This window comes from Kribbella italica (assembly GCF_014205135.1).
GTDB classification, from domain to species: Bacteria; Actinomycetota; Actinomycetes; order Propionibacteriales; family Kribbellaceae; genus Kribbella; species Kribbella italica.
The window spans coordinates 6,865,922-6,921,926 of the sequence record NZ_JACHMY010000001.1 but is presented as its reverse complement, the minus strand read 5'-3'; the positions used below and the strand labels follow the sequence as shown (position 1 = coordinate 6,921,926).

Here is a 56,005-nt window from a genome sequence, read left to right as displayed (position 1 = left end):
GTACGGGCGGTCCGTCGTGAAGGCCGCGCGGAGGTCGCGTCAAGAGCGGACCCGCCGGGAAACCGTTAGAATGGTGTGCGAGCTTCGGCTCTGGTGTGCCGGGAAGTCTGGTCGGCGATCTGTCCGACGACCCCGAGCGAAGGGCCTGCCGATGAGCCCCCGACGATCGCTGAACAAGCGCCGCGCCTTCCCCCGCATCCTGGGCAGCGAGCGGGCGTACCTGGCCGACATGCTGCGGGCCGAAACCACCGGCGGCCTGGTGCTGGTGGGCGCGGCGGTGATCGCGCTGATCTGGGCGAACTCGCCCTGGCAGGACGCCTACCACCACCTCCGGGACGCGCAGCTCGGTCCGCTGACCGTCGAGGCGTGGGCCTCGGACGGCGCGCTCACGCTGTTCTTCTACCTGGCCGGCGTCGAGCTGAAGCGGGAGTTCACCGTCGGCACGTTGTCCCGGTTCAGCGAGGGCGTCGTACCGATCGCGGCGGCGCTGGCGGGGATGGTGATGCCCGCGCTGATCTTCGTGACGATCAACCTGACCGTTGCCGACGGCAAGCCTCACGGCTGGGCGGTGCCGACGGCGACGGACATCGCATTCGCGCTCGCCGTCCTGGCGATCGTCGGGTCCTCGCTGCCGAGCGCGTTGCGGGCGTTCCTGCTCACGCTCGCGGTGGTCGACGACTTCGGCGCGATCCTGGTGATCGCCGCGGTCTTCTCGAAGGGACTGCACCTGGTCGCGCTGCTCGTCGCGGTCGCGCTGATCGTCGCCTTCTACGCCCTGCAGAGGTTCCGCGTCCGGAGCCCGCTGCTGTACGTGCCGCTCGTGCTCGCGGCCTGGTGGTTCATGCACGAGTCCGGCATCCACGCCACGATCGCCGGCGTCGCGCTCGGGCTCGCGACGCGGGTGCTGCCGGACGAGGGCGAGAAGGCGTCGCCCGCGGAGCGGGTCGAGCACCGGTTGCGGCCTTGGTCGGCCGGTGTCGCGGTGCCGTTGTTCGCGTTGTTCGCGGCGGGAGTCACGCTGAGCGGTTCGGCGCTGCGCGAGATGCTGACCGACCCGGTCGCGATCGGGGTGGTCGCCGGGCTGCTGGCCGGCAAGACGATCGGCGTCTTCGGCGGCGCGTGGGTGACCACACGCTTCACCCGGGCCGAGCTGAACGCGGACCTGTCCTGGCGCGATGTCGGAGCGGTCTCGGTGCTGGCCGGCATCGGGTTCACGGTCGCGTTGCTGATCGCGCAGCTCGCGTTCGCCGGGGACGTCGCCCAGATCGAGCGCGCGAAGGCGGCCGTCCTGATCGCGTCGCTGCTGGCCGCGCTGATCGCGTCGGTACTGCTGTTCAGGCGCAACCGCGTGTACGCCGACTGACCGACACCGTACGCCGGCCTGGCGGACACCGGCGCGGGCGGACCTGCACCACTCACCAACTCGGCGCGCCGGCAGCCGGTCACGCTCAGCGCCGAAGCGGACCAGGCTGTTTCGGGTGGTTGGTGAGTGCTGCACGTTCACCCGCGGGTCGGTGTCCGGCGATTGGGTACCGGCTGTTCGCCGTACGCGACGGTAGGGTCGGGGTAGGGACGGAAGGAGCGCCATGTCGATGGGGCAAGAGGACGAGCCGACGGTCGGGCAGCTCGTCGCGAACGCCAGCCGGGATCTGTCCAGCCTGGTGCGCAGCGAGATCGAGCTGGGCAAGGCCGAGCTGAAGAAGACCGCGGTGAAGGCCGGGACCGGGGCCGGGCTGTTCGGCGGCGCCGCGTTCCTCGGGCTGCTCGCGATCATCCTGCTGTCCATCGCCGCGGCGTACGGCGTCAGCGCGCTCGGGCTGCACCCGGCGCTGGCGTTCCTGATCGTGGCGGTGGTGTACCTGCTGATCGCCGCCGTCCTCGTGCTGATCGGCAAGAACCAGCTCGGCCAGGCGAAGGGCCCGCAGCGCGCGATCGAGACCTCGAAGGAGTCGGTCGAGGCGCTCAAGGCGGTCGGGAAGGGCGACTGAGTCCCGCCGGAGTCTCCGACCTGCTCGTCGACGGGCCGTGGTCGCACGCCCTGGTCGCGGCCAACGGCGCCCGGTTCCACGTCGCCGAGTGCGGCGCGGCGGACGATCCCCTGGTGCTCTTCCTGCACGGTTTCCCCGAGTTCTGGTGGGCCTGGCGGCATCAGCTGCCGGCCGTCGCCGCGGCCGGGTACCGCGCGGTCGCGATGGACCTGCGCGGGTACGGCGCGAGCGACAAGACGCCGCGCGGGTACGACCCGTTCACGGTGTCGGCCGACGTGTCCGGCGTGATCCGCTCGCTCGGCGCGTCGGAGGCGGTCGTGGTCGGGCACGGCTGGGGTGGGTTCGTCGCGTGGTCGGCCGCCGTACTGGCTTCTCGGCAGGTGCGGGCGGTGGCGGCCGTGTCAGCTCCGCATCCGTTGATGCTGCTGCGGTCGGGGCGGCCGCGGGCGGCGGCTCAGGTCGGGTGGTTCCAGCTGCCGATCCTGCCTGAATGGCGATTGCTGGCGCACGACGGGATCCACATCGAGCAGCTGCTGCGGGCTTGGGCTGCGCCGGGTGGGGACTTCCCCGATGCCGAGGCGTCGCGGCGGTACCGGGCGGCGCTGCAGGTCTGGCCGGCGCCGCACTGTGCGCTGGAGTACCACCGGTGGTTCGTGCGGTCGCGGCTGCGGACCGACGGGCGGCGGTACTCAGCGCGGATGCGCGAGCCGATCGACGTACCGGTGCTGCAGTTGCACGGTGGCCTTGACGGCGCGGTTGCGCCGGCGAGCTGGATCACGCCGCCGGAGTTGATCACGGCGCCGCTGCGGCACGAGGTGCTGACGACGGTCGGGCACTTCCCGCACGAGGAGGCGCCCGACCAGTTCACGGACGTCCTGCTGGATTGGTTGGGGACGGTCTAGGAGATCGCCTCGGGGCCGATCGTTCCGGTGACCTTCCAGTCGCCGGCCTTCTGGTCGAGCCGGAAGGTGAGCCAGCGTCCGGCGAGGCAGCCGCGCCAGATGCCCGCGTCGATCTCCACGTGGCCGGCGCGATCGACGATCTTGCCGACGTTGACGTACGGGCCTCCGGCGTCAGGGGCGCAGGGGTCGGCGAGCACTGGACGCTTGGCGATCCACTCGACCTTCTGCGGGGCGAGGAGGCTCGCGATCCCTGTCTTCTCCAGGTCGGTGAACGGCTTGCCGCGGGCACCGTTCTCGTTCTCCTGCGCGGCGTCGGTGACGTAGTACGCCGGGGCGCCGGGCTCGCGCTCGATGATGCCCTTGAGCGCGGCCGCCCAGATCCGGATGTCCTCGGACAGGACGAGCGCCTGCGCTGTCCCGGGCCTGACGCTCGGCTGGGTCGTCGTGACGGCCGGGGCCGGGAGGGTGGTGGGTTGCGGGAGGTTCTGGCGGACGACGAACGCGCCGCCGAGCACGATCACCACTGCCGCTGCGCCGGCGAGTACCGGAGTGAAGCGGCGGTTTCGGGATCCGCCGCCGGCCGCGTCGCGGCTTCCGGCGGTCGCCGTGGCGCGGTGATCGGTTTTCGGGTCTTTGATTGCTTCAGGCAAGCGATCGACCTGGTTCTCCTTGCTGACAAAGGTTTCCCGTAGCAGGTCGCCGAACTCGTCGTCGGACTTGGTCATCTCGTCGCTCCTAGATCGGCGCGCAGGGCCGCCAGGCCCCGGGCCGCGTTGGACCGCACCGTGCTCGCCGTACAGCCGAGCACGGACGCGATCTCGTCGTCCGGAAGATCCTCGTAGTACCGCAGGACCAGTACGGCGCGTTGCCGGCGCGGCAGCGTCGCGAGCAACCGCCACGCCGCGTCACGCTCGACCTGCCGGCCGCTCAGGTCCTCGGTCGACGGTGTTTCGTCCAGCTTGGCCAGCGGGAGCTCCCGGTTCTTCAACCGGCGCCGCCAGCTGAGGAACTCGTTCACCACCATCGTCCGCAGGTAGGCCTCCGGGTGCTCCAGCCGCCCGATCCGCCTCCACTTGCGATGGGCGCGGGCGAACACGGTCTGCACCAGGTCCTCGGCGGTGTGCACGTTCCCCGCCAGCATCAAGGCGACCCGCAGCAGCCGCCGCTCGCTCGACCGCACCACGTCGTCGAACGCCGAAGCCATCTCGCTGGTCACCGTCACACTCTCCCAACGCCACAGCTCAACGGATCTGCTGCACCGCCGGGAGAAAAAGATCAGGTAGAGGCGGGGCCGGGCACCGCGGCGACGGGGGCGCGGGTGCGGGGGCGGGCGCGGTGGCGCGCGGGGGCGGACGCGGGAGCGCGGGGAGCGGGAGCGCGGGGAGCGCGGCAGGGGGTGCAGCGGCGCGGGCGGGTGCAGTGGCTCGGCGGCGGTGGCGCGGGGCGCGGGAGTGGGTGCAGTGGCGCGGGGCGTGGCTGCTGGGCCACGGCGGCCGGAGGTGGTGGCGGGGAGCTCGGCGGCGGAGCCGCTCGTGGGCGGGGCGACGCCCCCGCCCCCGATCAGGTGCGGGTGGAGACTTCCTTCGTGGCTCGGGTGCCCTGGTCTGCCGCATCGGCGACCTGGGCCGCGGGAGCGCGGGGCGCGGGAGGCGGGTGCAGTGGCGCAGGGGCGGGAGCGGTGGCGCGGGAGCGGCGGCGTAGCTCGGGAGCCGGGGCGGGGGCGTGGCGGCGAGGCCACGGTGGCCGGAGGCGGAGCTGCTCGTGGGCGGGGCGACGCCCCGCCCTCGATCAGGTGCAGGTGCGGGTGGAGACCTCCTTTGTCGCTCGGGTGCCCTGGTCGGCTGCGTCGGCGACCTGGGACGCGGTGAGGACGTAGCCGGTGCGGTTGTCTTCGACGGAGGCGGCGAAGACCACGCCGTACACGGTGCCTCGGGTGGAGATGAGGGGGCCGCCGGAGTTGCCGGGGCGGACCGAGGCCCAGATCGAGAAGGCCTTGCGGGTGACCGTGCGGTCGCCGTAGATGTCGGGGCCGCGGAGGCGTTCCTCGGAGCGGATCCGGGCGGGCTCGGAGTTGAACGGGCCGTTCTCCGGATACCCCAGGACGATGGACGCGGCGTCGGCCTTGCCGCTGTCGTCGAAGACCAGCGGCTGGGCGTTCAGTTTCGGCACGTACAGCACCGCGACGTCGATCTCGGGGTCGAACAGCACCACCCTCGCGTCGTACGAGCGCTTGTCGACCTCGACCTTCGGGTTCTCGACACCCGCGACGACGTGCGCGTTCGTCATCACCCGCTGCGGCGCGTAGACGAACCCGGAGCCCTCGAGACCGCGCGAGCAGTTCGCGACGCCGGTCACCTTCGCGATCCGGCTGTACGCCGCCCGGACCGCCGGCGTCCGCCCGATCCCGCCGTCCGGCGGCTGGGTCTCGCGGATCCGCTCCGGCACGAACGGGTCGAGGAAGCGCGGGAACAGATCGGTGTTCACCACGTCGTTGAACGCCTGCAGCGCCTGGTCGGCGCGGTTCGGCAGCACCTCGTCGACCTTGGCCAGCACCTGCGAACCGCGCACCGCCGACGTCACGTCCGGGATCCGCGCACCGCTCACGGCGACGCCGAGCACCCACGACACGACCAGCACCGACGCCGCGGCCAGCGCGGCACCGCCGAGCGCGTCGACGGCCTTGACGGGTTTCCAGGAGATCTTGTTTCTCAGCCTCGAGCCGAGCAGCGCGCCGACCGTCCGCCCGATCGAGGCCAGCAGGATCACCAGCACCAGCGCCGCGAACGACACCTCGACGCTCGGCGAGAAGTTGTCCAGGATCTTCGGTACGCCGTACACGCCGACGGCCGCGCCGGCCAGCAGGCCGAGCGTCGCGCAGGCGCCGAGGATGAAGCCCTCGACGTACCCGGAGATGGCCACCAGCACGGTGACCGCCACCAGCACCCAATCGAGAATGCTCACTCCACACCCTCCGGACGCCCCAAGTCGTGCTCGATGGCAGTCAGCCGCCGCTCCTCCTGCGACCGCTGCCCCTCACTCCGCCAGGCCGCCTCGACCAGTCGGTCGGGCAACGGTACGACGTGAGCCGGGTCCCAGTCGCGCGCCCAGCCGCCGAGCAGCAGCAATTTGTCGAGCAGCCCGGCGGTGAAGCCCCAGATGAACAGGTCGTCGATCAGGAACGCCGGACCGGTGAAACCGGACGGGTGGACGCAGTTGACCCGGTTCGCCGGGTCGGCGAGCGCGGACAGCGCGACGCGGTGCACCGAGGCGACCTCGGCCGGGTCGACCACGGCGACCGGTGACGGTTCGCGCCACCAGGCGAGGACCGGGGAGACGCCGAAGTTGCTGACCGGGACCCAGAGCGCGGGCCAGACCGCGAACACCTCGACGCCGGTCGGGTCGAGCCCGGTCTCCTCCTCGGCCTCGCGCAACGCCGTACGGATCAGGCCCTCGGTGCCGGTGCCGTCCTCCTCGTCGCTGCGGCCGCCGGGGAAGGCCATCTGGCCGGCGTGCGAGCGCAGCGTCCAGGAGCGTTCGGTGAGCAGTACGTCGGGGCCGTCGGTGTCGTTGCCGTCGGCAAGCAAAATGAGGACGGCGGACTCGCGGACGGCGGGGTCGTCGGGTGGGAGGAAGCGCGAGAGCTCGTTGGGATCAACGGTTTTCGAGGCCGTGAGCAGGTGGTTGAGCCAGGCCGGAAGGTCGGCGTCGAACGTCGTCGCGGTCACAGGTCGACCCCCAGTTTTTCCTTCACCAGTTGGTCGAGCTGCTGCTGGGACTTGAGTACGCCGCGGTGCACGTAGACGACCTTGCCGTCCTGGTCGACGAACGCGGTCAACGGCGGACCACCAACCTTGAGCGGCTGCTGAACGGCCTTCTCGGCGTCGACCAGATGGGGGTAGGTGAGGCCGTTCTCCCCCGCGAACTTCGTCGCCAGCTCGCGCCGGGGATCGGCGTAGTCGATGCCGAGGAGCTTGAGTTTCCCCGCGGACTTCTTCTGCAACTCGGCGAGGTACGGCGCTTCTTCGCGACACGGGCCGCACCACTGGGCCCAGACATTCACCACGAGCGGGCCGCGCAGATCAGCAAGCCGTACGTCGGGGCCGTCCCCGAGACACGGCAAGCTCACATCGGGTAGGCCGTTGGTAACCGGCGGCTTGGAGGGCTCAGCCTCACAGGCCAGTGCTTGCTCAGGAGCCTTGGTGGTCGGCGCGCTGCTGGGCTTCTCGGTGCCGCAGGCGGTGAGAAGGAGAAGCCCGGCGACGCTCAGCGCCGGTACGACACGGCGGAGCCGCGAGGGGCGGGGGCGGGCTCGCATCCCCCACACCCCGGGGGCGAGGCGGCGGAGCCGCGAGCCCGAAATGGTCACGCGGGGACCTTGACCAGCTTGGCGGCCAGCTCGGGGTCCGTGGGGCCGGTGCCGTAGGACGGGCACCACTGGGCGATGGGGCAGGCGCCGCAGGCGGGCTTCTTGGCGTGGCAGCGGCGGCGGCCGTGGAAGATGAGGCGGTGGGACAGCATCGTCCAGTCCTTCTTCGGGAACAGCGCGCCGATCAGGTGCTCGACCTTGACCGGGTCCTCCTCCGTGGTCCAGCCGAAGCGGCGGACCAGGCGGCCGAAGTGGGTGTCGACGGTGATGCCGGGGACGCCGAACGCGTTGCCGAGGACGACGTTCGCGGTCTTGCGGCCGGTGCCGGGGAGCTTGACGAGTTCCTCCAGCTTGCCGGGCACCTCCCCGTCGTACTCGTCGACGAGCGCCTGGCCGAGCTTGAGCACGCTGTTGGTCTTCGCCCGGAAGAACCCGGTCGGCTTGAGGATGGCCTCCATCTCCTCGCGATCGGCCTCGGCGTACGCCTGCGCCGTCGGGTACCGCGAGAAGAGCGTCGGGGTCACCTTGTTCACCGTCACGTCGGTGGTCTGCGCCGACAGGATCGTCGCCACCAGCAGTTCCAGCGGCGTGGTGAAGTCGAGCTCGCAGTGCGCGTCGGGGTAGGTGTCGACGAGCACCTTGTGCATCTTGCGCGCCCGCCGGACCAGCTGCGTCGGCGTCTCGTCGACGTACACCGGAGCCTTCCGCGGCAGCTTCACGGGCGGGTGCAGGACCGGAGCCGGAACCGGGTGCGGGTTGGGGTCCGCGACGCGCTGGGTCATGCAGGCCAGCCTACGTGCGGCACTCCACCCGATATCCGCGGCTCGCTCCCTGGACGCTGCGGCCGGGGGTTCCTCGTCGGGCGACTTCGGGCGCGTCCGGGCGACCGTCGTACCGGCTTCTCGGCGCGTCCTGGGTGACCTACGTGGCGGTTCCGTGACCGGAGGAAGTACGGTTTTGAGGCGGCCGGGTGCTTTCTGCCCGGCGCCGAGGGGGCTCGCAGCCCCTTTCGAAGGTTGCAGTTGAGGTCCGAGGAGGCCCATTCGTGGACGCCGCAGTGCTCCGACAGGCACCGCTGTTCAGTCAGCTCGACGACGAGGCAGCGACCGCGCTCGCCGCGTCGATGACCGAGAACCGGCTGCGTCGCGGCCAGGTGCTGTTCCACGAAGGCGACTCCGGCGACCGGCTGTTCGTCGTGGTCGAGGGCAAGGTGAAGCTCGGCCGGACGTCCGCGGACGGCCGCGAGAACCTGATCGCCGTACTCGGCCCCGGCCAGATGTTCGGCGAGCTGTCGCTGTTCGACCCCGGACCGCGCTCCGCGACCGTCACCGCCGTCACCGACGCGTCGATGATGTCGCTGACCCACGACGAGCTGCTGCGCTGGCTGGCCGGGCGTCCCGAGGTCGCCCGCGGTCTGCTGCTGCAGCTCGCGTCCCGCCTGCGCAAGGTCTCCGACGTCGTCGCCGACCTGGTGTTCTCCGACGTACCGGGTCGCGTCGCCAAGGCCCTGCTCGACCTGGCCAGCCGCTTCGGCCGTACGGCGGACGACGGCGTCCACGTGCACCACGACCTCACCCAGGAGGAGCTCGCCCAACTGGTCGGCGCCTCCCGCGAGACGGTCAACAAGGCCCTCGCCGACTTCGCCTCCCGTGGCTGGGTGCGGCTGGAGCCCCGCTCGGTGGTCCTGCTCGACGTCGAACGCCTTCAGCGCCGGGCTCGCTGACGGTCAGCTGTTCAAGTACTCCAGCTGGGCCCGCACCGACCTCTCGGCTGCGGGCCACAGCTTCTTGTCGACGTCCGCGTAGACGTTCTCGACGACCGCCTCGGGGGTGGTGTGCCCGGCGGCGACGGCGGCGCGGACCTGGTCGAGGCGTTCGCGGCGGTGGTCCAGGTAATAGGTCAAGACGCCGCTCGGGTCGTCGATGACCGGGCCGTGGCCGGGGAGGAGGCGCGCGACGCCCGCCGGGGAGTTGGCGAAGGCGCGGAGGCTTTCGAGGGACTCGAGATAGGGGCCTAGGGCACCGTCCGGGTATGCGACGACCGACGTACCGCGGCCGAGGACGGTGTCGCCGGTGAGCAGCGAGCCGTCCTGCGGGAGCCAGAAGCAGACCGAGTCGAGGGTGTGGCCGGGGGTCGGGAGGACCTCGATGCGCAGGTCGCCGGCGCCGATCACGTCGCCCTCGGCCAGGCCGTGCGCGTGGTCGGTCGGGATCCGGTACGCCGGGTCGACGGCGCGGACCGGGCAGTTCGCCTGGTTCGCGAACCAGGCGGCGCCTTCGGAGTGGTCGAAGTGGTTGTGCGTGAGCAGGACGGTCTCGACCGTCGCGCCCGCGGCCTCGACGGCGTCCAGTACGGCGCGCAGGTGCTCCTCGAGCAGCGGGCCGGGGTCGACGACGACGGCCCGGTCGGAGTCGGGGGCGCGCAGGATCCAGGTGTTGGTGCCGTCGAGCGTCATCGGGCCCGGGTTCGCGGCGAGCACGCGGGCGGCGTACGGGGTGATCTGCTCGGCGGTCATGTGGTCTCCAGATAGGCCTGGTCGTTCTCGATCCGCACGGTCGGTTGCACCGGGGTGATCCGGCGGTCGGTGGCCGAGGCCAGTACGGCGGCGACGTCGGCGTACGGCGTGATGTCGCCGCAGCACAGGTACGTCGGGGGCAGCATCAGCATCTCGCCGGCGTCGACGGCCGCGACGGCGTCGGCCGGGCGCAGCCAGGCGACCTGGTCGGACTCGCTGGTCACGTCTCGGGTGACCTGGCCGGCCGGGAGCGCCGCGACGAAGAAGCGGGTGTCGTAGCGGCGCGGCTCGAACTCGGGGGTGATCCAGTGCGCCCAGGGGGCGAGCAGGTCGGCCCGGAGGACCAGACCGCGCCGGTGCAGGAACTCGGCGAACCCCAGCGAGCGGTCCTCGAGCGCTACCCGGTCGGCCTCCCAGTCGGCACCGGTGGTGTCGCCGACGACGGTCTCGGTCGACGGCCCGGCGAGCAGGACGCCGGACTCCTCGAACGTCTCCCGTACGGCGGCCGCGACGTACGCCGCGGCCGTCTCGGCGGAGCACCCGAGCCGCTCACCGAACCACTCGGGCTTCGGCCCGGACCAGGAGTCGGCGATGCTCGAGTCGGTCGCGTCGACGCGGCCGCCGGGGAAGACGGTCATCCCCGCGGCGAACGCCATCGACTGCTGCCGCCGGAGCAGGTAGACCTCGGGCCCCTTGGAGGTGTCCCGCAGCAAGATGACAGTGGACGCAGGCCGAGGCTCGCTCGGAGTCAGCCCCTCCCGCACGTGGGCGAGAGCCACCTCCGCCATCCGCCCGGACAGGAGTTCAGACCTCAGATCACGCACTACTCGACTCCTCCTGCCGGGCGTACGGCGTACAGGTCAGTTGACCTCGACGATCAGCTCGACCTCGACCGGGGCGTCCAGCGGCAGGACCGGGACGCCGACGGCGCTGCGGGCGTGTTGGCCGGCTTCGGCGAAGACCTGGCCGAACAGCTCCGAGGCGCCGTTGGCGACCTGGGGCTGGCCGGTGAAGTCGGGGGTGGAGGCGATGAACGCCACCGCCTTGACGACGCGCTTCACGTTCGCCAGGTCGCCGATTTCGGCCTTGACGGCGGCCAGGGCGTTCAGGGCGCACTGCTGGGCGCACTCGGCGGCCACCTCGGGGGTGACCTCGCCGCCGACCTTGCCGGTGGCGATCAGGGCGCCCTCGCGCAGCGGCAGCTGACCGGAGGTGTAGACCAGATTGCCGGTCCGGACCGCCGGGACGTACGCGGCGACCGGCTTGGCGACGTCGGGCAGCTTCAGCCCGAGCGCGGCCAGGTTCTCCTCGGGGTGGCTCATGACTGGGTGATCTCCCGCTTGAAGTAGGCGACCAGGTTCTCCGGGTTAAGCCCCGGGACGACCTGGACCAGCTCCCAGCCGTCCTGGCCGAAGTTGTCCAGGATCTCCTTGGTCGAGTGGACCAGCAGCGGCGCGGTGAAGTACTCGAACTTCTTCATGAGGTGGACTCTAACGGGCGCCCCGCGGGCTGTGCTGTGGGCCACGTCCTACGCTGGGGACCATGGCGAGGCTGCATGTGGTGACCGGCAAGGGCGGCACCGGGAAGACGACGGTGGCAGCCGCCATGGCGCTCTCACTGGCCGACGAGGGCAAGCGGGTGCTGCTCGTCGAGGTCGAGGGGCGCCAGGGACTGGCCCAGCTGTTCGACGTACCGCCGTTGCCGTACGTCGAACGCCGGATCGCCGTCGGACCCGCGGGCGGGGAGGTCTACGCGCTCGCCGTGGACGCCGAGGCCGCGCTGCTGGAGTACCTCGACATGTACTACCACCTCGGCCGGGCCGGGAAGGCGCTCGACAAGGTCGGCGCGGTCGACTTCGTCACCACCATCGCGCCCGGGCTGCGTGACGTGCTGCTGACCGGCAAGGTGTACGAGGCGACCCGGCGCAAGGCGCACGGGCGGCTCGCGTACGACGCGGTGGTGCTGGACGCGCCGCCGACGGGGCGGATCGGCCCGTTCCTGAACGTCAACCACGAGGTCGCCGGGCTGGCCAAGATGGGCCCGATCCGCAACCAGGCGGACGCGATCATGGGCATGCTGCGCTCGGACGTGACCCGGATCCACCTGGTCACGCTGCTGGAGGAGATGCCGGTCCAGGAGACCCTGGACGCGGTCGGTCAGCTCGAGGCGCTGGACCTGCGGATCGGCTCGATCGTGGTGAACATGGTCCGGCACAGCCCACTCGACGACGAGACGCTCGCCCTGGCGGTGAAGGAGAAACTGCCCGCCGCCGAGCTGGCCCGCGGCCTGCGGGCGGCCGGGATCTCGGCGAGCAAGCAGATGGTGAGCACGCTGGCGGCCGAGGCGCGTGACCACGCCGTACGGATCGGTCTGGAGCGCGAGAACCGCGACCGCATCGATGCCCTGGGCAAGCAAGTGACCGAGCTCGGGCTGGTCCCGGACGGGATCGACCACGGCGCGTTGTTCGACCTGGCCGAGGAGCTGCGGAAATGACCGCCCTGGATCTGGACGCCCTGATCGACGATCCGAAGACGCGGATCGTCGTCACCTGCGGGGCGGGCGGGGTCGGCAAGACGACGACCGCTGCGGCGCTGGGGCTGCGGGCCGCTGAGCGCGGGCGGAAGGTCGTCGTACTGACGATCGATCCGGCGCGACGGCTCGCGCAGTCGCTGGGGCTGACCGAGCTGGACAACACCCCGCGTGCGGTCAAGGACGTCGACGGCGCGAACGGCGGCAGCCTGGACGCGATGATGCTGGACATGAAGCGCACCTTCGACGAGGTGGTGCTGGCGCACGCGACGCCGGAGAAGGCCGAGCAGATCCTGGCCAACCCGTTCTACGTCGCGCTGTCGTCGTCGTTCGCGGGGACGCAGGAGTACATGGCGATGGAGAAGCTCGGCCAGCTGCACAAGCAGGCCGAGCGGACCGGCGAGTGGGACCTGATCGTGGTCGACACCCCGCCGTCGCGCTCGGCGCTGGACTTCCTGGACGCGCCTGAGCGGCTGGCCTCGCTGCTGGAGGGCCGGTTCCTGCGGCTGCTGCTCGCGCCGGCGCGCGGTCCGCTGCGGCTGATGTCGGCCGGGGTGAACCTGGCGATGTCGGTGATGAACAAGGTGCTCGGCGCGCAGGTGCTGACCGACGTCCAGACGTTCGCGGCGGCCTTCGACACGTTGTTCGGTGGGTTCCGGGAGCGGGCGGAGAAGACCGTCGCGCTGCTCCGGGAGCCGCACACGGCGTTCCTGGTCGTGGCCGCGCCGCAGAACGACGCGCTGCGGGAGGCGTCGTACTTCGCCGACCGGCTGCGCGAGGAGCGGATGCCGCTCGCCGGCGTCGTACTGAACCGGGTGACGACCACGCACGCCCCCGACCTGTCGGCCGAGCGGTCCCTCGCGGCCGCGGAGAAGCTGACCGAGGCCGAGAAGTCGGACCTGACCGCCGCCGTACTGCTCCTGCACGCGGACCGGATGCAGCAGGTGGTCGGCGAGACCAAACGCGCCGACCGGTTCCGCCGCGGCCACCGCTCGATCGCCACCGTCGACGTCCCCACCCTCCCCGACGACGTCCATGACCTCACCGGCCTGCGCACCATCGGTGACCTCCTCACTGCCTGATTTCACCCTCGGCGAACGCCGAACCCCTCGGGAATGACCAGGTCACGTCCACCGTTGAGCCTGTCAGACTCAATCTTCAAGTGAGGGTGTGACAGCGTGACTGAGACGTTGAATCTTCCTGTTCTGCCGTTGGACGACGTCGTGGTCCTGCCGGGAATGGTCGTGCCGGTTCGGCTGGCCGACGCCGAGGCCCGCGCGGCGATCGACGCGGCACAGGCCTCCGGCCAGGACAAGGTGCTGCTGGTGCCGCGCCTGGACGGCAAATATGCGAAGGCCGGGACGCTCGGCGAGATCGAGCAGATCGGCCGGCTGCCGGGCGGAGCCCAGGCAGCGGTGATCCGGGGTACCGCCCGAGTCCTGATCGGCGCCGGGACGACCGGTCCGGGTGCGGCTCTGTGGGTCGGCGCCACCGTGCTGAACGAGATCACCGACGCGCAGTCGGCGGAGCTCTCCCGCGAGTACAAGACCCTGGTCACGAGCGTGCTGGAACGGCGCGGCGCGTACCAGGTGATCGACTCGGTGAAGCAGGTGAACGCTCCGGCCGAGCTGGCCGACCTGGCCGGTTACGCGTCGTACCTGACCGACGCCCAGAAGCTGGAGCTGCTGGAGAACGCGAACGTCACCGAGCGGCTGACCAAGCTGATCGGTTGGGTGAAGGACCACCTGGCCGAGCTCGAGGTGTCGGAGTCCATCCAGAAGGACGTCCAGGAGGGGATGGAGAAGCAGCAGCGTGAGTTCTTGCTCCGCCAGCAGCTCGCGGCCGTCCGCAAGGAACTGGCCGAGCTGGACGGCAAGGCCGAGTCCGAGGAGGACGACTACCGCGCTCGCGTCGAGGCGGCCGACCTGCCGGAGCACGTCCGCAAGGCCGCGCTCGCCGAGGTCGACAAGCTGGAGCGGACCGCGGAGCAATCCCCCGAGGTCGGCTGGATCCGGACCTGGCTCGACACCGTGCTCGAGCTGCCCTGGAACGAGCGCACCGAGGACGGCTACGACCTCCGTGAGGCCAGGGCGATCCTGGACGCGGACCACGCCGGCCTGGACGACGTGAAGGAGCGCATCACCGAATACCTGGCCGTACGGCGGCGCCGCGCGGACCGTGGTCTCGGAGTGGTCGGCGGACGCCGCAGTGGCGCCGTACTGGCTCTGGTCGGCCCTCCTGGCGTCGGCAAGACCTCGCTGGGTGAGTCCGTGGCCCGTGCGATGGGCCGGAAGTTCGTCCGGGTCGCGCTGGGCGGCGTCCGGGACGAGGCCGAGATCCGTGGTCACCGCCGGACGTACGTCGGTGCGCTGCCGGGCCGGATCGTCCGGGCGATCACCGAGGCCGGCTCGATGAACCCGGTGGTGCTGCTGGACGAGATCGACAAGGTGGGCGCGGACTACCGGGGCGACCCGACCGCGGCTCTGCTGGAGGTCCTGGACCCCGCGCAGAACCACACCTTCCGGGACCACTACCTGGAGGTCGAGCTGGACCTGTCCGACGTGGTGTTCCTCGCCACGGCGAACGTGCTCGACTCGATCCCGGCTCCCCTGCTGGACCGGATGGAGCTGGTGCAGCTGGACGGGTACACCGAGGAGGAGAAGGTCGTGATCGCTCGCGACCACCTGCTCCCGCGGCAGCTCGAGCGGGCGGGTCTGACGGCCGAGGAGGTCGTCGTCGAGGAGTCGGCGCTGCGCCTGCTCGCCGGCGAGTACACCCGCGAGGCCGGCGTACGGCAGCTGGAGCGGTCGATCTCCCGCGTACTGCGGAAGGTCACGGCCAAGCTGGCGCTCGGTGAGGACCTCGGCGGATCGGTGACGGTCGCCGCGGACAACCTGAAGACCTACCTCGGGTCGCCCAAGTTCACGCCGGAGTCGGCGGAGCGGACGGCGCTGCCCGGAGTGGCGACAGGCCTGGCCGTGACGGGCGCCGGTGGTGACGTGCTCTTCATCGAGGCGTCGCTGGCGGACAAGGAGACCGGTCCGACCGGTGTCACGCTGACCGGTCAGCTGGGTGACGTGATGAAGGAGTCGGCGCAGATCGCGCTGTCCTACCTGCGCTCCCACGGAGCGGAGCTGGGACTGCCGGTCGGTGACCTGGCCGAGCGGAACACCCACATCCACGTACCGGCCGGAGCGGTCCCGAAGGACGGGCCGTCGGCGGGTGTCACGATGACGACCGCGCTGGCGTCGCTGCTGTCCGGGCGGCCGGTCCGCTCGGAGGTCGCGATGACCGGTGAGGTGTCGCTGACCGGCCGGGTGCTCCCGATCGGTGGCGTGAAGCAGAAGCTGCTCGCCGCCCACCGGGCCGGACTGACCACGATCCTGATCCCGAAGCGCAACGGGCCGGATCTGGAGGACGTCCCCGCGTCCGTCCTGGCCGAGCTGACCGTTCACCCGGTGAGCGACGTCCGCGAGGTCCTGGACCTGGCGCTGGTCCCGGCACAGGTCGAAACCCGGCAGTACGCCGCCTGACCTGACGAACCCCTGACGGCCGACCCACCTGTCCCGGTGGGTCGGCCGTCGTCCTTTCGGATGATTTTTCCGGCCCGATCCAGGGCGGTACGTCGTACTGGCTGCTTCGTGTGCGCTGCAGACGTTCTCGGAGTGCTTTCGGTTGGCGTGACGTAGATCACATGCCCGACTACGGCGTGGCTCGGCGATCCCGTAGGCTCTGACGCATGCGCGTCAGGGAGAAGGGCGACCGCGGCGTCGTCCAGTCGGTGGTTCTGTTCCTCGGGGTGAGCGTCCTGTCCGGCGCGCTCGCCGCCGGTCTGGCAATCCCGTTCGCGGGACTGGCCGGGTTCACGACCGAGAAGACCCACGAGACACTCCAGGACCTGCCACAGGAGCTGAAGACCGCTCCGTTGGCGGTCAAGAGCAAGATCGTCGCCAACGACGGGTCGCTGATCGCGAACTTGTTCGAGCAGAACCGCATCCCGGTGAAGCTGGCCCAGGTGAGTCCGATCATGCGCAAGGCGATCGTGGCGATCGAGGACGACCGCTACTACGAGCACGGCGCCCTCGACGCCAAGGGCACCCTGCGCGCCATGCTGCGCAACCAGTCCGAAGGATCGGTGCAGCAGGGTGGTTCCAGCATCACCCAGCAGTACGTGAAGCTGAGTCTCGTCGCCAAGGCGAAGACCCCGGAGGAGTACCAGCAGGCCACCGCCTCGACCTACCAGCGGAAGATCGCCGAGCTGCGGTACGCGGTCGCGGTGGAGAAGGAGTTCTCCAAGGACGAGATCCTGGAGAAGTACCTGAACCTGGCCAACTTCGGTGACGGCGCGTACGGCATCGAGGCGGCCGCGCGGCACTACTTCTCCACGACCGCGGCCAAGCTGACGCTGCCGCAGGCGGCCCTGCTGGCCGGCCTGGTCAAGAACCCGACCGGGTACGACCCGACCAACAGCGCGTCGGCGGCCAAGGCCCGGCGCGACGTCGTCCTGCGCCGGATGCAGGAACTGAACGTCATCACCGCCAAGCAGGCCACCGACGCGGTCCGCACCCCGGTCTACGACCCGAAGAAGGTGCAGAAGGTCCCGAACGGCTGCGCCTCCTCGAAGTACCCGTTCTACTGCGAGTACGTGGTCTCGAAACTGCTCGACAATCCGGCCTTCGGGAAGAACAAGAAGGAGGCCGAGCACTACATCAAGACGGCCGGCATCACGGTGAAGACCTCGCTCGACCCGAAGGTGCAGGCCGCGGCGGAGGCGTCGATCAAGGCGCACAGCCGGCCGAACGATCAGGCGATCGCGGCCGTGACGCTGGTGGAGCCCGGCACCGGACTGGTCAAGGCGATGGCGCAGAGCCGTCCGTACGGCAGCGGCAAGAACGAAACCGCGTACAACTACAACGTCGAGAAGTCCTACGCCGGTGGCTACGGCGGCTTCCAGAACGGTTCGACGATGAAGGCCTTCACGATCGCGGCCGCGATCCAGAAGGGCTTCCCGCTCAACCACCGGATCAACTCACCCCGCTCGATCAACCTGACCCGGGTGAAGTTCAGTACCTGCAGCGGCGTCACGCAGACTTTCGACGACTACAACCCGAGCAACTCGACCGCGGCCCAGGGCGACCTGACCATGATCGATGCCGCGAAGGCGTCGACGAACACCTACTTCCTCCAGCTCTCCAAGCAGACCGGACTGTGCCCGATCGCCACCATCGCGAAGAACCTGGGGCTCTACAACGCGCAGACCACCACCCCGCTGGAGCAGGTGGTGTCGATGACGCTGGGCGTCGGGTACGTCACCCCGGTCCAGCTGTCGAGCGCGTACGCCGCCTTCGCCGCGCGCGGCAAGTACTGCAAGCCGCTGGTCGTCACCGCTGTCCTCAACAACGCCGGCAAGCCGATCAAGACCCCTGGCATCGAGTGCAACCAAGCCTTGGAGCCTTCGGTCGCCGACGGCGTGAACCGCGTGCTGCACGAAGTGATGGAGCCAGGCGGCACCGGCAGCAAGCTGAAGTTCGGCAGCAGCGACCTGGCCGGCAAGACCGGAACGATCCAGGACAACAAGGCCGTCTGGTACGCCGGCTACTCGAACCGGCTGGCCGCGGCCTCGGTCGTCGCCGACGCCACCTTGCCGTACAAGGACCTGATCGGGCAGACCCTCGACGGCAGGGAGATGAGCGACGCCTCCGGCTCCGGGACGGCCGGCCCGGTCTGGAAGACCGCGATGCAGAAGGCCCTGGCGGGCACCGCCGAGACGAAGTTCGTCGCCCCGAGCGACAAGACGGTCCGCGGCGATGTGAAGGATCTCCCGTTCGTGAACGGGATGAGCGTTCCGGACGCCACCAACAAGCTCCAGCAGGCCGGTTTCAAGGTCGTCGTGGCGCCCGGCCAGGTCGACTCCAACGAAACAACCGGCACCGTTGCCTACACCAGCCCCCGCCAACGCGACGGAGCCCCTGAGGGCAGCGAGGTGACCCTCTACATCTCCAACGGCAGTAAAGGCCAGCAGCCGCCGAACCCGCCGAACAGCCCGCAGCCTCCGAACCCACCGAACACGGGTAAGCCAGGCGGGATTCCGCAGTGCCCGCCGTGGCACCCGCAGTTCCCGAACTGTCCACAGCGATGAACTGAGCGAGGGCCTCCCCGACGGGGGAGGCCCTCCTTCGTTGCAGGCCTAGGCAGAACCGTTGCCCGCCGCGCTCCTGCCTACGCGCCCAGTTGGCGTTTGACCTCGGCGGAGACGGCGCCACCGTCGGCCTTGCCCTTGACCTTGGGTTGCAGGGCGCCCATCACCTTGCCGATGCCGCGGGGGCCGAGCTCGGCGGCGCCGGTGGCGGCTACGGCCTCGGTGACCAGGGCGGCGATCTCCTCGGCGGTGAGCTGTTCGGGCAGGTACTCGGCCAGGATATCCGCCTCGGCCTGTTCCTTGTCGGCCAGTTCGGCGCGGCCGGCCTCGCGGTAGGCGGTGACGGACTCGCGGCGCTTCTTGGCCTCGGCGGTCAGGACGTCGAGCACCTCGGCGTCGGACAGCTCCCGGGCCTCCTTGCCGGCCACCTCGGCCTTGGTCACGGCCGTCAGCGCCATCCGCAGGGTCGACTTGCGGATGTCGTCGCGGGCCTTGAGGGCCGCGGTCATGTCGTCGTGCAGGCGTTGCTTCAGCTCGGAGTTGGACATAGGGGAGATTGTGGCAGGCTGGAGGAATGAGTTTCCGGGGGCTGGCCACAACGACGCTGAAGACCGCAGGGGTGATCGGCGCGATCGGTGCCGCCTGCGTGGGTTACGCGGCGGCCGTCGAGGTGCGCTGGTTCACACTGCGCCGGTTCACCGTTCCGGTGCTGCCCCCGGGCGCTGACCCGCTGACGGTGCTGCACCTGTCCGACCTGCACCTGATGCCGACCCAGGAGAAGAAGATCCGCTGGGTCAACGAGCTGGCCCAGCTGGAGCCCGACCTGGTCGTCACCACCGGCGACAACATCTCCTCCCCCGACTCCGTGCTCCCGCTGCTGCGCGCGTACGGCGCTCTGCTGGACCTGCCCGGCGTGTTCGTCTTCGGCTCCAACGACTACTGGAAGCCCCACTTCAAGAACCCGGCGAACTACTTGCTCCCGGCCAACAAGCAGAGGCACAAGCCACACGGGCCGGACCTGCCGTTCGAGGAGATGCGCAGCGCGTTCACCGAGGCCGGCTGGGCCGACCTGAACAACCTGAAGACCACGCTCAAGGTCAACGGGCTGCGGCTGGACTTCGCCGGCACCGACGACCCGCACATCAAGCGCGACCGGTACGCCGAGGTGGCCGGTGAGGTCGACCCCGGCGCCGACCTGTCGATCGGCGTCACCCACGCGCCGTACCAGCGGGTCCTGAACGCGTTCGTCGGCGACGGGTACCCGCTGATCCTCGCCGGGCACACGCATGGCGGGCAGCTCGCGGTGCCGCTGTACGGCGCGCTGGTGACCAACTGCGACCTCGACGCTTCCCGGGTCAAAGGCCTGAGCACCTGGGGCTCCGAGGGCCGCCAGGCCGCCCTGCATGTGTCGGCCGGACTGGGCACTTCGCCGTACGCGCCGGTGCGGTTCGCGTGCCGTCCGGAGGCGACCTTGCTCACGTTGGTGCCCCGGATTCACGCCGGTGAATAACCCGATTTCGTCCCAGCCCACGGCGCATGTAAGCTGACTCCGGCTTCGGGCTGTGGCGCAGTTTGGTAGCGCGCGTCGTTCGGGACGACGAGGTCGCAGGTTCAAATCCTGTCAGCCCGACAGAAGAGGGCGGTGACTCGCGAGAGTCGCCGCCCTCAGTCATTTCCCGGGCGGTTCTAGGCTGGTCGGGTGAGCGTGCTGCAGCGGGTGGATCTGGGCGAGGTCGAGTACGAGGTCGCCGCCAAGGACATGAAGACCTGGGTCGAGGAGCGGACCGGCGGCACGGCCGGGGACCGGCTGTTCCTGTTGAGCCATCCGCCGGTGATCACGTACGGGTCGCGGACATCGCTGGACGACCTCCCGGCCGAGACTGCTGGGATCCCGGCGGTGGCGGTCGACCGCGGCGGCTTCGCGACGTACCACGGCCCTGGACAGCTGGTCGGGTACCTGGTGATCGACCTCAAGCAGCGTGGCCCGGTCGACATCGTCCGCTGGGTCGAGACCGGGCTGATCGCGGCGCTCGGCGAGCTCGGCTTCCCGCTGGTACGCCGGGAGACGCCGCGCGGCGAGAGCAGCCTGGTCGGCGTCTGGACCGAGGACCACCGCAAGCTCTGCTCGATCGGGATGCGGATCCGCCGCGGCGTGACGAGCCACGGGTTCTCGATCAACGTGGACCCGGCGATGGACGTGTTTCACACGTTCACGACCTGCGGGCTGCACGACGTCACGATGGTCTCCCTGGCCGAGCTCGCCGCCGAGCAGGACCGGCCGGCTCCCACCGACGGCGAGGTCCGCGACGCGGTGGCCGCCGCCCTCGGAGCCGCCTGACCCAGTAGCCTGCGGCCATGGACGCGGACGAGGACGAGGTGACTACTCATCGTTTCACTGCTCCTCCCCTGCCTCCACTCCTGATCCTCGCGGTGGTCGGCGTACTGACCGGGTTCGTCACGATCGGCATGGTGTGGCTGAGTGAGCGTGGGTGCGAGCAGTTCCGCGACACCTCGAACTGCGGCGCCTGGGGTTTCCCGCTGCTCGTGCTGACCGTCGTGGTCGCGATCGTGCTCGCTGCGACCGCGCTGAGCCGGCTCGCGATGCCGCACCCGCGGCTGGTCGCCTTCCTCGGGATCGGCTTCATGCTGCTCGTCGTCCTCGGCTTCCTCGCCGACCGTCTGTTCACCACCTGGACCCTGCTGGTCGTCCCGGTGCTGACTGCGACTACCTTCCTGCTCGCCCACCTGCTCGCCGGACTGCTGGAGCGCGCCGATGCCTGATCTGTCCCGCTACAAGGCCCACCGCACGACCACACCGCCACCGATCGACGGCACGCTGACCCACCCGGCCTGGGCGGAGGCGGCCTGGACCAGCGACTTCGTCGACATCCGCGGCGACCAGCCGGCGCCGGCGTACCGGACGCGGGCGAAGCTGCTGTACGACGACGAGTACCTGTACCTCGGCGCCCGGCTCGAGGAACCGCACGTCTGGTCGACGATGACCGAGCAGAACACGTTTCTGTACGAGGAGAACAACTTCGAGCTGTTCGTCGACCCGGACGGCGACCGGGAGAACTACTACGAGTTCGAGATCAACCCGCTCGGCACGATCTGGGAGCTCACGCTGCCCAAGCCGTACGCCGACGGCGGCGTCGCGATCGACCCGACCAACCTGCCCGGCCTGCGGACCGCGATCCACGTCGACGGCACGCTCAACGACCCGAGCGACGCCGACGCCGGCTGGAGCGTCGAGGCGGCCTTCCCGTGGGCCGAGCTGGCGCGGCACACCAAGGCCTCGATGCCGCCGAAGCCGGGCGACGAGTGGCGGATGAACCTGATGCGGGTCGAGTGGTCGCACGACGTCGTGGACGGCGCGTACCGCAAGGGTTCGCAGCAGGACTTCTGGGTCTGGTCGCCGCAGGGCGAGGTCGACATGCACAAGCCCGAGCGGTGGGGCGTGCTGGAGTTCTAGGGTGTGTCTCCCAATCCCCCGCCGTAGCGAGCAGGTGCCCGGCGCGGTAGCTCGGTGCGCGGGAGACGAGCGCTGCGATGCGAAGCATCGTGAGCTTGGCTCCCGTGCAGCGAGATGCCGTGCCGGGTGCCGCGCAGTAGGCGGGGGATTGGGAGACACACCCTGGGGGGTGCTCCCCGGCGGTGAACCCGCCGGGGTGACAATGAGTGATGTGGAGTTCCGGGGTGGAGGGTTCGACGAGGATCTGTCGTACCTGATCGACCTCGTCGAGCACCCGGACCCGTTGCGCACAGCAACCACCTCACCGCGCTCGGCGATCCGGTCCGCGGCCGAGGGCGACCAGGTGGTCGCCGCGATCGAGCGGGCCTGCGAGAGCGATCCGCGGATGGCGCTGCGGCTGGTGGCCGGGCTGTCGAGCTACTGGTGGTCGCGGGGGCTGCAGGACGAGGCGGCGGCCGCTGCGGAGCGGGTGCTCGGCATGCTCGGGCGGACTGTGCCGGCTGGGCTGGAGGAGGAGTACCTGCTCACCGTGCTGCACGGGGCCTCGTCGGCCGAGCAGGAGCAGCTGGACCTGGCTCAGCAGGTCGTGCTGGATGGCGTGGGGCCGTTCAAGTACCCGGTGACGGTGCTGCTGTGGTCGCTGGTCTTCGGGCCCTTCGAAGCCAGTACGACGGTTGCCGACGTACTGGCTCGGCACGAGCGGGACGGGGACGCGTGGACCCGGGCGGCGGTGGAGCTGATCAGGGGCTATCCCGGGCTGGTCGACATCGGGCCGGCGGAGGCGGAGCAGGCGCTGCGGATCGCGCTGGCGCGCTTCCGGATGCTGGAGGACCGGTGGGCGATGTTCCTGGCGCTGACCGGGCTGCGGCAGATCACCGACGACCTGCTGCCGGTCACCAGTGAGGCCGTGGAGCTGGCAGAGGAGCTGGGGCTGGAGGAGGAGGCTGGGCTCCTCCTCTGCGAGCGTGCCGAGCTGTACCTGCGCGCGGGTGCGCTGGACACCGCCCGAGCCGACTTCGCCCACGCGCTGAAGCTGGCCGAGCACACCGACTGCGCTGAAGCAGCAGCCGCCGCCCAGATCGGCCTGGCCCGCACCGCCCGGTACGCCGGGAACCTGGTTGGCGCCCGGGAGCACTTGAGCGTCGTACTGGGCAGCTGCCCGGAGGAGCTGGTAGACGCCCGAGAGGAAGCAGCCCACGAACTGCGGCTCTTGTGCTCGGCTGAGGCGACCGCCTAGCCATGTAGTGCGGGCACACAGTGCTGTGTGGCGGCGTACTGCCTGTGGTTTCGGCCACAGCGAGTGGGGGTCGCCGGGAGGTCGGGGGCTGGTTAGAGTCGGGTGACCGAGCCCTCGAACTGCAACGGAGCAGCCGGATGGACAAGACGTACGGGTCGCCGCAGGACGCGGTCGACGACATCGGTGACGGGGCGAGCCTCGCGGTCGGCGGGTTCGGGCTGTGCGGGAACCCGATGCAGCTGATCGACGCCCTCCACGCCAAGGGGGTGAGCGGGCTCAGCGTCGTGTCGAACAACTGCGGTGTCGACGACTGGGGTCTCGGCATCCTGCTCGCCGACAAGCGGATCGCGAAGATGACGTCGTCGTACGTCGGGGAGAACAAGGAGTTCGCCCGGCAGTTCCTGTCCGGTGAGCTGGAGGTCGAGCTGACGCCGCAGGGCACGCTGGCCGAGAAGCTGCGGGCCGGCGGCTGCGGGATCGCCGCGTTCTTCACCTTGGCCGGCGTCGGTACGCAGGTCGCCGACGGCGGGCTGCCGCAGAAGTACAACACCGACGGCTCGGTCGCGAAGGCCTCGGAGCCGAAGGAGACCCGGGAGATCAACGGCACGACGTACGTGCTGGAGGACTCGATCACCACCGACTTCGGCCTGGTGCACGCGCTCAAGGGCGACACCCACGGCAACCTGGTCTTCGACCGCAGCGCGCGCAACTTCAACCCGCTGGCCGCGATGGCCGGCCGGATCACGATCGCGCAGGTCGAGGAGCTGGTCCAGCCTGGTGAGCTGGACCCCGACGAAATCCACCTGCCCGGCGTCTACGTCCAGCGAGTAGTTGCTGTCGGCAAGGATATCGAGAAGCGGATCGAGAAGCGTACGGTGCAACCCCGCGAGGCCTACGAGGCCCAGCGCGAGAAGCTGGAGGCCTGACATGCCGCTGACCCGTGAGCAGATGGCCGCCCGGGCCGCCGCCGAGCTCGAGGACGGCTCGTACGTCAACCTCGGCATCGGCCTGCCGACGATGGTCCCGAACTACATCCCGGACGGCGTCACCGTCGTCCTGCAGTCCGAGAACGGCATTCTCGGCGTCGGTCCGTACCCGGTCGAGGGCGACGAGGACCCGGACCTGATCAACGCCGGCAAGGAGACCGTCACGACGTTGCCGGGGGCATCGTTCTTCGACTCGTCGCTGTCGTTCGGGATGATCCGCGGCGGCGCGATCGACGCCGCCATCCTGGGCGCGATGCAGGTCTCGGCGACCGGCGACCTGTCGAACTGGATGATCCCCGGCAAGATGGTCAAGGGGATGGGCGGCGCGATGGACCTGGTGCACGGAGCCAAGAAGGTGATCGTGCTGATGGAGCACGTCGCCAAGGACGGGTCGCACAAGATCCTGCAAGAGTGCGACCTGCCGTACACCGGCCGCGGGGTGGTCGACCGGATCATCACCGACCTCGCCGTACTGGACGTCACCGACGACGGGCTGCGGCTGGTCGAGCTCGCCGAAGGGGTCACCTTCGACGAGCTGCAGGACAAGACCGGGGCGCCGATCAAGCGATGAACCGGACGTCCGGGTGCCTCGGCGAGTCCCGCCAGGTGCCCGGACGGCCGCGCAGGTGCTGGTCGAAGAACGCCGGGACGTAGGTGTTGAGAGTCCTGAGGATCCGGACCGGGTCGACGGTCCCGATGGAGTTGGCGATCAGCTCCGGCGGAACGGTGAAGTGGCGCTGGAACCACGGGAGCACCGCCTGGTGGTCGATGAACGTGTAGTGCTGCCCGTTCGGGACGTTGAGGTCGCGCTTCCAGCCGGTCGAGTTGTCCCAGAACAGCCCCCAGGACGGGTCCGTACGGTGGGTCTGCGGACCACCGTTCGGGCCGGTGCCGCCGGCGCCGAAGAGCAGGAACGGGCGGTCGAGGCCGCGCGCGACCACCGGGCAGTCGGCGGGGTTGGGGTAGCCGTAGCCGAGAGTGCCGTCGAGGTCGATGCCTGCCTTCACCCGGCGGTCGACCAGCATCACGTCGGCCGAGGTGATGCCACCGGCCGAGTGGCCGTACGCGCCGATCCGGGTCAGGTCGAGGACGTCGCCGAGGCCCTTGGGCAGGCGCCTCTCGTCAGCATCCGGGTTGCGCCCCTGCGCCAGCTGCCGGAGGGCGTCGAGCACCAGCTGTACGTCGGCGACGCGCGTCGCCCGGGCCAGGTGCGCGTACGGCTCCGGCGGCAACGTCTGTACGGCGACCCGCCCGCCGGGGAACTCGACCGCGGCGGCTTCGTACGTGTGGTCGACGCTCACCACGACGTACCCGCGGCTGGCCAGCTCGGCGACCATGATCGAGGCCAGCCCGCGGGGTACGCCGAAGCCGGGCGAGAACAGCACCACCGGTCGCCGCCCCCAGCTGCGGCTGACCGGCGCCGACAGCCCGGCGTGAACGCGTGCCCCTGCCCAGTCGACGGCATCGACCGGCTGCTGGAGAGCGATCGCGGCGCCCTCGGCGTACACCTGGGCGGTGAGCGGCGGCAGGTACGGCGCGGACTCGGTCCGGCGAGCCGCCGGGTACCAGATGCTGATCATCAGCTCTCGTGGACGGCCGGGGACGAACGGGTCGTCCCGCCCGGCGTCGACGAGATGCAGTTCGGTGGTGCCGACCGGGAAGGGCCCGGTCGGCCGGGGGAACCGCAGCTCCACCGGCCGTCGCGCCGGGCTCCGCCTGGCGGCTCCGGCGGGCCGGGCGGCTCCGGCGGGCCCGGCAGACCCGGCGAGCCCTGAGGGCGTCGCCGGAGGCGGGCCGGCGACGGCCTGGCCGGCGGTGGCGATGGCGGCTGCTGTTCCGGTGAGCAGGATGCGGCGAGTGAGCATGTCCCGACTGTGCCGTTCGGCAGACCGTGCTCACCTCCCCCGAACGCCAGGTGGTACCCCTGTCGAAAGTCAGATCTGCTCGAAGTGGAAGGCGCGGATGAAGCAGTCCCGGGGCTGCCCCACCGCGAACAGAACGCAGTCGACCACGGACCGGGCGGTGAGCGGCGCGCCGGATTCGCGCGGGCCGTCCTGGACGAAGTCCGGCGGGAACAGCGAGATCACCCGGATCCCCTCCGGCCGGAGCCGCGCGGACAGGATCTCGGCGTAGCCGGCCTGGGCGTGCTTGGCCGCGTAGAAGGCCGGGTGCGCCGACGACCGGTGCTGCCCGGGTTCGCCCGCGGCGGAGACCAGGTTCACCACGTCCGCGCCGTTCGATGCCCTGAGCAACGGAAGGACACGCTCGGTGAGCAGCGCGGTCCCGATCGCGGCACCGCCGATCGTGTCCGCGACGTCGGCGGGTGAGGCGTCGCCCTCGAGGTAGCGCGCGCCGCTGTTCACCAGGACGTCGAGCCGCTCGAGCTCCAGGCCGGCGATCGACGCCGGCGACGCGAGGTCGAGTACGACGGCCTCCGCGGATCCACCGGCCGCGCGAACGAGGGCGACGGTCTCCTCGGCGGCGACCGCCGTACGGGCCGTTGCGATGACGTGTGCTCCGGACGCGGCGAAGGCGAGCGCGAGCAGACGTCCGGTGTCCCGGCCGGCGCCGGTGATCAGTACGTGTTTCATGTAAAGAAGGAGATCAGTTCAAGAGCTGTCGAGGTCAACCCCTCCCGGGTCTTGTGCGGCTCGGTGAGGATGGGTGCATGGACTTGGACGTGCTCGTGATCGGCGGCGTTGGCATCGACACGATCGTGCACGTTCCCACCCTGCCGTTGCCGGATCGGGAGACCATCCACGTCGCGCCCGTCGAGTCGTACGTGGGCCACACCGGCCACGGCGTCGTGCTCGGTTGTCACCGCCTCGGGCTGCAGCCCGCGCTCGCCGACGTGATCGGCGACGACGCGGAGGGCCGGCGGATCTGCTCGGCGTACGACGAGCTCGGACTGCCGCTGGCGATCGCCCTGCACCCGAGCGGGACGAGGCGCAGCGTCAACCTGGTGTCGCCCGACGGCAGCCGGCTCGCCCTGTACGACGGACGCCACCCCACGGGGATGTGGGTGGACCCCGTGCTCTGGCGCGACTGGACCGGCCGCGCGCGCCACGTGCACGTCTCGATCATGGACTTCGCGCGGCGGGCGCTGCCCGACGTCCTGGCGGCCGGCTGCACGGTGTCGACGGACCTCCACGACTGGGACGGCGAGAACGAGTACCACCGGGACTTCGCGCAGAGCGCCGACGTCGTGTTCGTGTCGACCAGCGCGCTGCGCGACAAGGCGGTCGACTGGATCTTCGCCAGCGGCCGGGCGCAGGTGGTGGTCGCGATGGCCGGCGCCGACGGCAGCTACCTCCACGTCCGCGGCGAGGACCCGATCCACCTGCCCGCGGTCGACCTCCCGGGCCGCCCGGTGGTCGACACCAACGGCGCCGGTGACGCCTACGTCGCGGCCTTCCTCACCACCTGGCTGGACGGTCGCTCGTACTACGAAGCCGCGACGGCCGGCACCATCGCGGGTGCCTGGGCCTGCGGCTCGCCCGGCACGCACACCGACCTCATCACCGCCGAACAGCTGATGCTGCTCAACCGTTAGGGAGACACGCCCTACCCGCGCGTCAGCGGCGGATGGAGCGTCTCCGCCGAGCCTCGGCGGAACAGCTGCGCCGGACGGCCGCCGTCGCGGGTCGTGGTGGCTCCGAGCGGTACGACGAAGCCTTCCGTCCGGGTCGCCTTGCGGTGGAAGTTGCGGGGGTCGAGCGGGATGCCCCAGACGGCTTCGTAGACGCCGCGCAGCTCGGAGACGGTGAACTCGTCGGCACAGAAGGCGGTCGCGAGTGGCGAGTACTCGAGCTTGGCCCGCGCGCGTTCGACGGCGTCGGTGAGGATCCGGTGGTGGTCGAAGGCGAGCCGGCCGGGATCGTCCAGCACCTCCGCGACCGGGATCCAGGACGCCGACGCCGCGTCCGACCCGGCGACCGGCGTCGGCAGGTCGGGGACGAGCGCGAGGTACGCGACGCTGATCACCCGCCCGCGCGGATCGCGCCCGGGTTCGCCGTACGTCGCCACCTGCTCGAGGTGGATGCGCGGGGCGTCCGACGACGCGTCGCCCGAGCCGACACCGGTCTCCTCGGCCAGCTCGCGACGGGCGGTCTGCTCCAGGCCCTCGCCCGCGCGGACGAACCCGCCGGGCAGCGCCCAGCGGCCCCGGTGCGGAGGGATGCCGCGGCGGATCAGCAGCACCTCGAACGAGCCGCCCTGGACGGTCAGGATCACCAGGTCGGTGGCCACACCCATCGGGTCGAAGTCCATGGTGTCCACCTTAATCGTCACCTTGACGAAAAGCGATCCGAGGTCTTATCGTCAGAGTGACGACAAAGCAGGCCGGAGTGTCCGGCCGTGAGGAGACAGCCATGGCAGACATCACGCGGTTCCGGTTCATCAGCCACCTGCGGGCCAACCCGACCACCCACGTCCGGCACCTGCGGAACGGGAAGCTGGCGCACGACGGCGCCGGGCAGGCGTTCTGGTTCCGCGCGCTGAACTCGGCGCTCAGCGAGGTGCCGGTCGACGACCGCGAGCAGCCGCTGCTGTTCCACGGACGGACGGTCGACTTTCAGGACGTCGTCGTGCAGGCGACCGTGACGTACCGGGTGACCGACCCCGCGCTGGCCGCGACCCGGCTCGACTTCGGGATCGACCCGGACACGGGGAGGTGGCGGGCGACTCCGCTCGAGCAGCTCGGCGGGCTGCTGACCGAGCTGGCGCAGCAGACCGCGCTCGACCTGCTGGCGCGGATGACGCTGACGCAGGCGCTGTCCGAGGGGATGGCGTCGCTGCGGCTGGCGGTGAGCACCGGGCTGCGCGAGGACCAGCGACTGACCGGCCTCGGGATCGGCGTCGAGGACGTGCGCGTGGTCGCCGTACGGGCTGAGAACGATGTGGAGCGCGCGTTGCAGACTCCCACCCGCGAGATGGTGCAGCAGGCGGCCGACAAGGCGACGTACGAACGGCGCGCGATGGCGGTCGAGCGGGAGCGGTCGATCGCGGAGAACGAGCTGCAGAACCAGATCGAGCTCGCCCGGCGCGAGGAGCAGCTGGTGACGCAGAAGGGCCAGAACGAGCGCCAGCGCGCGACGGAGGCCGCTGCCGCCGGGCGCATCGAGACGGAGGCAGCCGCTGGGCGGAAGCGGGCTCTGAGCCAGGCCGAAGCGGACGCCAAGCGAGTCATCGGTGCCGCTGAGGCTGCAGCTGAGAAGGCTTTGCTGGATGCCTACTCCGAGATGGACCAGGCGACGATCCTGGCTTTGGCGATCAAGCAAGGTGCCCTGCCGGAGATCGGCACGCTGAACCTGACGCCGGACCTGATCACGCCGCTGCTCACGAAGCTCACCGCCGGCGACAACTCATGACCACCACACCAAGTCGGCGGAAGGCCGACCTCGCTCAGCTGCTCAGACAGGGAGTCACGCGATGAGCCTTCCTCCCCGGGCTGTTCTCGTCCACCGGGCGACCGAGCTGACCGAGCTCGTCGCCCGGCACGGGACTCGCCAGCAGGCCGGGTTCTTCCTGCAGACCCGCGGGCGGGACCTCGCCGAGCTGGACGAGCGGCACCAGGCCCAGCAGAAGGCGCTGGCCGCGGTGTCGGCGGCCGTCCCGCTGGACTGGCGGCGGGCGGTGGCCGAGCGCGGTGACCTCGATCGGTTCGTGTTCGGGCCCGAGGACGTGGTGATCGCGATCGGGCAGGACGGGCTGGTGGCGAACGTCGCCAAGTACCTCGACGGGCAGCCGGTGATCGGGATCAACCCCGAGCCGGCCCGCAACCCCGGCGTACTGGTGCCGCATCCGCCGGACGCGATCGCCGACCTGCTGCGCACCCGGCACGTCGAGGAACGCACGATGGTCGTCGCCGGCACCGACGACGGCCAGCGCCTGCTGGCGCTCAACGAGGTGTACGTCGGCCACCGGACCCACCAGTCGGCCCGGTACCGCCTCGCCTCGCCCGAGGGCCTGGAGGAACGCCAGTCGTCCTCCGGCCTGCTGGTCGGCACCGGAACAGGATCCACGGGGTGGTGCCGCTCAGCCTGGCAGGAACGCCGCAGCCGCCTCGCCCTGCCGGGCCCGCTCGACCCGGCGTTGTGCTGGTTCGTCCGCGAGGCCTGGCCGTCACCCGCGACCGGTACGTCGTACACCGAAGGCGTCCTCACCGCCCAGGAACACCTGACCGTGACCGCCGAGGCCGACCTGGTCGTCTTCGGCGACGGCATCGAGGCCGACGCCCTGACCATCACCTGGGGCCAGCGCCTCGACATCACCCTCGCCGACACCCGCCTCCGCCTGGTCCGCTGAAGTTTTTCCCGTGATCTCCACGGATGGTGACCACCCGGGTGAGATCTGTGCTGACAGCGGTGTCAGGTTCTGCATAAGGTGCGTTCACCACAACGGCCCTGTCGAGGGAGGGCCGGCGTGCTCCACCCACCGCCCACAGGGGAGCTACAGGCATGCGCAGATCCAGAAGGGGTTCGGCCTTCCGTACCGGAGTGGCCCTGCTCGCCACCGCGGCACTGGCGCCGATCGCGTCGCTGTCCGCGACCGCCGGCCCGCCGAGCAAGCCGTTCGTCCAGGGGACGCAGACGGTCGCGGCGTACGACTACGACAACGCCGTCCACGAGCGGATCCAGGTCGACGTCCCGGGGGTCGACGCCGACGCGAACGGCGTCAAGGACCAGGTCACCGTCGACATCATCCGGCCCGGAGAGGCCGCCGAGGCCGGGATCGACATCCCGGTGATCATCCAGGCGTCGCCGTACTACGCGGGCGACCCGAAGAACTACTTCGACGACGCCGGCACCCGGCAGGTGTACGGCAGCTGGCTGGACAACTACTTCGTCCCGCGCGGGTACGCCGTAGCCTTCGTCGACATGCCGGGCACGTTCCGCTCGACCGGCTGCAGCGACGTCGGCGCGGACTACGAGGTGCTCGGCACCAAGGCCGTGATCGACTGGCTGAACAATCGCGTCCCGGGCCACACCCCGGACGGCGCCAAGGCCAAGGCCGACTGGTCGACCGGCAAGGCCGGCATGATCGGCGTCTCCTGGAACGGCACGATCGCGAACTCCGTCGCGAGTACCGGCGTGCGCGGGCTGGAGACCATCGTGCCGATCGCGGCGATCTCCAGCTGGTACGACTACACCCGCGGCTTCGGCGTGCCCTTCTACGACGAGTACATGGGCTTCCTGCACGACTACGTCAGCAACGACGCGTCCCCGCGCTGCGAGGAGCTCACCGGCGAGATCGAGCAGGACTCCGACACCCGCACCGGCTCGTACAGCAGGTTCTGGGACCCCCGGAACTACCGGCTCGACGCCGGCAAGGTGAAGGCCAGCGTGTACGTCGTGCACGGGCTCGGCGACGAGAACGTGAAGACCCGGCACTTCGGCGAGTGGTGGGACGAGCTGGCCAAGCGCAACGTGCCGCGCAAGATCTTCCTGCACCAGGGCGTGCACCTGGACGGCTTCAGCTTCCGCGACGAGTGGGTCGACAAGCTGCACCCGTGGTTCGACTACTGGCTGCAGGGCCTGAAGAACGACGTGATGAAGACGCCGCAGGCGACCGTGCAGCGTGAGGACGGGTCGTTCGTCGACGAGCCGCGCTGGCCGGCCACCGGGGTGAAGAACACCAAGCTGAACCTGAGCAAGGCGCAGAACGCCAAGACCGGCGGCCTGTCGATCGGGACCGGCTCGTCGGACCCGGTCAGCTTCACCGGGACCAGTCAGGAGTCCGCCGACACCGTCGTACTGGATCCGACCGCGCAGCGGACCGACCGGGCGGTGTTCCTCAGCAACGACCTGGAACAGTCGGTCCGGATGTCCGGCACCGGCAAGGTGTCGGTCCGGGTCAAGGTCAACAAGGTTGCCGCAGGCATCAAAGCCCGCCTGGTCGACTACGGTACGGCGACCCGCTACCGCGACGTCACCAACGTGCCGAACACCAGCGTCTGCTGGGGTGACGGCAACACCCTCGACACCGGGTGCTACGCCAAGACCCAGATCAACACCGCCGTCTCCGACGCCTCGATCGCGGTCCGCACGCTGGCCGACATCGGGCACTACAAGTCGCTGAACCGCAAGGAGTCGCTGCAGTCCGGCAAGTGGTACGACCTGTCGTTCGAGCTGAACGCCGACGACGTCGTCTTCACCGCCGGCCACCGGCTCGGCCTGGTCCTCACCGTCGAGCCCGACAACCCGTCGGTCCCGTTCACCGGTGCGACCGTCACGCTCGACCCGGCCAAGTCGTCCCTCACCCTCCCCCTGACCAACGCCCCGGATCTCGCGACCGCGGACACCCCGCAGTCCCGGATCCCGGCCGACTCGCTGGCCCAGCCCGAGCCCTCCAAGGACCCGGTCGAACTGATGCGTCAGTTCGTCGAAGCTTCGCGCTGATCTGAACAGCAAGAAGCCCCGGCCTGCTGAGGCCGGGGCTTCTTGTTGTCGGTGCTGCTACGAGCTGATCGACCAGGAGTTGATGTAGCCGACGTCCGCGCGGGCCACGTCCCGGACCTGGAGCTTCCAGGTACCGTTGCGGGTCTCGCTGCTGAGGGTGGCGGTGTACGTCTGGTTGATGTTGTCGGCCGAGTCGTTGCTGGAGTTCTTCAGCCGGTACGACGAACCGTCGGGCGAGATCAGGTCGATCACCAGATCACCGCGGTAGGTGTGCACGATGTTGACCGCGACCTGCGCCGACGTGGCGCTCCCGGTGCAGCCGGTCACGCTGACCGAGCTGGTGACGGCGGCGCCGGCGTCCGGGATGTTGATGTTGGCGTCGTTGGTGAACGGTCCGCACGTCGGGCTCGGTCCACCGCCGCCGAGCTGAGCGGCCGCGGCGGCGATGGCCGACGCGAACGTGCTCACCTGGGTGTAGACACCGGGCGCGCTCGGCCGAGCACAGCCGTCGCCGTGGCTGACGACGCCGACCTGGATCCACGCTCCTCCGTTGTCCCGGCGGAACATCGGGCCGCCGGAGTCACCCTGGCAGGTGTCGACGCCACCGGTGGCCATCTGTCCGGCGCACAACTCGGCCGGGAAGATCAGGTCGCTGTAGTAGTCGCCGGCATCCCGGCACGTCACGTCGTCGACGTACGGGACGTTCGCCTTCAGCAGGTACCGCTGCTGAGCGCCGCCCTCAGTGGCCGCACCCCAGCCGGCGACCGTGAAGGTGCCGGTGTCGTACGCCGTGGTGGTGGCGATCGGCAGCGTCGGTACGCCGGTGATCGGCGTCGCCAGCTTGATCAGCGCCCAGTCGCCACCGGTGCTGGTGCCGTAGGTGGGCGAGCGGTGGATGTACGTCGACTTCACCTTCGTGGCCGACGTGTCCTGCAGGTCGACCACACCGACGGTCGCGGTGATCGACGTGTTGTTGCCGGTGGAACCCACGCAGTGCGCGGCGGTCAGCACGAGCTGACTGGTGTACATCGCACCACCACATCCCATGGACAGCCTCACCATCCACGGAAACTCACCTTGCGCCGCGCGGGTTCCACCGACGACTCGGGGGCCGGGCTCACCTTGGGCGGAGGTGGGCGCGGCGCTCGCCGAGTGGGCGGGCACGATGACCAGGGCGGCGGTCATCGCGCACAAGACGGCGGATCGGAAAATCTTGGTCAGAAGCATGGGCGGTGCCTCCTCGAGAACTGCTGCGGTTTGCACAGTTTGTACACCCTCCGGCACAGCCGGTGATGGCACGGGAGTGCGAGGGCACCGATGCGCCGGGATCGAGACCCAACCGAAACGGGCGGTGCTGCCGCGGCCGCGAACTCAGGCCAGAATTGGAACAGCAGCCCGGCGGCGCTCAGGTGGTCCGTCGCCGGGCTGCTGGACCTCAATTCTCGCTCACAACTGCGCGGAAATGGTGGCCAGATGGTGACACGGCACAAGAATGCTGACAGGACAACAAATATCGCTCCGTGCAGTGGCCGGAACACGGACAGTACGATCCGGCTCTTGCGGATCGTTCTACCCTGGAGTGGCGGTAGCCCACGGTGACCGCGCTCGGGAGGGAGGGGACAGCCATGAGCTCGACCGACACGGAGCGTGCCGAGCACTTGCGCGTGCTCGGGCTCAACGACGACGAGATCCTGGTCTACCAGCACCTGCTCCGGGCCGGCCCCTCGTCGATCGGTGAGCTGGACGCGGCCGTCGCCGGCCGCGGGGTCGGCATCGACGACGTGCTCGGCGGGCTGGTTCAGGCCGGCCTGGCGCGGCGGTCGGGATCGGACCACGCGCGGTTCCTCCCGGTGCCTCCCGACGCCGGCCTCGAGGCACTGACCCTGCGCCGCGAGTCCGAGCTGAAGCAGGCGCGGATCGAGGTGCTGAACGCGTACGACGAGTTCCGCCGGACCGTGCACAACGAGTCGACCACGCACCTGATCGAGGTGGTCACCGGGACCGCGATCGTCGAGCGGATCAACCAGATCAAGGGCAGCGCGCAGCGCGAGATCCTGGCCATCGACTCCCCGCCGTACTACCTGGGCGCGGGGCCGAACCAGATGGAGATCGAGCAGCTCAACCGCGGCGTCGCCTACCGGGTGGTCTACTCGCCGGAGTCCGTCGAGGTGCCCGGGTACCTGACCGAGAACATCCTGCCCTGCGTCGAGGCCGGCGAGCAGGCGCGGGTGCTGCCCGACGTACCGGCGAAGCTGACGATCATCGACGGCTCGATCGCGTTCGTGTCGATGTCGGTGCGCGACACCGATGTGAACCGTTCCCTGCTGATCATCCGCCCGAGCAGCCTGCTGACCGCCCTGATCGGCATGTTCGAACTCTGCTGGCGCAACGCTCTCCCCTTGCATGCCTCGGTCGGCGCCGAGGACGACCGCCTCGAACCCATCGAACGCCGCCTCCTGGCCCTACTCGCCACGGGTGCCGCCGACGACACCATCGCCCGCACCCTCGGCATCAGCCGCCGCACGTTCTTCCGCTACCTGGAACGCCTGATGAACCGTACCGGCGCCAGCACCCGCTTCCAGCTGGCCCTCCACGCCGCCCGCGAGAACTGGCTGTAAACCACAGAGGAGGGGTGAGGGGTGAGGGGTGAGGGGTGAGGGGTGAGGGGTGAGGGGTGAGGGGTGAGGGGTGAGGGCCGACCGCCCCCGCCCTGGCGACTCCGTCGCCGGCTCCGATCAACCCCCTGCCACTTCTCGTACTTCCGGCCGCAGCGACCTCAACCCCAGCGACCTCTCCGGCCGCATTGCCGACAACCTCAGCCCGAACAAAAGCTGCCGGTGTCCCCACAGGGGGAGCACCGGCAGCTGGTAGTTCTTGGGGCTAGACCGCCTTCACGAATTCCTTGGCGACGACCTCGGCGATCTGCGCGGTGTTGAGCGCCGCGCCCTTCCGCAGGTTGTCTCCGCAGACGAACAGCTCCAGCGCCTGCGGGTCGTCCAGCGACTTGCGGATCCGGCCGACCCAGGTCGGGTCGGTGCCGACCACATCGGCCGGCGTCGGGAACTCACCCTCGGCCGGGTTGTCGAACAGGATCACGCCCGGCGCGTCCCGCAGTACTTCGCGGGCCTCGTCGACGTCGACCTCGCGCCCGAACCGCGCGTGCACCGACAGCGAATGCGTCGTGATCACCGGCACCCGGACACACGTCGCGGACACCTTCAGGTCCGGCAGGTTGAGGATCTTGCGCGACTCGTTGCGCACCTTGAGCTCCTCGGACGACCAGCCGTCCTCCTTGAGCGACCCCGCCCACGGCACCACGTTCATCACCAGCGGCGCCGGGAACGGCCCGAGCGCGTTGCCGATCACCCGGCGTACGTCGCCCGGCGTCGTCCCGAGCTCACGGTTCCCGGCGACCTTCATCAGCTGGTCGTACAGCGCGTCGATGCCTTCCTGACCAGCACCGGAAGCGGCCTGGTACGACGCGACGACCAGCTGCTCCAGCTCGTACCGGTGGTGCAGCGCGCCCATCGCCACGATCATCGACAGCGTCGTGCAGTTCGGGTTGGCGATGATGCCCTTCGGCCGGTTGCGCGCGGCCTCGGCGTTCACCTCGGGCACCACCAGCGGCACCTCGGTGTCCATCCGGAACGCACCCGAGTTGTCCACCACGACGGCACCCTTGGCGGCCGCGATCGGCGCCCAGTGCGCGGAGATCTCGTCCGGTACGTCGAACATCGCGACGTCGATCCCGTCGAAGGCGGCCTCGGAGATCGCGACCACCTCGACCTCCTCGCCGCGGACCTTGAGCCGTTTGCCCGCGGAACGCTCGGACGCGATCAGCCGGATCTCCCCCCAGACGTTCTCGCGGGTGGAGAGCAGCGTGAGCATGACCGTGCCCACGGCGCCGGTCGCGCCGACCACCGCCAGGGTGGGCAGGCCGGCCCGCTCGTCGATCGTGGAGTCCGCAGCGTTCACCGGGGTCACCGTCCTGTTCCTCCGTAGACGACAGCTTGGGTGTGCTCGTCGTCGAGGTCGAATGCGGTGTGCGCCGCGGTCACGGCGGCGTCCACCAGGTTCTCGTCCACCACCACGGAGATGCGGATCTCCGAGGTCGAGATCATCTCGATGTTCACGCCGGCGTCGGCCAGCGCGGAGAAGAACTTCGCCGAAACACCTGGGTGCGAGCGCATCCCGACGCCGATCACCGAGACCTTGCCGATCTGGTCGTCGTACAGCAGCTGCTCGTAGCCGACCTCGTCCTTCATCCGCGCCAGCGCGGACATCGCCCGCGAGCCGTCGGCGCGGGGCAGCGTGAAGGAGATGTCGGTCCGGTTGGTGGCGACCGCCGAGACGTTCTGCACGATCATGTCGATGTTGGTCTCGGCGTTGGCGACCGTCTCGAAGATCCGCGCGGCCTCGCCCGGCTTGTCGGGCACACCGACCACGGTGATCTTGGCCTCCCCACGGTCGTGGGCCACGCCGGAGATGATCGCCTGTTCCATGTTCTCAATATCCTTCGCATCGACGACCCAGGTGCCTTCCTTCTGGGAGAAGGAGGACCGCACGTGGACCTTGACGTTGTAGCGCCGCGCGTACTCGACGCAACGCAGGTGCAGGACCTTCGCACCGCAGGCAGCCATCTCGAGCATCTCCTCGTAGGAGATCATCGGGATCTGCTGCGCGGCCGGCACGATCCGCGGGTCCGCGGTGAAGATGCCGTCCACGTCGGTGTAGATCTCGCAGTAGTCCGCCTCGAGCGCGGCGGCCAGCGCCACCGCGGTCGTGTCGGAGGCGCCGCGGCCCATCGTGGTGATGTCCTTGGTGTCCTGCGCGACGCCCTGGAACCCGGCCACGATCGCGACGTGGCCCTCGGCCAGCGCGTCCTCGATCCGGCTCGGCGTGATGTCGATGATCCGGGCGTTGCCGTGCGCGGAGGTGGTGATCACACCGGCCTGCGAGCCGGTGAACGACCGTGCCTCGTAGCCCAGGTTCGCGATCGCCATCGCCAGCAGGGCGGCCGAGATCCGCTCACCCGAGGTGAGCAGCATGTCGAGCTCGCGCGGCGGCGGCAGTGGCGAGACCTGCTGGGCCAGGTCCATCAGTTCGTCGGTGGTGTCGCCCATGGCGGAGATGACCACCACCACGTCGTTCCCGGCCTTCTTCGTCGCGACGATCCGTTGGGCCACACGCTTGATGCAATCGGCGTCAGCGACCGACGAACCGCCGTACTTGTGCACGACGCGACCCACAGCTGTGTCTCCTCAAAGCTTGGTTCCCCAGCAGCTCACACTGGTTGCGGTACGCCGTGCGGTCGCTTCCTCGGGGCAGCACCAGGCGTGTTCGTTCGTCTCATTCTAGCCGTGACCTTCTCGTTGTCTCCTGCCTGACCATGACCTGGGCTACCCGTTCGGCGGCCGGCCGCGCGGCGCGCAGGAACACTGGCGGTGACTGCCCGGCGCCGAAGACCTTCCGGGCGGTGGACCACTTGTTTATATAAGTCATCACTGAAATACTGAGGGCATGCACGCCTTCGACATCCTCGGCGACCCGGTCCGGCGCCGGATCCTGGAACTGCTCGCCGACGGGCAGCTGCCGGCCGGCCAGATCGCGGCCACCATCGGCGGTGAGTTCGGCATCAGCCAGCCGGCCGTCTCCCAGCACCTGCGCGTGCTCCGCGACAACGGCTTCGCCACGGTCACCGTCGACGGCACCCGGCGTCTGTACGCCGTCGACACGGACCCGCTGCGCGAGATCGACGCCTGGCTCGATCGGTACCGCAAGTTCTGGACCAACCGGCTGGACGCGCTCGACACCGAGCTGCGTCGCGGTCGCCGCGCGGCGTCGTCGTCCTCTTCGTCTTCTTCGTCGCCGTCCACCCGATCGCCGTCCTCCCCGTCGGCATCGTCCTCGGAGGCTCCAGATGCCTGATCTCGAACAACTGCTGGGCACCACTCGAACGATCACCCGGTCGACAACCGGCACCTACTCCGTCGTCCTGCGACGGACGTACGCCGCCGACGTCCAGGACGTCTGGTCCGCGTGGACCACACCGTCCCGCCTTGGTCGCTGGCTCGGTCAAGTCACCGGCGATCGACAGGTCGGCGGCACTGTCCGCCTGACCATGTCCCCGCCGGACCAGGACGTCGCCGAACTCCACATCACCACCTGCACCGCCCCGACCACCCTGCAGGCCGACTGGACCTGGCCCGGCGAACCCGACTCCACCGTCGACCTCCACCTGGAACCCGCCGACGACACCACGATCCTCACCCTCACCCACTCCCAGGTGACCGAGAAGACAGCCGTCGAGTACGGCTACGGCTGGGAGGACTTCCTCAACCGCCTCACCAGCCTCCTCGCCGACCAGGACCCGGCGGAAGTCTCCTGGTCCGAAGCCCAGCAGAACCTGAAGCCGCTCTGGGAAGACCTCCTCAAAGCTTGACCTGAAGCGCGCTCCAGGTAACAAGCTGCCGGGATGATGCAGGAAGAACTGGCAGAAGCCGTCACCATCGGCGAGGCCTCACGACTCTCCGGCCTGCCAGTGGAGACCTTGCGGTACTACGACCGCGAGGGCCTCTTCGGCGACCTCCCCCGAGACACCGGCGGCCGCCGCCGCTTCACCCCCGACACTCTCGGCCTGCTCGACATCCTCCTACGCCTCCGCCGTACCGGCATGCCCGTCGAACAGGTCCGCGAGTTCGCCCAACACGTCCGAGCCGGCGACCACCTCCGCACCGAACGCCTCGCCCTCCTCCGAGCCCACCGCGAACGAGTAGCCATCGACCTGACCCAACTGGAGGCCGACCTAGAACTCATCGACTGGAAGATCACCGCCTACCAGTCCACCGAAGACGGCACCGACCCGCCCCCACGCGACTAACCCAGCAGACATCCCACCTCCCCGACCCCATGCGACTGACCCAGCAGCGGGCATCAGAACGACCTCCACAGCATCTGTCACGCGGACCCACCGCACGCCAGCACACCGACACCGGCCACGTCACCCAGAAGCCTCACCCGGCGATCCTCACCAGGGCACCACCGCCCTCGGCACCCACAGCATCCGTCTCGTGGATCCACCGCACACCAAGCACCACCCACACCCCGGCATCACCGCCGACCCCCGCATCACCGCCGACACGGCACCCCACCGATCCCCACTCCACCACCGCCCCCCGGCTCAGGCGACGGCGACCTCTTCGACTGTTGCGTCGTCGGACGGCCGGTGGGGTGGAATGTGCAGCAGGGACAGCGTCGCCAGCAGGGTCAGGACTGCGGCCATCAGCCACACGTAGCGGACGCCGAAGGCTTCGACGACCAGGCCCGCGAACGCCGAGCCGACGGCTCCGCCGATCATGGCGCCGCTGCCCATCCAGCCGAAGATCTCGGTGCGCACCGAGTCGGGCGTCATCGCTCCTAGACGCTCATACAACGCTCCGACCGTCGGCGCCAGGACGCAGCCCGACAGCAGCAGCGCGATCCCGAGCGACACCGGCGACCACGTCGCGAAGACGCACGCCAGCATGCCGACCGACACCAGCAGCGCCCGCCGCCAGACGAACGAGTTCCGCCGGCCCGGCAGCGCGCCGACGATCAACCCGCCGGCCAGGCTGCCGACCGCCCACACCGTCTCCAGCACACCGGCGATCAACCGGTTCCCGTGGTCGTCGGCGAACGCGACGATCCCCAGCGACACCGACGCGAACGCGGTGACGCAGAACGCGAACGCCAGGATCAGCGGCAGCCGGTGCCGATGCCAGAGCAGTTGCGGCGCCGTCAACCGGCGTACGGTCTCGTCGTGCCGCATCGCCGGCTGCTGCTGCACGCCGTACCACCAGACCGAGACCAGGGCGATCGCCGCGGCCGACAGCACACCGGCCCGCGGGTTCACGAAGCTGACCACCAGCGCGCCCAGCATCGGCCCGATCGCGAACAGCACCTCCTGCGCGGTCGCGTCCAGCGCGTAGACCGCGCGCAACCGCGGCCCCTGGACCAACCGCGGCCAGGCCGCCCGCAGCGTCGCGGTGATCGGCGACACGAACGCCCCCGCGAGCGCGGACACCACCGGCATCAACCGGTACCAGTCGTTGGGCAGCAGGGCCAGCACGAACATCGCCAGGCTCCACCCCATCCCGGTCCCGATGACGACCCACTTGCCACCCCGCCGGTCCGCCAGTCGCGACCAGATCGGCCCGCCCAGCGCCGTACCGACCGAGTAGGCGCCCGCGACCACGCCTGCCCAGCCGAAGCTCCCGGCCGCGTCCTTCGCCAGGAACGACATCGGCACCGCCGACGCCATCACCGGCAGCCGCGCCACCAAGGCCGAGGCCAGCAGCGACGCCACCCCACGAGTTCTCCAGAGTGCGCGGTACGCCGACAGGTCCATAGACCGCATTCTGTCCTGTCACATCAACCCCCCGCCTCAGGATTTCTCCCTACCCAGACCAATGAGCATCCCTAGCTCGCACGAACAGTATATGCGAACATGTGTTCGTGTCCCAAACCGGTGAGGCGACGATCCTGCACGCCGACCTCGACGCCTTCTACGCGTCGGTCGAGCAGCGGGACGACCCCCGTCTGCGCGGCCGCCCGGTGATCGTCGGCGCCGGCGTCGTGCTCGCCTGCAGCTACGAGGCCAAGGCCCTCGGCGTCCGGACGGCGATGAGCGGCGGCCAGGCGATGCGCCGCTGCCCGCAGGCGATCGTCGTCCAGCCGCGCATGTCGGCGTACTCCGAAGCCAGCAAGGCCGTCTTCAAGGTCTTCGAGGACACCACCCCGCTGGTCGAGGGCCTGTCGATCGACGAGGCGTTCCTGGATGTCGCCGGCCTGCGCAAGATCGCCGGTACGCCGGTCGAGATCGCCCGCCGGCTCCGCGCCGAGGTCCTCGCCAAGGTCGGCCTGCCGATCACCGTCGGCGTCGCCCGGACCAAGTTCCTCGCGAAGGTCGCGAGCGGCGTCGCCAAACCCGACGGCCTGCTGGAGGTGCCGCCCGACCAGGAGCTCGGGTTCCTGCACCCGCTCGCCGTCGAGCGCCTGTGGGGCGTCGGCGAAGTCACGGCGGAGAAGCTCCGCTCCCGCGGCCTCACGAAGGTCGGCGACGTCGCGATGCTGCCCGAGGCCGCGCTGATCGCGATGCTCGGCCGCGCCTCGGGCCGGCACCTGCACGCCCTCGCCCACAACCGCGACCCGCGCCCGATCGAGGTCGGCAAGCGCCGCCGCTCGATCGGCTCCCAGCGCGCGCTCGGCCGTTCGCCGAAGTCGCCCGAGACCCTGGACGCCGTGCTGGCCGGTCTCGTCGACCGGGTCACCCGCCGGATGCGATCGGCCGGGCGCTCCGGCCGGACCGTCACCCTACGGCTGCGCTTCGACGACTTCACCCGCGCGACCCGCTCGCACACGTTGCCCCAGGCAACTGATCACACGCGCACCCTGCTCGTCACCGCGCGCGCCCTGATGGCCGAGGCCACGCCGATGATCGAGAAGCAGGGCGTCACACTCGTCGGCATTGCGGTCGGCAACCTGGAGAACGAGTCGACAGTCCAGCTGGCCCTCCCGTTCGACAAGGCCAGCAACGACGAGCTGGACAGCGCGCTCGACCACGTCAAGGACAAGTTCGGCATCAACGCGATCACCCGCGGCATCCTGCTCGGCCGCGACCAGGGCCTCACCGTACCGATGCTGCCGGACTGACCTCATCCCGTACGGAGGCCTGCAGCCTCCCGGCGACCACCACCGTCCCCAGCGCGAGCACCGCGAACACCGCACCGATCCACCCCAGCACCGAGTACCCCGCGCCGGCGTCGAGCGCCAAGCCACCAACCCACGGCGCCACCGTGATCCCGACGTTGAAGGCCGAGATGTTCACCGCGGCCGCCAGCGTCGGAGCCTTCCCAGCCAGGCTGAACACCCGCGTGTTCACCGCCGGATTGGTCATGAACCCGGCCGCGCCCAGCAGCGTGATCGCGGCGACAGCGACGACGGGCTGCGAAGTCCACACCGCCAGCACGACCGACAGCACCACGACGGCGGAGAGCCCGGCGAAGAGTGTCCCGAACGGCCTCGCATCCGCCGTCCGCCCACCGATCGTGATCCCGCCCAGCGCGCCCACGCCGTACAGGGCGAGCACCGCCGGCACCCAGTCACTCGTCAGCCCGGTCACCTCGACCAGCAACGGCGCCAGGTAGCTGAAGATGACCAGCAACGCGCCGATCGACAACGCCGTCGTCCCGTAAGCCAGCCACAGCGGCGGATTGGCCATCGCCCGGATCTCGTCGCGGATCTTCGGAACGCTGCTCGCCGACCGACCGGCCGGTACCGTCGCCACGACCCCGGCCATGGCGATCGTCGACATCGCCGCGACTCCCCAGAACGCCGCGCGCCACCCGAGGTGCTGGCCGACCACCGTCCCCAGCGGCAGGCCGAGGATGGTTGCCACCGTCAACCCACCGACCAGGATGCTCATCGCCCGGCCGCGCCGATCGGACGGCACCAGCCCGATGACCGTGACCGCCGCGACCGCCCAGAACCCGGCGTACACGAACGCCCCGACGACCCGCGTGATCAGCAGTACTGCGTAGTTCGGCGTCAGCGCGCCGGCGACGTGGGCCAGCACGAAGACCGCGAGGAAGCTCAGCAACGCCGTACGCCGTGGCCAGTGCAATGTGACGACCGCGAGCACCGGCGCGCCCACCAGCATCCCGATCGCGAACGCCGAGATCAGCAACCCGGTGGTCGGAATCGAGACGCCGAGGTCGCTCGACAGCTCGGGCAGCAGCCCGGCGAGCATCAGCTCGGACGTTCCCTGCGCGAAGATCGCAAGGCCCAGCACGAAAATGGCAGGCGGCATCGACATGTCCCCTCAGAAAGTTCGGTCAGACCAGGGCGGTCAGCGCGGTCGCCGCGACCGCGGCCAGCACGGCCCGGTCGGTCCCGCCGCGCGCCAGCACCCGGATCCCGCAGATCGTCGCGACGACGAACTGCGCCAGGCTGCGGGCGTCCTTGTCCGCAGCGATGTCCCCGTCGCGCTGGCCGGCCTCGATCGCCGTCGTCAACGCGGTCAGGCGAAGCTCTTCGTCCACCCGCAACTGCTCGGCGACCGCAGCATCGTGTGGAGCGAGCTCGATCAGCGAGTTGACCACCAGACAGCCCGGCGGCTCGCCTTCCGGCGGGTCGACGGCACCGTCCAGCATCGTACGAAGCTTGGCCGCGACCGGAAGGTCACCACCCAGCAGCTTCAGCGTCGACCCGGTCTTGCGATCGATGTACCGCGCCAGCGAGCGCTCGAACAGCTCGTGCTTGCCGGCGAAGGTGTTGTAGATGCTGCTCCGCCCGAGCCCGGTCGCCTCACAGAGGTCCTGCGTCGAGGTGCCCTCGTAACCATTCGCCCAGAAAGCGCGCATCGCCGCGTCGGTCGCGGCGTCCTCGTCGAACGTCCTGGGTCGGGCCATGCGAACGAGAGTACCAGAGTTTTGGATCGATCAGTTCAGAACTCTCGCGGGTAGCCGATCTCGGCCAGATCCTCCTTGAGATCGGCCAGCCTGCGGTTCCGGTTGAGGATCGTCACGACGTACTCGCTGAGCGGCATCAGCGCGTACACGTGCCGGATCGCGTCCAGGTCGAGCGCGACCTCGTAGTACTCCTCGGCGAAGGTCAGGTAGGCCTCCGGCCCCTCGGCCAGCAGCCCGAAGAGCCGCTCGGCGCCGTCGTCGCCCTCGGGCTCGGCCGGTCCACAGACCCAGTTCCCGTCCGTACGCCAGAAGCACGCCGTCGCGTTCAGCACGCCGCCTTCGTCGTCCCGGAAGGCGGGCTCGTCCCGGGCCGCGTGCAGCGCGGGCGGGAGGCCGTCGACCAGTCCGGGCCAGAGCTCGCCGTTGTTCCCGTAGGGCGACATCGCCGACTCGTGCGCGAACCCGCGCGCGAAGACGCCGTCCGGCGAGAACACGATCGAGTACTCGTCACCCGACCCGTCGACCATCAGCGCGGCCTCCTCGGTCTCCGACCAGCGCGCGTCGAACGAGTAGTACCGGTACGCCGGGTCCTCGCAGACGATCAGGTCCAGGACGGCGAGCGCGCGGCTGGTCCGCCGTACGGTCGCGACATCGGGCAGCCGGGCGATCAGTTCGTGAACAGACACCCGGTCATTCAACCGGCTTCAGTGGTTCTCGTCGAACAGGCGGCCGGCGTACCAGGTGAGCGCGGAGCGCAGCTCTCCGATCTGGCGGAGCCGGCGCCGGCTGGTGGCGCCGTGCGCGACCGGGAAGACGCGGTGGCCGCCGTGGAAGCGGCGAGGCGACGCCGGCAGGTCGGCGGCGCGGGCCGGGTCGAGCCAGACCACGAGCCAGACGCGCCGGGAGTGGCCGACCAGGCGGATCCGGGAAACACCGGCCCAGGGGACGAATCCGGTGCGGCCGGCGCGCGTCGTCGTCAGGCCGTCGGCGTTCACGACCAGTCGGACTTTCCTGCCGAAGAGGAACGGCAGTCGCCAGGCGAGGAACCAGAGGCCGACCAGGCTGATCAGCCAGCAGACCAGGGCCTGTCCGCCGAAGCCCATCTCGGCGGAGTAGGAGGAGAACCAGCTGGTGGCGACGGTGAACACCAACAGCCAAAGGGACATCAGGATCGAGTAGGTCCGGCTGGTGGTGAAGCTGGGACCTACGGGGGCTGGGCGGATCGGTGCGGGCTTCGGCGGCGTGTTCGGCCCCTGCAGCACTTGCCGCGAACCTCCCTCGATCGGCAGACGTGCCGGGGCCGGCGGGTCCGCGAAGGTGCTGCTCTTGGGCATCTCGTCCACCCGCGTCGGCGCCGGCTTGGGCAGGTGCATCGTGCTTGCCATAGGCAACGGCACGGGATGCACCGGACTCAACGCCTTCAGTACGTCGCCCGGCGCGGGCCGCAGCTCCGGCCTGCGCTGCAAACACCCGCGGACCACCCCGGCGACATCGTCAGGCAGCGGCGGAACCCGCGGCTCCTCGTGCACAACCCGATGCATCAACGCGCTCAGCGGCCCACGACCGAACGGCCCCTGCCCGCTCGCCGCGAACACCAGCACCCCGCCGAGCGAGAACAGATCCGACGCCGGCCCGATCGCTCCGCCGGTGATCTGCTCGGGCGACAGGTAGCCCGGCGTACCGACCACGATCCCCGTGGCCGTCAGGTTCACGTCCTCGAGCGCCCGCGCGATGCCGAAGTCGATCACCCGCGGCCCGTTGTCGGTGAGCAGGATGTTCGACGGCTTGAGATCGCGGTGCACCACCCCGGCGCGATGAATCGCGACCAGCGCCTCGGCCAACCCCGCGGCGACGTACCGCAGACCGTCCGGCCGCAGCGGCCCTTGCCCGTCGACCGCTTGCTGCAAGGTCGGCCCCGGCAAGAACTCGGTCGCGAGCCACGGCCGCTCGGCGTCGGGATCCGCGTCGATGACGGCAGCCGTGAACGCCCCGCCGACCTTCCGGACCGCCTCGACCTCCCGGCCGAACCGCGCCCGGAACCCCGGGTCGTCGGCGAGCTCGGACCGCACCACTTTCAGAGCGACCAGCCGCCCACCGGGCGACCGGGCCAGGTGCACCGTGCCCATCGCACCGCTCCCCAGCCGCGACTGGATCACGAACGGACCGACCACCGCCGGCTCCTCGTGCTGCACGCGCGCCTCCTCGGCCTCACCGGCGGCTCACGCTATCCCAGGAACACCCCGGAGGGCTGTGCGCGCTCCCCGGAGCCTGTACGCCGAAGAAGGTGCTCGCCGACCTCGAGCACCCGGTCCTCGGGCCGTTCGCCTCACTCGTGACGACGACCGGCATGCTGCACGGCCCGGTGCTGCGCCACCTCACGCCACCGGGCGTGGACGTCCTGCCGGTCGTCGTACTGGTTCTGGTGACTGCGGTTGCTCGGCTGGCTCGCAGCTCGTGCTCAGCGGCGCTGGACGGCTTCCTCGGCGACCTCGACCAGTTCACGGTCGGACGCCTCGGTCTCCGGATCGTGCGCCGGCTCCAGCCGGTCGTGCGCGATCAGCGACTGGATCGCCCGCAGTACGGCGCTCGCCGCGGCGCCCCAGGTGGAGACGTAGGAGAACTGCCACCACCACAGCGCCTCGATGATCCGGCCGGACTGGTAGTGGGCGAGCCCGTGCACCAGGTCGGTCGCGATCGCGGTCAGGTCGTCGGAGAGCCGGTTGACGGTGATCTCCGGCGGCGCGGCGTACGGGTCGAAGACCTCGGCGTACTCGTCGAGTCCCTCGAACAGCACCGCGAGCCGGTCGCGCATCGCGTCCAGGTCCGGATCCGGACCGGCGTCGCTCTCGAAGCGCTCAGCCGGTACGAAGTCCTCGAACGCACCGAGCCGGCCACCGGCCAGCAGCAGCTGGCTGACCTCGAGCAACAGGTACGGCAGCGAGGCGAGACCCTCGTCGACACCGTCCTCGTCCGGCTGGCCTGCGATGTCGCGCACCGAGATCAGGAAGCTCTGCACCTGGTCCGCGATCTGCTCGGCGAACTCGGTCAGGTCCTCGTTGTCGGTGTCCAACGCGCGTTCCGCAATATCGGTTGATTCAGTCATCGATCGATCGTCGCCCTTCAAACGCCCGTCCGAGTGTGACCTCGTCGGCGTACTCGAGATCACCGCCTACAGGTAGTCCACTGGCCAAACGAGTCACACGCAACCCCATGGGCCTCAGTAACCGGCTCAGATACGTGGCGGTCGCCTCGCCTTCGAGGTTCGGGTCGGTGGCGAGAATGATCTCGGTCACCTCGCCGCTGGCCAGCCGTTGCATCAGTTCGCGGATCCGCAGCTCGTCCGGCCCGATCCCCTCGATCGGCGAGATCGCGCCGCCGAGCACGTGGTAGCGGCCGCGGAACTCACGGGTCCGCTCGATCGCGACCACGTCCTTGGCCTCCTCGACCACGCAGATCAGCGCGAGGTCTCGGCGCGTGTCACGGCAGATCCGGCACTGCGTCTCCTCGGAGACGTTGCCGCAGATCTCGCAGAACTTGACCTTCTCCTTGACCTGGATCAGCACGTGGGCCAGCCGGCGGACGTCGGTCTCGTCGGCGGCGAGCAGGTGGAACGCGATCCGCTGCGCGGACTTCGGACCGACGCCGGGGAGCCGGCCGAGCTCGTCGATGAGGTCCTGGACGGCCCCTTCGTACACGTCAGCCCGGGTTCTGACCGGGCTCGGAGCCCGGACGGGTGAACCCGAAGTTCGGACCCTGGCCGTTGCCCGGCAACTGGTTGCCGCGCTCGCTGCCCGGCAGTTCGTTGCCTGCCCGCTGGTCGCCTGGCCGCTGGTCGCCAGGGACTTGGTCGCCGGGGAGTTGGTCGTCGCCCGGCACGGTCTCCGGAGCGCCGCCACCGAACCCGGGCAGACCTCCGCCCAGACCACCGGCGAGCGGCCCCATCGCGCGGGCCGCCACCTCCTTGGCATTCTCCGAGGCGTCCCGTACGGCGGCCACGATCAGGTCGGCCAGCGTCTCGGTGTCGTCCGGATCCACCGCCTGCGGGTTGATCGTCAGGCTGAGCAGCTCACCCGTTCCGGACACCATCGCGGTCACCAGACCACCACCCGCGGTGCCCTCGACCTCCTGGTTCTCCAGGTTGGCCTGAGCCTCCATCAGCTGGCTCTGCATCGCCTGTGCCTGTGCGAGCAGCTCGGACATGTCAAAGCCCCCGCCCTGCCCACCGCCACCGTCGAACACGCGATCTCCCGTCGGACTCTTCCGCTTGCCCCTGAGCCTAGCCGGTCGTTCCGACAACCCCAGCCCCGGTCAGTGACCGAGCGGAAACCGATACGTGTCCACACCCTGTGGGCAGGACTTATCCACACCATGTGGACAACATGTGCACACCACAGCGCGCGCATCGCCGCTTCCGTCATCCACACCCCATCCCCAACCCTGTGGACAACCTGTTGACACGCGCACCTACAGGCCGCCAGCCCCGCCTCCGACGCAAGCCTCCCCGCTTCCCTCCTCTGCCCGCTGGGCTGCCCCGCTCCCCCGGGTCGGCTCTCCCCAGTCCCCGCCCGGCCCCGCCTTCTCCCCTAGCCCGCCGCCCCACGGCTGTTCTTACTCCCCGCCCTGCCCCGCCCGGCTCAGGGCACTCGCTATCGCCTGCTCAGCAGTCTGCGGGCACGCCAAAGCAGCCCGTCCCCAGACAGGCTGCCTTCCCAGCCGCCAGCTACCTCAGCGACCGCACAGATCGAACCCTCAGTTCGGCTCTTCAGTGATGATCGACGCCCCCAGCGTCTCCCGCAGCAGATCGGTATGCGACCGAGAGTCCTCTTCCAGCACGACGTCGTCGTCCCCGATCGCCATCGCCTCTTCCTCAGGCGTCAACGGCGCTTCCTGAACCTCCGGCGCCGCCGCGGCCTTCCGCGCCTGCTCAGCCGCCACCGCAGCCTCAGCAGCCCGCCGCTTGCTGGCGGCCTGCTCCCGCCGATCCACCTCAGGCGCCGCCGAGGGAGCCGGCGGCCCACCCGCCTGCTGATCAGCCTGCAGCGGAGCCCTCACCACACCAGCAACGTCCTGTACGGCGACCGCCCCGCCCGCAGACGCCCCAACCGCAGAACCGCCAATCGCAGCACCCCCAGCGACCCCAGACCCGCCAACCGCACCATCACCCCAGCCAGCCCCGCCGCTACCGCCCGAGGAACCGCCCTGCCCAGCCGCCCCGGCATCCCCTACCGAACCCGCCGCTCCACCGCCCGCGTTCCCCGCACCGCCAGCACCGTTCGCACCAGCACCGGTGCCCCCTGCACCACCGGTCCCTGCGTCCGCCCACGCTCCCGAGCCAGGCTGCGAACCACCACCGCCACCTACCCCACCACCTTCGGCCCCACCCGCAGCACCGCCGGCTACCGCGTTCCCACCGTCTCCAACCCCACCCGACGCCGCACCAGCAACTTCACCGGCATCAACACCGCCAGCCCCGGATCCACCCGGCCCGTCGTACTCCGTCCCACCACTGCCCCCCGCGCCACCTCCCGGCGCCTCGTAAGCAGCCGTACCACCCACCCCAGAGCCAACTCCACCGGCACTCGACCCTCCGGCACCCAGCCCATCAGACCCCACACCTGCCACATCCGAGCCCGCGCCCGGCGAACCATCGGCCCCGCTGGCCGCGCCCCGCGCACCATCGACCCCGCTGCCTGCGCCCTGTGAATCACCAGCGCCGCCGGCAGGACCACCCTGCGATCCACCAGCACCGCCGGCAGCACCACCCTGCGAACCGCCAGCACCGCCGCCACCCCCGTGCGCCGCCCCGGCCCCACCGCTGTCTCCGTACGAACTTCCGGCCCCACCACCATCACCGTAAGAACCACCGGAACCACCCGCATCGCCGGACGCCCCAGCGCCACCATCGCCGAACGATCCAGCAGCACCACCCGGACCACCCGGACCCGGCTGACTACCCGCCGGCGGAGCCTGATCCCACGACGAACTCGGCGGCGCGGACGGTGGCGCCGGCGGAGGTCCCGCTCCCGACCCAGCGCCCGGATCGGTCGACGGATCCACCACAGCCTCGACCCGCCGGTTCAACCCGATCGTGTCGATCATCGCCTGCCGCAAGATCTCGTCACTGCCGGACCGCGCAAAGCTCTCCCGAGCCCCCGCGTTCACCAGCCCCAACGTCAGAATCTGGTCGTCGACAGCGATCACCTGAGCGTTCTGACTGAGCATGATCCAAGCGAACCGCCGCTTGCTCTTCACCGCCTCCAGCACCTCAGGCCACAACCGCCGAACATCCGCCAGCCCCACAACCCCGGTCGAAATCGGCGCAGCCGCAGCCGGCGCCACTTGCGCAGCCGCAGGCGACTGCCCACCCGTCACCCCAGCGGCCGAACCGGACTCATCGGCCCAAGCCCCAGTCCGACTCCCCGAAGCATTCGCCCCAGCACCCGCAGGCGCCGAACCCCCACCACGCCCAGCCCCGCCAGTCCCAGCACCCGCCAAGCCGGCACCACCAGACCCGCCCGCCGGGGACACCCCACCCGCCGAACCGGACCCGGTCCCGCCAGCGCCACCACTCGAACCAGAACCGCCAGCAGCAGCCGCATCACCAGCAGCAGCCAAGCCACCAGCTCCACCCACCGCCGAGCCATCGCCCGTGCTCGTCGAACCATCGCCCCGGCCCGGACCACTCACCGCAGAACCATCAGCTCCGCCCGCGCCGCTCGCAGCCCGCCCGTCAGCCGCACCAGCACCAGCACCCGCACCCGGCGTGCCAGCTCCGCCCGACCCACCATCCCCAGCACCTGCCGCCGCAGCCCGACCAGCACCACCCGGCCCAGCCACCTCAGCGCCACCGACCGGACCCGCACCACGCCCGTCCGCCACGTCACCACCCGCAGCCGCCCCACCGCCCGGCCGCGCGGCCGGCGCCGCGTCCGCCGTACCAGCAGGCACCCCGATCGTGAGCCGCCGCTCCATCCGATCCAGCCGAGCCTGAATCCCGTTGGTCGAATCGTCAGCACCCGGCAGCAGCACCTTCGCGCAGATCAGCTCCAGCTGCAGCCGAGGCGCCGTCGCCCCGCGCATCTCCAGCAGCCCGGCCGCTACGATGTCCGCCGCCCGGGTCAGTTCAGCCGGCCCGATCCCAGCGGCCTGGGTCTGCAACCGCTCGCCCTGATCCTCCGCCGCCTCGATCAACCCAGAGGCGACCGCGTTCGGCACCGCCGACAGAATCACCAGGTCGCGCAATCGCCGCAGCAGGTCCTCCGCGAACCGCTTCGGGTCCTGCCCGGTCTCGATCACCTTCTCGACCGTCTCGAACACAGCCCGGCTGTCATGCGCCGCAAACCCGTCAACGCACGCATCCAGCAACGAGTCCGGCGTGAAGCCGAGCAGCGCAACCGCCAGCTCGTACGTCACACCCTCCGGCCCGGCCCCACCGATCAGCTGGTCGAGCACACTCAGCGAGTCGCGCACCGACCCGGCACCAGCCCGCACCACCAACGGCAGCGCGGCCGGCGCGATCGCCACGCCCTCGGCCTCGCACAGCGTCGCCATGTAATCCCCTAGCGCCTTCGGCGGCACCAGGCGGAACGGGTAGTGGTGGGTCCGGGACCGAATCGTCCCGATCACCTTGTCCGGCTCGGTCGTGGCGAAGATGAACTTGAGGTGCGGCGGCGGTTCCTCGACCAGCTTCAGCAGGGCGTTGAAGCCCTGCGTGGTCACCATGTGCGCCTCGTCGATGATGTAGATCTTGTACCGGCTCTCGACCGGCGCGAAGAACGCCCGCTCGCGCAGGTCCCGCGCGTCGTCGACACCACCGTGCGACGCCGCGTCGATCTCGATCACGTCGATGCTGCCCGGCCCACCGCGCGCCAGATCGGTGCACGACTTGCACACCCCGCACGGCTCCGCGATCGGGCCCTTCTCACAGTTGATCGCCCGCGCCAGGATCCGCGCACTGGTGGTCTTGCCACACCCACGTGGACCGGAGAACAGATAGGCGTGGTTCACCCTGTTGTTGCTCAGCGCGTTCCGCAACGGTGCCGTGACATGGTCCTGCCCGATCACCTCGGCAAACGTCTCCGGGCGATACCGGCGGTACAACGCAAGAGGTGCTTCCACGACCGCAACCCTAGCGCCGAGCGCCGACAATTCCTCCCCAGCCCATCAGCCCCAGCGATTCAACTCGACAACGACCCGGTACGGCGCACAGGCCTCCGCCCACCCGCCCGCACCCGGCCCACCGACCACCCAGCTCCGTCAACGCCCTCTCGCGCCTCACACAGCTCGATCACCGACCTCCCGCCGACCCACACAACCGCACCCGCGGCCGGCCACGTGTCACGCACCTCCTGCACGACACCCCCTCGCTCTGCGCGAGGCCCGATCAACCTGCCAGTGCGGTGACGGCAGCCGGATCCCAGTAGTACGGCCGGAACTCCGTGACCAGCCCGCCCTGAACCCGATTCACCTGAACAAGCGAAGTCTCCAGCGACCGCCCGGTCGACTGAGCCGTGAACCGAACCTCCAGATGCACCGCGACCTGATCCCCCTCGGCAACCTGCCGCGTGGACAAGAAGTCGAGCCCGGACCAGGTGGCACTGAACTCCCCCAGGAACTTCTCGATCCCTTCCCGCCCACGCCAGACCCCGCTGTACGGAAGCCCCGGCTGCGACCACAGACACACCTCGTCATCCAGCAACGCCGCCACCGGCCCGAAGTCCGCCCGCCCAGGCCCACCCGCGGCCACGTACTCAGCCTCAGCCCGGTAGAAATGCTCCAGAACGACTCCCGCAGATGTCATGCCACCGACCGTAATTCCGGGCCGGGGATTCGTCTGGCGACATCACGCCACGAGGTTCGAGCCCGCGTGCTGCGACCCGCCGCCGGGTCGCGTGCGCGACGGCGGCGGCGATGCCCTCGATATCGGCGTACGACGTACGACGACTGCCCAAGGCGACTGGGTCGCTCCAGGTCCCGCAGCCGCGCTACTCCAGGCGCTTGACCCGCTGGTGCACGGCCGATGACCCGCTGGTGCCCGGCCGACGTGGACAGGCCGGTCGCCTTGCCGACCTCGCGGGACTTACCCCCGTGAGGCTCACACGGCGCGCACCTTCGCAGCTCAGCTCAGCGGGCCGTCTTCCTCGAGGAGCCCGTGCAGATACGTGCCGTACCCCGACTTGGCCAGCGTGTCGGCGCGAGCCTTCAACCCGTCGTCGTCGATGAACCCACGACGCCAGGCGATCTCCTCCGGGCAACCGATCTTCTGCCCCTGCCGCATCTCCACCGCGCGGACGAACTCCCCAGCCGCCATCAACGAGTCGAACGTCCCCGTGTCCAGCCAGGCCGTACCCCGCGGCAGCACCTCGACCTGAAGCCGCTTGGCGTCCAGGTACACCTCGTTCACCGACGAGATCTCCAGCTCACCGCGCGCGGACGGCTTGATGTCCTTGGCGATGTCGACGACATCGGCGGAGTAGAAGTACAGCCCCGGAACCGCGTAGTTGCTCTTCGGCTCCTTCGGCTTCTCCTCGATGCTGAGCGCCTTGCCGTCGGCGTCGAACTCGACCACGCCGTACGCCGTCGGATCCGCGACCCGGTAGGCGAACACCACGCCGCCGTCGACCTCGTTGAACGTCTGCAGGTGCACCCCGAGCCCGGGCCCGTAGAAGATGTTGTCGCCCAGCGCGAGCGCGACCGGCTCGTTCTGGATGAACTGCTCGCCGATCAGGAACGCCTGCGCCAGCCCGTCCGGGCTCGGCTGCACGGCGTACGTGATCTCCATCCCGAACTGCGAACCGTCGCCCAGCAGCCGTTTGAACTGCGCCGCGTCGTCCGGCGTGGTGATGACCAGGACCTCACGGATGTTGGCCAGCATCAGCGTCGACAGCGGGTAGTAGATCATCGGCTTGTCGTAGACCGGGAGCAGTTGCTTGCTCGCGGCCATCGTGAGCGGGTGCAGTCGGGTGCCGGAACCGCCGGCCAGGATGATCCCTCGCATGCGACCGCACCTTACCGACGTTCCCGGTCCATGCCACATCGGCCACTGGTCCACTCCCACCACGGACCACACCCAGCCCACGCCGAACTCCAGCCACACCTCGTCGCAGAGGCCCTGGGTCACTCCAAGTGGTACTCCGCGAACCGGCTCCGCAGGTCCTTCTTCGAGAACTTGCCGACCGACGTCTTCGGCACCTCGTCGATGAACTCGACCGCATCCGGCAGCCACCACTTCGCCACCAGCGGCTCGAGGTACGCCAGGATCTCCTCGCCCGTCGCCGACTCGCCCTCTTGCAGCACCACGCAGGCCAGCGGCCGCTCGTCCCACTTCGGATGCGGTACGCCGATGACCGCCGCCTCCTTCACGGCCGGGTGAGCCATCAGCAAGTTCTCCAACTCCACCGAGCTGATCCACTCCCCGCCGGACTTCACCAGGTCCTTCGTCCGGTCGACCAGCCGCACCGACCCGTACTGGTCGATCGCCGCGACGTCCCCGGTCTTCATCCAGCCGTCCTCGGTGTTCAGCTCCACTCCCGCATCGGGCCGGTAGTACTCCGCCGCGATCCACGGCCCGCGCACCTGCAGCTCACCGGTCGCCTCGTCGTCCCACGCCAGCGGCGTGGTCGACCCGGGCTCCACGATCCGAACCTCGACTCCCGGCAACGGCAGTCCCTGCCGCGCCCGCAGCTTCGCCTGCTCGTCCTCCGGCAGCCCTTGATCGCGGATGGGAACATGCGAGGCCGTCGCGACCGGGCTGGTCTCCGTCATGCCCCACGCCTGCAGGATCGGCTTGCCCAGCTTCTCCCGGAACGCCTCCGACAGCGCCAGCGGAACCGCCGACCCACCGCACGGGATCCGCCGCAGCTTCGGCAGCTCGACACCGTCGAGCAGCGGGAGCAGCCCCTGCCAGATCGTCGGTACGCCGGCCGACAGCGTGACCTCTTGTTCCTGCAGGAGTTTCAGGATCCCCTGCGGCGACATGTCCGGCCCGGGGAAGACCAGGCTCGCCCCCGCCATCGGCGCTGCGTGCGCGAGCCCCCAGGCGTTCGCGTGGAACATCGGGACCACCGGCATCACCGTATCGCTCTCGTGCAGCCCGATCCCGGCATTGGTCAGTACGCCGATCGAGTGCAACCAGGTCGACCGGTGTGAGTAGACGACGCCCTTGGGATTGCCCGTCGTACCGCTCGTGTAGCACATCGCCGCCGCCTGGTTCTCGTCCTCGACGTGGAACTCGACCGGCTCAGCCGCGGCCAGCAGCTCCTCGTAGTCGTGGAACCGGTCGTCGTCCGGAAGCTCGGCTCCCGGTGCCCCGGCCGGCAGGTCGTCCATCACGACGACGTGCCGCAGCAACGGCAACCGGTCCAGCAGCGGCAGGAACAGCCCCAGCAGCGAGCGGTCCACGAAGACGATCTCGTCCTCGGCATGGTTGGCGATGTACACCACCTGGTCGGGGAAGAGCCTGATGTTGAGCGTGTGCAGGACCCGCCCGGTGCAGGGCGCGCCGAAGTACAGCTCGAGGTGGCGTCCCGAGTTCCAGGCGAACGTGCCGACCCGGCCGTCGGCACTGATCCCCAGGTTGTCGAGCACGCCGCCCAGGCGTCTGGTCCGCGCGGCCCACTCGCCGTACGTCATGGTCACGGGCGCTGGGCCGCCGGTGTGCACGGTCTTGTCCGGGAAGAACTGCTCCGCCCGGCGGAAGATGGTGTCCAGGGACAGCTGGTAGTCCTGCATCAGACCCTTCATGGCCCCACTGTGCCAGTTCCGATGGCGCCTTGACCATGACCTCACCACGCACTCTCTGCGCACTTTCCATGCACTCGCCCACGGCTCCGCGGTGCCGGAAGCAACAGATGACATGACATACGTGTCGTGTAATATATTTCTCGTGAAGCCGGCCGAGGAGCTGCGGTACCTGGTGCTCGCGATCCAGCGCGAGGGAAATCGCCTGCTCGCCACCGATCTCCGCCCGCTCGGGATCACCCCGTCACAGGCCGAAGTCCTCCGCGTCCTGCGCGATCACGGCCCG

54 protein-coding genes and 1 tRNA gene (1 of these 55 only partly in view) are annotated in these 56,005 nt (G+C 70.0%); 26 read left to right on the top strand and 29 right to left on the bottom strand.

All coding sequences use genetic code 11. The annotated features are described in order from the left end of the window. Positions 1–151: 151 nt before the first annotated feature. From nhaA to HDA39_RS32340, 3 genes are all read left to right on the top strand, one after another. On the top strand, positions 152–1,363 hold the full coding sequence (nhaA, locus tag HDA39_RS32350) for a Na+/H+ antiporter NhaA (RefSeq protein WP_184801667.1): 1,212 nt from the start codon (positions 152–154) through the stop codon (positions 1,361–1,363). Between the two features lie 223 nt (positions 1,364–1,586). Then, positions 1,587–1,988, top strand: coding sequence for a phage holin family protein (locus HDA39_RS32345; protein ID WP_184801666.1), 402 nt, complete (start codon positions 1,587–1,589; stop codon positions 1,986–1,988). A gap of 113 nt (positions 1,989–2,101) precedes the next feature. After that, entirely contained in the window at positions 2,102–2,890 is a 789-nt protein-coding gene (locus tag HDA39_RS32340; RefSeq protein WP_337925985.1) for an alpha/beta fold hydrolase, read from the top strand. On the opposite strand, the gene HDA39_RS32335 is transcribed toward HDA39_RS32340, so the two are convergent. The 6 genes from HDA39_RS32335 to nth all read right to left on the bottom strand — a co-directional run bounded on the left by HDA39_RS32335 (position 2,887) and on the right by nth (position 8,038). Further along, a complete protein-coding gene (locus HDA39_RS32335) occupies positions 2,887–3,615 on the bottom strand; it encodes a hypothetical protein (protein ID WP_184801664.1) in 729 nt (242 codons plus the stop codon). The genes HDA39_RS32340 and HDA39_RS32335 overlap by 4 nt on opposite strands. Next, positions 3,612–4,106, bottom strand: a complete 495-nt coding sequence (locus HDA39_RS32330) for a SigE family RNA polymerase sigma factor (protein ID WP_337925984.1) — start codon at positions 4,104–4,106, stop codon at positions 3,612–3,614. The genes HDA39_RS32335 and HDA39_RS32330 overlap by 4 nt, the downstream gene beginning before the upstream one ends. 572 nt (positions 4,107–4,678) lie before the next feature. Then, entirely contained in the window at positions 4,679–5,851 is a 1,173-nt protein-coding gene (locus HDA39_RS32325) for a MarP family serine protease (protein WP_184801662.1), read from the bottom strand. Then, positions 5,848–6,615 (bottom strand): NUDIX domain-containing protein, encoded by a 768-nt coding sequence (locus tag HDA39_RS32320; RefSeq protein ID WP_184801660.1) that lies wholly within the window; start codon positions 6,613–6,615, stop codon positions 5,848–5,850. The genes HDA39_RS32325 and HDA39_RS32320 overlap by 4 nt, the downstream gene beginning before the upstream one ends. Then, entirely contained in the window at positions 6,612–7,256 is a 645-nt protein-coding gene (locus HDA39_RS32315; protein WP_337925983.1) for a TlpA family protein disulfide reductase, read from the bottom strand. The genes HDA39_RS32320 and HDA39_RS32315 overlap by 4 nt, the downstream gene beginning before the upstream one ends. Further along, on the bottom strand, positions 7,253–8,038 hold the full coding sequence (gene nth, locus HDA39_RS32310) for an endonuclease III (protein WP_202893184.1): 786 nt from the start codon (positions 8,036–8,038) through the stop codon (positions 7,253–7,255). Before nth ends, HDA39_RS32315 begins: the two co-directional genes overlap by 4 nt. Before the next feature lie 263 nt (positions 8,039–8,301). On the opposite strand from nth, the gene HDA39_RS32305 reads away from it, so the two are divergent. Then, complete coding sequence (locus HDA39_RS32305) at positions 8,302–8,979, top strand: cyclic nucleotide-binding domain-containing protein (protein WP_184801658.1); 678 nt, start codon at positions 8,302–8,304, stop codon at positions 8,977–8,979. Between the two features lie 3 nt (positions 8,980–8,982). Here HDA39_RS32305 and HDA39_RS32300 read toward each other — a convergent pair whose 3' ends face one another. From HDA39_RS32300 to HDA39_RS32285, 4 genes are read right to left on the bottom strand one after another with little or no spacing between them, the layout of a single operon-like run. After that, positions 8,983–9,771 (bottom strand): MBL fold metallo-hydrolase, encoded by a 789-nt coding sequence (locus HDA39_RS32300; protein ID WP_184801656.1) that lies wholly within the window; start codon positions 9,769–9,771, stop codon positions 8,983–8,985. Continuing rightward, on the bottom strand, positions 9,768–10,595 hold the full coding sequence (locus HDA39_RS32295; protein ID WP_337925982.1) for an NUDIX hydrolase: 828 nt from the start codon (positions 10,593–10,595) through the stop codon (positions 9,768–9,770). Before HDA39_RS32295 ends, HDA39_RS32300 begins: the two co-directional genes overlap by 4 nt. 36 nt (positions 10,596–10,631) lie before the next feature. Next, positions 10,632–11,093 (bottom strand): RidA family protein, encoded by a 462-nt coding sequence (locus HDA39_RS32290; RefSeq protein ID WP_184801654.1) that lies wholly within the window; start codon positions 11,091–11,093, stop codon positions 10,632–10,634. Continuing rightward, the gene (locus HDA39_RS32285) at positions 11,090–11,251 is read right to left on the bottom strand and encodes a Sp36 family protein (protein ID WP_184801652.1); all 162 of its coding nucleotides are present in this window, start codon (positions 11,249–11,251) and stop codon (positions 11,090–11,092) included. The genes HDA39_RS32290 and HDA39_RS32285 overlap by 4 nt, the downstream gene beginning before the upstream one ends. 62 nt (positions 11,252–11,313) lie before the next feature. Between HDA39_RS32285 and bagA the strand changes: the two genes are divergently transcribed. From bagA to HDA39_RS32265, 4 genes are all read left to right on the top strand, one after another. Further along, positions 11,314–12,264 carry an ATPase BagA gene (gene bagA / locus HDA39_RS32280; RefSeq protein WP_184801651.1) on the top strand — a complete coding sequence of 317 codons (951 nt, stop codon included), beginning with the start codon at positions 11,314–11,316 and terminating at the stop codon, positions 12,262–12,264. Then, positions 12,261–13,382: an ArsA family ATPase gene (gene bagB / locus HDA39_RS32275; protein WP_184801648.1), complete on the top strand. Its 1,122-nt coding sequence runs from the start codon at positions 12,261–12,263 to the stop codon at positions 13,380–13,382. Before bagA ends, bagB begins: the two co-directional genes overlap by 4 nt. Positions 13,383–13,478: 96 nt before the next feature. Further along, the gene (lon, locus tag HDA39_RS32270; RefSeq protein WP_184801646.1) at positions 13,479–15,833 is read left to right on the top strand and encodes an endopeptidase La; all 2,355 of its coding nucleotides are present in this window, start codon (positions 13,479–13,481) and stop codon (positions 15,831–15,833) included. A 206-nt stretch (positions 15,834–16,039) separates the two neighbouring features. Beyond that, on the top strand, positions 16,040–18,439 hold the full coding sequence (locus HDA39_RS32265; RefSeq protein WP_184801644.1) for a penicillin-binding protein: 2,400 nt from the start codon (positions 16,040–16,042) through the stop codon (positions 18,437–18,439). Between the two features lie 80 nt (positions 18,440–18,519). Here HDA39_RS32265 and HDA39_RS32260 read toward each other — a convergent pair whose 3' ends face one another. Then, the gene (locus tag HDA39_RS32260; RefSeq protein WP_184801642.1) at positions 18,520–18,987 is read right to left on the bottom strand and encodes a GatB/YqeY domain-containing protein; all 468 of its coding nucleotides are present in this window, start codon (positions 18,985–18,987) and stop codon (positions 18,520–18,522) included. A gap of 26 nt (positions 18,988–19,013) precedes the next feature. On the opposite strand from HDA39_RS32260, the gene HDA39_RS32255 reads away from it, so the two are divergent. The 8 genes from HDA39_RS32255 to HDA39_RS32220 all read left to right on the top strand — a co-directional run bounded on the left by HDA39_RS32255 (position 19,014) and on the right by HDA39_RS32220 (position 24,705). Continuing rightward, complete coding sequence (locus tag HDA39_RS32255) at positions 19,014–19,949, top strand: metallophosphoesterase (RefSeq protein ID WP_184801640.1); 936 nt, start codon at positions 19,014–19,016, stop codon at positions 19,947–19,949. A 46-nt stretch (positions 19,950–19,995) separates the two neighbouring features. Beyond that, a tRNA-Pro gene (locus HDA39_RS32250) sits at positions 19,996–20,069 on the top strand. Between the two features lie 69 nt (positions 20,070–20,138). Further along, positions 20,139–20,777, top strand: a complete 639-nt coding sequence (gene lipB / locus HDA39_RS32245) for a lipoyl(octanoyl) transferase LipB (RefSeq protein WP_337925981.1) — start codon at positions 20,139–20,141, stop codon at positions 20,775–20,777. Between the two features lie 17 nt (positions 20,778–20,794). Then, on the top strand, positions 20,795–21,220 hold the full coding sequence (locus tag HDA39_RS32240) for a hypothetical protein (protein WP_238356196.1): 426 nt from the start codon (positions 20,795–20,797) through the stop codon (positions 21,218–21,220). After that, complete coding sequence (locus tag HDA39_RS32235) at positions 21,213–21,911, top strand: carbohydrate-binding family 9-like protein (protein WP_184801638.1); 699 nt, start codon at positions 21,213–21,215, stop codon at positions 21,909–21,911. The genes HDA39_RS32240 and HDA39_RS32235 overlap by 8 nt, the downstream gene beginning before the upstream one ends. A gap of 202 nt (positions 21,912–22,113) precedes the next feature. Then, positions 22,114–23,148: a hypothetical protein gene (locus tag HDA39_RS32230; protein WP_184801636.1), complete on the top strand. Its 1,035-nt coding sequence runs from the start codon at positions 22,114–22,116 to the stop codon at positions 23,146–23,148. Positions 23,149–23,285: 137 nt separating this feature from the next. After that, the gene (locus HDA39_RS32225; protein WP_184801634.1) at positions 23,286–24,074 is read left to right on the top strand and encodes a CoA transferase subunit A; all 789 of its coding nucleotides are present in this window, start codon (positions 23,286–23,288) and stop codon (positions 24,072–24,074) included. Position 24,075: 1 nt separating this feature from the next. Next, on the top strand, positions 24,076–24,705 hold the full coding sequence (locus HDA39_RS32220; RefSeq protein WP_184801632.1) for a CoA transferase subunit B: 630 nt from the start codon (positions 24,076–24,078) through the stop codon (positions 24,703–24,705). On the opposite strand, the gene HDA39_RS32215 is transcribed toward HDA39_RS32220, so the two are convergent. Further along, a complete protein-coding gene (locus HDA39_RS32215; RefSeq protein WP_184801630.1) occupies positions 24,695–25,999 on the bottom strand; it encodes an alpha/beta hydrolase family protein in 1,305 nt (434 codons plus the stop codon). The two genes, HDA39_RS32220 and HDA39_RS32215, sit on opposite strands and share 11 nt — an antisense overlap. 69 nt (positions 26,000–26,068) lie before the next feature. After that, positions 26,069–26,725 carry an SDR family NAD(P)-dependent oxidoreductase gene (locus tag HDA39_RS32210; RefSeq protein WP_184801628.1) on the bottom strand — a complete coding sequence of 219 codons (657 nt, stop codon included), beginning with the start codon at positions 26,723–26,725 and terminating at the stop codon, positions 26,069–26,071. A gap of 77 nt (positions 26,726–26,802) precedes the next feature. On the opposite strand from HDA39_RS32210, the gene HDA39_RS32205 reads away from it, so the two are divergent. After that, the gene (locus tag HDA39_RS32205) at positions 26,803–27,687 is read left to right on the top strand and encodes a carbohydrate kinase family protein (RefSeq protein WP_184801626.1); all 885 of its coding nucleotides are present in this window, start codon (positions 26,803–26,805) and stop codon (positions 27,685–27,687) included. Between the two features lie 11 nt (positions 27,688–27,698). Here the strand turns inward: HDA39_RS32205 and HDA39_RS32200 are convergent, their stop codons facing one another. Beyond that, complete coding sequence (locus tag HDA39_RS32200; protein WP_238356195.1) at positions 27,699–28,403, bottom strand: NUDIX hydrolase; 705 nt, start codon at positions 28,401–28,403, stop codon at positions 27,699–27,701. Positions 28,404–28,504: 101 nt separating this feature from the next. On the opposite strand from HDA39_RS32200, the gene HDA39_RS32195 reads away from it, so the two are divergent. The 3 genes from HDA39_RS32195 (at position 28,505) to HDA39_RS32185 (ending at position 32,533) form a co-directional block, all read left to right on the top strand. Next, the gene (locus tag HDA39_RS32195) at positions 28,505–29,503 is read left to right on the top strand and encodes an SPFH domain-containing protein (protein WP_184801624.1); all 999 of its coding nucleotides are present in this window, start codon (positions 28,505–28,507) and stop codon (positions 29,501–29,503) included. 61 nt (positions 29,504–29,564) lie between these two features. Continuing rightward, positions 29,565–30,440, top strand: coding sequence for an NAD(+)/NADH kinase (locus HDA39_RS32190; protein ID WP_184801622.1), 876 nt, complete (start codon positions 29,565–29,567; stop codon positions 30,438–30,440). A gap of 152 nt (positions 30,441–30,592) precedes the next feature. Next, positions 30,593–32,533, top strand: coding sequence for a CocE/NonD family hydrolase (locus tag HDA39_RS32185; RefSeq protein ID WP_184801620.1), 1,941 nt, complete (start codon positions 30,593–30,595; stop codon positions 32,531–32,533). A gap of 57 nt (positions 32,534–32,590) precedes the next feature. Here the strand turns inward: HDA39_RS32185 and HDA39_RS32180 are convergent, their stop codons facing one another. Further along, positions 32,591–33,718 (bottom strand): trypsin-like serine protease, encoded by a 1,128-nt coding sequence (locus HDA39_RS32180; RefSeq protein WP_238357134.1) that lies wholly within the window; start codon positions 33,716–33,718, stop codon positions 32,591–32,593. A gap of 440 nt (positions 33,719–34,158) precedes the next feature. Between HDA39_RS32180 and HDA39_RS32175 the strand changes: the two genes are divergently transcribed. Further along, complete coding sequence (locus HDA39_RS32175) at positions 34,159–35,151, top strand: helix-turn-helix domain-containing protein (RefSeq protein WP_184801616.1); 993 nt, start codon at positions 34,159–34,161, stop codon at positions 35,149–35,151. 262 nt (positions 35,152–35,413) lie between these two features. Here the strand turns inward: HDA39_RS32175 and HDA39_RS32170 are convergent, their stop codons facing one another. Next, positions 35,414–36,517, bottom strand: a complete 1,104-nt coding sequence (locus HDA39_RS32170; RefSeq protein WP_184801614.1) for an aspartate-semialdehyde dehydrogenase — start codon at positions 36,515–36,517, stop codon at positions 35,414–35,416. Beyond that, positions 36,514–37,782, bottom strand: coding sequence for an aspartate kinase (locus HDA39_RS32165; RefSeq protein ID WP_184801611.1), 1,269 nt, complete (start codon positions 37,780–37,782; stop codon positions 36,514–36,516). Before HDA39_RS32165 ends, HDA39_RS32170 begins: the two co-directional genes overlap by 4 nt. 271 nt (positions 37,783–38,053) lie before the next feature. On the opposite strand from HDA39_RS32165, the gene HDA39_RS32160 reads away from it, so the two are divergent. The 3 genes from HDA39_RS32160 to HDA39_RS32150 are packed head-to-tail and all read left to right on the top strand — an operon-like array spanning position 38,054 to position 39,413. Further along, positions 38,054–38,461 (top strand): ArsR/SmtB family transcription factor, encoded by a 408-nt coding sequence (locus HDA39_RS32160; RefSeq protein WP_184801609.1) that lies wholly within the window; start codon positions 38,054–38,056, stop codon positions 38,459–38,461. Further along, positions 38,454–38,975, top strand: coding sequence for an SRPBCC domain-containing protein (locus HDA39_RS32155; RefSeq protein WP_184801607.1), 522 nt, complete (start codon positions 38,454–38,456; stop codon positions 38,973–38,975). The genes HDA39_RS32160 and HDA39_RS32155 overlap by 8 nt, the downstream gene beginning before the upstream one ends. 33 nt (positions 38,976–39,008) lie before the next feature. Then, complete coding sequence (locus HDA39_RS32150; protein WP_184801605.1) at positions 39,009–39,413, top strand: MerR family transcriptional regulator; 405 nt, start codon at positions 39,009–39,011, stop codon at positions 39,411–39,413. A 300-nt stretch (positions 39,414–39,713) separates the two neighbouring features. Here the strand turns inward: HDA39_RS32150 and HDA39_RS32145 are convergent, their stop codons facing one another. Further along, positions 39,714–40,919: an MFS transporter gene (locus HDA39_RS32145; protein WP_238356194.1), complete on the bottom strand. Its 1,206-nt coding sequence runs from the start codon at positions 40,917–40,919 to the stop codon at positions 39,714–39,716. A gap of 107 nt (positions 40,920–41,026) precedes the next feature. Here HDA39_RS32145 and dinB point away from each other — a divergent pair, with 107 nt between their 5' ends. Beyond that, the gene (gene dinB / locus HDA39_RS32140; RefSeq protein WP_337925980.1) at positions 41,027–42,223 is read left to right on the top strand and encodes a DNA polymerase IV; all 1,197 of its coding nucleotides are present in this window, start codon (positions 41,027–41,029) and stop codon (positions 42,221–42,223) included. On the opposite strand, the gene HDA39_RS32135 is transcribed toward dinB, so the two are convergent. From HDA39_RS32135 to HDA39_RS32085, 11 genes are all read right to left on the bottom strand, one after another. After that, entirely contained in the window at positions 42,198–43,379 is a 1,182-nt protein-coding gene (locus HDA39_RS32135; RefSeq protein ID WP_184801599.1) for a Cmx/CmrA family chloramphenicol efflux MFS transporter, read from the bottom strand. The genes dinB and HDA39_RS32135 overlap by 26 nt on opposite strands. A 25-nt stretch (positions 43,380–43,404) precedes the next feature. After that, complete coding sequence (locus HDA39_RS32130) at positions 43,405–43,980, bottom strand: TetR/AcrR family transcriptional regulator (protein ID WP_184801597.1); 576 nt, start codon at positions 43,978–43,980, stop codon at positions 43,405–43,407. Between the two features lie 35 nt (positions 43,981–44,015). Further along, positions 44,016–44,666: a hypothetical protein gene (locus HDA39_RS32125; protein ID WP_184801595.1), complete on the bottom strand. Its 651-nt coding sequence runs from the start codon at positions 44,664–44,666 to the stop codon at positions 44,016–44,018. Between the two features lie 18 nt (positions 44,667–44,684). Continuing rightward, positions 44,685–46,172 carry a protein kinase domain-containing protein gene (locus HDA39_RS32120; RefSeq protein WP_184801593.1) on the bottom strand — a complete coding sequence of 496 codons (1,488 nt, stop codon included), beginning with the start codon at positions 46,170–46,172 and terminating at the stop codon, positions 44,685–44,687. Positions 46,173–46,438: 266 nt separating this feature from the next. Beyond that, positions 46,439–47,083, bottom strand: a complete 645-nt coding sequence (locus tag HDA39_RS32115; RefSeq protein ID WP_184801591.1) for a DUF5063 domain-containing protein — start codon at positions 47,081–47,083, stop codon at positions 46,439–46,441. After that, entirely contained in the window at positions 47,076–47,675 is a 600-nt protein-coding gene (gene recR / locus HDA39_RS32110) for a recombination mediator RecR (RefSeq protein ID WP_184801589.1), read from the bottom strand. Before recR ends, HDA39_RS32115 begins: the two co-directional genes overlap by 8 nt. A 1-nt stretch (position 47,676) precedes the next feature. Continuing rightward, positions 47,677–48,180, bottom strand: coding sequence for a YbaB/EbfC family nucleoid-associated protein (locus tag HDA39_RS43905; protein ID WP_202893182.1), 504 nt, complete (start codon positions 48,178–48,180; stop codon positions 47,677–47,679). A gap of 549 nt (positions 48,181–48,729) precedes the next feature. Then, positions 48,730–52,128, bottom strand: a complete 3,399-nt coding sequence (locus tag HDA39_RS42700; RefSeq protein WP_238356193.1) for a DNA polymerase III subunit gamma and tau — start codon at positions 52,126–52,128, stop codon at positions 48,730–48,732. A 235-nt stretch (positions 52,129–52,363) separates the two neighbouring features. Further along, on the bottom strand, positions 52,364–52,780 hold the full coding sequence (locus tag HDA39_RS32095; RefSeq protein WP_184801585.1) for a nuclear transport factor 2 family protein: 417 nt from the start codon (positions 52,778–52,780) through the stop codon (positions 52,364–52,366). 318 nt (positions 52,781–53,098) lie between these two features. Further along, a complete protein-coding gene (gene rfbA, locus HDA39_RS32090) occupies positions 53,099–53,977 on the bottom strand; it encodes a glucose-1-phosphate thymidylyltransferase RfbA (RefSeq protein ID WP_184801583.1) in 879 nt (292 codons plus the stop codon). Positions 53,978–54,096: 119 nt separating this feature from the next. Beyond that, positions 54,097–55,722 carry a long-chain fatty acid--CoA ligase gene (locus tag HDA39_RS32085; RefSeq protein WP_184801581.1) on the bottom strand — a complete coding sequence of 542 codons (1,626 nt, stop codon included), beginning with the start codon at positions 55,720–55,722 and terminating at the stop codon, positions 54,097–54,099. 112 nt (positions 55,723–55,834) lie between these two features. Here HDA39_RS32085 and HDA39_RS32080 point away from each other — a divergent pair, with 112 nt between their 5' ends. Next, on the top strand, positions 55,835–56,005 hold the start of the coding sequence (locus tag HDA39_RS32080) for a MarR family winged helix-turn-helix transcriptional regulator (RefSeq protein WP_202893181.1). The gene runs 327 nt beyond the window's last position; the window shows 171 of its 498 coding nt (coding positions 1–171); its start codon is at positions 55,835–55,837; its stop codon lies off the right edge, out of view.

What these genes read in the sequence shown, in the direction of transcription:
- nhaA (WP_184801667.1), top strand. Translation starts at nt 152, where the DNA reads ATGAGCCCCCGACGATCGCTGAACAAGCGCCGCGCCTTCCCCCGCATC.
- HDA39_RS32345 (WP_184801666.1), top strand. Translation starts at nt 1,587, where the DNA reads ATGTCGATGGGGCAAGAGGACGAGCCGACGGTCGGGCAGCTCGTCGCG.
- HDA39_RS32335 (WP_184801664.1), bottom strand. Translation starts at nt 3,615, where the DNA reads ATGACCAAGTCCGACGACGAGTTCGGCGACCTGCTACGGGAAACCTTT.
- nth (WP_202893184.1), bottom strand. Translation starts at nt 8,038, where the DNA reads ATGACCCAGCGCGTCGCGGACCCCAACCCGCACCCGGTTCCGGCTCCG.
- HDA39_RS32300 (WP_184801656.1), bottom strand. Translation starts at nt 9,771, where the DNA reads ATGACCGCCGAGCAGATCACCCCGTACGCCGCCCGCGTGCTCGCCGCG.
- HDA39_RS32290 (WP_184801654.1), bottom strand. Translation starts at nt 11,093, where the DNA reads ATGAGCCACCCCGAGGAGAACCTGGCCGCGCTCGGGCTGAAGCTGCCC.
- HDA39_RS32285 (WP_184801652.1), bottom strand. Translation starts at nt 11,251, where the DNA reads ATGAAGAAGTTCGAGTACTTCACCGCGCCGCTGCTGGTCCACTCGACC.
- bagA (WP_184801651.1), top strand. Translation starts at nt 11,314, where the DNA reads ATGGCGAGGCTGCATGTGGTGACCGGCAAGGGCGGCACCGGGAAGACG.
- bagB (WP_184801648.1), top strand. Translation starts at nt 12,261, where the DNA reads ATGACCGCCCTGGATCTGGACGCCCTGATCGACGATCCGAAGACGCGG.
- HDA39_RS32265 (WP_184801644.1), top strand. Translation starts at nt 16,040, where the DNA reads ATGCGCGTCAGGGAGAAGGGCGACCGCGGCGTCGTCCAGTCGGTGGTT.
- HDA39_RS32260 (WP_184801642.1), bottom strand. Translation starts at nt 18,987, where the DNA reads ATGTCCAACTCCGAGCTGAAGCAACGCCTGCACGACGACATGACCGCG.
- HDA39_RS32255 (WP_184801640.1), top strand. Translation starts at nt 19,014, where the DNA reads ATGAGTTTCCGGGGGCTGGCCACAACGACGCTGAAGACCGCAGGGGTG.
- HDA39_RS32240 (WP_238356196.1), top strand. Translation starts at nt 20,795, where the DNA reads ATGGACGCGGACGAGGACGAGGTGACTACTCATCGTTTCACTGCTCCT.
- HDA39_RS32235 (WP_184801638.1), top strand. Translation starts at nt 21,213, where the DNA reads ATGCCTGATCTGTCCCGCTACAAGGCCCACCGCACGACCACACCGCCA.
- HDA39_RS32230 (WP_184801636.1), top strand. Translation starts at nt 22,114, where the DNA reads ATGAGTGATGTGGAGTTCCGGGGTGGAGGGTTCGACGAGGATCTGTCG.
- HDA39_RS32225 (WP_184801634.1), top strand. Translation starts at nt 23,286, where the DNA reads ATGGACAAGACGTACGGGTCGCCGCAGGACGCGGTCGACGACATCGGT.
- HDA39_RS32220 (WP_184801632.1), top strand. Translation starts at nt 24,076, where the DNA reads ATGCCGCTGACCCGTGAGCAGATGGCCGCCCGGGCCGCCGCCGAGCTC.
- HDA39_RS32215 (WP_184801630.1), bottom strand. Translation starts at nt 25,999, where the DNA reads ATGCTCACTCGCCGCATCCTGCTCACCGGAACAGCAGCCGCCATCGCC.
- HDA39_RS32210 (WP_184801628.1), bottom strand. Translation starts at nt 26,725, where the DNA reads ATGAAACACGTACTGATCACCGGCGCCGGCCGGGACACCGGACGTCTG.
- HDA39_RS32205 (WP_184801626.1), top strand. Translation starts at nt 26,803, where the DNA reads ATGGACTTGGACGTGCTCGTGATCGGCGGCGTTGGCATCGACACGATC.
- HDA39_RS32200 (WP_238356195.1), bottom strand. Translation starts at nt 28,403, where the DNA reads ATGGACTTCGACCCGATGGGTGTGGCCACCGACCTGGTGATCCTGACC.
- HDA39_RS32195 (WP_184801624.1), top strand. Translation starts at nt 28,505, where the DNA reads ATGGCAGACATCACGCGGTTCCGGTTCATCAGCCACCTGCGGGCCAAC.
- HDA39_RS32190 (WP_184801622.1), top strand. Translation starts at nt 29,565, where the DNA reads ATGAGCCTTCCTCCCCGGGCTGTTCTCGTCCACCGGGCGACCGAGCTG.
- HDA39_RS32185 (WP_184801620.1), top strand. Translation starts at nt 30,593, where the DNA reads ATGCGCAGATCCAGAAGGGGTTCGGCCTTCCGTACCGGAGTGGCCCTG.
- HDA39_RS32180 (WP_238357134.1), bottom strand. Translation starts at nt 33,718, where the DNA reads ATGACCGCCGCCCTGGTCATCGTGCCCGCCCACTCGGCGAGCGCCGCG.
- HDA39_RS32175 (WP_184801616.1), top strand. Translation starts at nt 34,159, where the DNA reads ATGAGCTCGACCGACACGGAGCGTGCCGAGCACTTGCGCGTGCTCGGG.
- HDA39_RS32160 (WP_184801609.1), top strand. Translation starts at nt 38,054, where the DNA reads ATGCACGCCTTCGACATCCTCGGCGACCCGGTCCGGCGCCGGATCCTG.
- HDA39_RS32155 (WP_184801607.1), top strand. Translation starts at nt 38,454, where the DNA reads ATGCCTGATCTCGAACAACTGCTGGGCACCACTCGAACGATCACCCGG.
- HDA39_RS32150 (WP_184801605.1), top strand. Translation starts at nt 39,009, where the DNA reads ATGATGCAGGAAGAACTGGCAGAAGCCGTCACCATCGGCGAGGCCTCA.
- HDA39_RS32145 (WP_238356194.1), bottom strand. Translation starts at nt 40,919, where the DNA reads ATGGACCTGTCGGCGTACCGCGCACTCTGGAGAACTCGTGGGGTGGCG.
- HDA39_RS32135 (WP_184801599.1), bottom strand. Translation starts at nt 43,379, where the DNA reads ATGCCGCCTGCCATTTTCGTGCTGGGCCTTGCGATCTTCGCGCAGGGA.
- HDA39_RS32130 (WP_184801597.1), bottom strand. Translation starts at nt 43,980, where the DNA reads ATGGCCCGACCCAGGACGTTCGACGAGGACGCCGCGACCGACGCGGCG.
- HDA39_RS32115 (WP_184801591.1), bottom strand. Translation starts at nt 47,083, where the DNA reads ATGACTGAATCAACCGATATTGCGGAACGCGCGTTGGACACCGACAAC.
- HDA39_RS43905 (WP_202893182.1), bottom strand. Translation starts at nt 48,180, where the DNA reads ATGTCCGAGCTGCTCGCACAGGCACAGGCGATGCAGAGCCAGCTGATG.
- HDA39_RS32095 (WP_184801585.1), bottom strand. Translation starts at nt 52,780, where the DNA reads ATGACATCTGCGGGAGTCGTTCTGGAGCATTTCTACCGGGCTGAGGCT.
- rfbA (WP_184801583.1), bottom strand. Translation starts at nt 53,977, where the DNA reads ATGCGAGGGATCATCCTGGCCGGCGGTTCCGGCACCCGACTGCACCCG.
- HDA39_RS32085 (WP_184801581.1), bottom strand. Translation starts at nt 55,722, where the DNA reads ATGAAGGGTCTGATGCAGGACTACCAGCTGTCCCTGGACACCATCTTC.